This window comes from Streptomyces sp. NPDC048416, from assembly GCF_043200435.1.
Classification (GTDB): Bacteria; Actinomycetota; Actinomycetes; order Streptomycetales; family Streptomycetaceae; genus Streptomyces.
Window position 1 is genome coordinate 178,434 of sequence record NZ_JBICXU010000011.1, and the last position, 56,953, is coordinate 235,386.

Here is a 56,953-nt window from a genome sequence, read left to right on the forward strand (position 1 = left end):
TGCCGGTCGCGGCGTTCTTCTCGCTGTCGCTCCCGACGGAGATCTTGTTGTCCGGACCGACGTGCGCGAAGGCGTAGTTGATGTGGGTGACCTTGTCCCACGGGATGTCGGAGGCGAGGTAGGCGGGCGTCCCGTCCTGGCCGGTGCGCCAGCCGGTGAAGTAGCCGATGACACGGCGCTGGTGGTCGGCGCCCATCTTCTCGCGGCCGTCGGTGTCGTACACGGAGCAGTACGGGACGTCGACGCCGGGAGTCTTGTAGAGCCCGTCGGGCCGGCAGGCCTCGTTGTCCACGGCGGCCTGCGAGACGCCGGTGGACAGCGAGCCGAACAGCAGCCCCGCGACCACCGTGGCGGTCGTGAGCAGCGCGGCCCGTCTGCGGGTGGGGGTGAGCACGAGCGGTTCCTCCTGGGAGGTGGGACGGAACACAGCGAACAGGGCGGTGGTCGTGCACGGCCCCGGCGTGCGCACACCGTCGGGCCTCTCCTCGGAGGTGACGCAGAGATTAAGAGGACTAGACCAGTACGGTCAATAGGTATGGACCAATGGGGTCGCGGCGGCCCCGGCAGGTCCGCGCCGGAGGCGGCCCCGAGGCGTCGGCCGGGCTGTGAGTCAGGCCACATCGCCTCGCCCGTATGGCTTTCCGTCAGCCGTGGCACACTGACCCTGTACCAGCAGCAGCGCACTCCGGGGTCGGTGTAATTCCGAACCGGCGGTTACAGTCCGCGACCCGTCCGCATCCAGCGGCCGGTTGACCAGGTGAAACTCCTGGACCGACGGTGAAAGTCCGGATGGGAGGCAGTGCGCGGCGGGCGGACCGTTCCACGGTCGCGCCGGCCGTCTGTTACCGGTCGCCATCCATGGCACCGGTCTCTTTCGGCCGTGGCGTGAGCTGTGCGCGATGGTCTGTTGTCCCGCTCTCTGTCGTCATCGACAGGCCCCGGAGTCCGTGCCCGAAGAGGCAGGAGGACCCGGTGACCACCGCAGCCGACGCAGACGCCATGCGCCGAGCCATTGGGCTCGCGGCGCGCGGGCTCGGCTCCACCAGCCCCAACCCGGTCGTCGGGTGCGTCATCACCGACGCATCGGGCACCGTCGTCGGCGAGGGCCACCACCAGCGGGCCGGGGGGCCGCACGCCGAGGTCCACGCCCTGCGGGCCGCGGGTGAGCGCGCTCGCGGCGGCACCGCCTACGTCACCCTCGAACCCTGCAACCACACCGGCCGCACCGGCCCCTGCGCCCAGGCGCTCATCGAGGCCGGCGTCACCCGCGTCCTGTACGCGGTCGCCGACCCGAACCCGCAGGCCACCGGCGGCGCCGACACCCTGCGCGCGGCCGGCGTCCAGGTCGAGCTCGGGCTGCTCGGCGACGAGGCCGAGGCCGGCAACACCGCCTGGCTCACCTCCGTACGCCTGGGCCGCCCGCACGTCACCTGGAAGTACGCGGCGACCCTGGACGGCAGGACCGCCGCCGCCGACGGCACCAGCCGCTGGATCACCTCCGCCGAAGCCCGCGCCGACGTCCACCGGCTGCGCGCCGAGTCCGACGCCGTGATCGTCGGCTCCGGCACCGCCCGCACCGACGACCCGCACCTGGCGGCCCGCGGCATCGAGGGGGCAACTCAGCCCCTGCGCCTGGCAGTCGACACCAACGCGAGCGCCGTCAAGCCCGGCGCCCGCATCCTCGACGGCGCGGCGGACACCCTGATCGCGGTCGCCGAGGACGCCGACGCGGCCCACCTGCCGAAGGACGCGGTGCTGCGCCTGCCGCGCGCCGCCACCGGCCTCGACATCCCCGCGCTGCTCGCCGCCCTGCACACCCGGGGCGTGCGCTCCGTACTCCTCGAAGGCGGGCCCACCCTGGCCGGCGCCTTCGTCGCCGCGGGCGCCGTCGACACGGTCGTCGGCTACCTCGCGCCCGCCCTGCTCGGCGCCGGGCCCACCGCGCTCGCCGACGCGGGAATCCCCACCATCACCGAGGCGTTGCGGCTCACCATCACCGAGGCCGTGCGCCTCGGACCCGATCTGCGCATCACCGCCACCCCACTCGCCAAGGAGCGCTGACCGTGTTCACCGGAATCGTCGAAGAGCTGGGCGAGGTCGCCGCCATCGAGACCCTGGGGGACGCCTCCCGCTTCCGTCTGCGCGGCCCCCTGGTCACCGAGGACGCCAAACACGGCGACTCCATCGCCGTCAACGGGGTGTGTCTGACCGTCGTCGAGTTCGGCGACGGCGAGTTCACCGCCGACGTGATGGACGAGACGCTGAAGCGCTCAAGCCTCGGCGCCCTGGAGGTCGGCTCCCGGGTCAACCTGGAGCGGCCGATGGCCGTCGGCGACCGGCTCGGCGGCCACATCGTGCAGGGCCACGTCGACGGCACCGGCACGGTGCTGGCCCGCACGCCCTCGGAGAACTGGGAGATCGTCAAGATCGCCCTCCCCGGTGACCTGGCCAAGTACGTCGTCGAAAAGGGCTCCATCACCGTCGACGGCGTCAGCCTCACGGTCGTGGACGCCGCCGCCGACCACTTCACCATCAGCCTCATCCCGACCACCCTCGCCCTGACCACGCTCGGCATCAAGCAGCCCGGCGACCCGGTCAACCTGGAGGTCGACGTCATCGCCAAGTACGTCGAGCGGCTGCTCGGCGCGAGCCACGGGGGGACCGACAAGTGAGCGCAGTGAACTGGCTGAACGGCGAGGCCTTCACCCTCTTCGGGCAGCACATCAAGTGGTCGGACATGACCGGCAACACCATCGGCCTGATCGCCCTCGCGCTCGGCTGGCGCCGTTCGATATGGACCTGGCCCGCCCAGTTCGTCTCGGGCCTGATCCTGTTCGTGGCGTTCGCCGCCGGGCACCTCACCGGCAGCGCGGGCAAGCAGGTCGTGGTGATGGTCGTGGCGGCCGGCGGCTGGCTCGCCTGGACCCGCGGCAAGCAGCAGGCGCAGGACGGCTCCATCGCCGTACGGTTCGCCACCTGGCGCGAGCGGGCCGTCCTGCTCGGCGCCGCCGCCGTCGGCACGGTCGCCGTGGCCGGTCTCTTCACCGCCTACCCCGCCCTGTCGTGGGACCCGTGGCCCGACGCGTACGTCTTCGTCGGCACGATCGTCGCCATGTACGCCCAGGCCCGCGGCATGGTCGAGTTCTGGTTCGCCTGGCTCCTGGTCGACCTCGTGGGCGTCCCCCTCAACTTCGCCAACGGCTACGCCTTCTCCGGCTTCGTCTACGTCATTTACGGCGCGCTCGTCCTGTGGGGCATGCGCGACTGGTGGCTGCGCTCGCGCATGAGCGTCAAGCCCGTCCTGGAAGGAGCGACGGCATGACCACGCACGCACCCACCTGGTACTCCACCGACAACCGCGAGGACCTGTCCCTCGACCCCGTCGAGCAGGCCATCCGCGACATCGCGGCCGGCCGGCCCGTGGTCGTCGTCGACGACGAGGACCGCGAGAACGAGGGCGACCTCGTCATCGCCGCCGAGAAGGCGACCCCCGAAATCGTCGCGTTCATGATGAGCGAGTGCCGCGGCCTGATCTGCGCTCCCATGGAGGGCGACGACCTCGACCGGCTCGACCTGCCGCAGATGGTCGAGCACAACACCGAGTCGATGAAGACCGCCTTCACCGTCTCCGTCGACGCGAGCGCCGCGCACGGCGTGAGCACCGGCATCTCCGCCGCCGACCGCGCCACCACGCTGCGCCTGCTCGCCGACGGCCGCTCCGCCTCCGGCGACTTCGTCCGCCCCGGCCACATCTTCCCGCTGCGCGCCAAGCCCGGCGGCGTCCTCGTGCGCAACGGCCACACCGAGGCCGCGGTCGACCTCGCCCGGCTCGCCGGGCTCGCCCCGGCCGGCGCCATCGTCGAGATCGCGGGCGAGGACGGCGTCATGCTGCGCCTGCCCGAACTCGTGCCGTTCGCCCGCAAGCACGGCCTGACGATCATCTCCATCGAGGACCTGATCGCCTACCGGCGCTCCGCCGAGCCGACCGTGCGCCGCGAGGCCGAGGTCCATCTGCCCACCGCCGCAGGCGAGTTCACCGCGTACGGCTACCGCTCCACCGTCGACGGCGTCGAGCATGTGGCCCTGGTGCACGGTGACATCGGCGACGGCCAGGACGTCCTGGTCCGCGTCCACTCCGAGTGCCTGACCGGTGACATCTTCCACTCCCTGCGCTGCGACTGCGGGCCCCAGCTCCAGGCCTCCATGGAACGCATCACCGAGGCCGGCCGCGGCGTCGTGGTCTACCTGCGCGGCCACGAGGGCCGCGGCATCGGCCTGCTGTCCAAGCTGCGGGCGTACGAGCTCCAGGAGCGCGGCCGTGACACCCTCGACGCCAACCTGGAACTCGGCCTGCCCGCCGACGCCCGCGACTACGCCGCAGGCGCCCAGATCCTCGCCGACCTCGGCGTGCACAGCCTGCGGCTCATGACCAACAACCCCGACAAGATCACCGCACTGGTCCGGCACGGCCTGACGGTGTCGGGCCGCGAGCCCATGCCCGTCCAGGCCGGCGAGCACAATCTGCGGTACCTGCGCACCAAGCGGGACCGCATGGGGCACGACCTGCCCTGGCTGGACGGCGCCCCGTCGCCGATGTCGGCCTGCGGCAACCAGTAAGCCAAGTAAAGCCAGACAGCACACCGGAAACACCTGAAGGAGAGCACGTGAGCGGCAAGGGCGCACCCGAACTGTCCGTACGCAACTGCGGAGACCTCCGTGTCGCCGTGATCGCGGCACAGTGGCACGAGAAGGTGATGGACGGACTCGTCGACGGCGCCCTGCGCGCCCTGCACGAGCTCGGCATCGACGAGCCGACGCTGCTGCGCGTCCCCGGCAGCTTCGAACTGCCGGTCGTGGCAAAGGTGCTCGCGGGCCGCGGCTACGATGCCATCGTCGCGCTCGGCGTCGTCATCAGGGGTGGCACCCCGCACTTCGAGTACGTGTGCCAGGGTGTCGCCAACGGCCTCACCCAGGTCACCGTGGACACCGGCGTACCCGTCGGATTCGGCGTGCTGACCTGCGACACCGAGGAGCAGGCCCTGGACCGGGCCGGCCTCGAAGGGTCGAACGAGGACAAGGGGCACGAAGCGGTCACCGCCGCCGTCGCCACCGCGGCCACGCTGCGCACGGTCAGCGAACCCTGGCGCTGAGCGACCGGAAACCACCCCTTACCCTAAGAAGCATCATGGCGAACAAACCTTCCAAGAGCTTCGAAGAGCTCTTCACCGAGCTCCAGCTCAAGGCCGCCAACGGCGACCCGTCCACCTCCCGCACCGCCGAGCTGGTGGACAAGGGCGTCCATGCCATCGGCAAGAAGGTCGTCGAGGAGGCCGCCGAAGTCTGGATGGCCGCCGAGTACGAGGGCAAGGCAGCCGCCGCCGAGGAGATCTCGCAGCTGCTGTACCACGTCCAGGTGATGATGGTCGCGCGCGGGATCTCCCTCGACGACGTCTACGCCCACCTCTGAGCACGCCCGCACCGCACCACCCTCTCCGAAGCGAAGGAAGCCGATCTCATGCTGCGCATCGCCGTCCCCAACAAGGGTTCACTGTCCGGACCTGCGTCGGCGATGCTCCATGAGGCCGGCTACCGGATGCGCAAGGAGTCGAAGGAACTCGTCTGCGTCGACCCCGTCAACGAGGTCGAGTTCTTCTATCTGCGCCCCAAGGACATCGCGATCTACGTGTCCGCGGGCAAGCTCGACATCGGCATCACCGGCCAGGACCTGCTGATCGACTCGGGCGCCGGCGCCGAGGTGATCCTGCCGCTCGGCTTCGCCCGCTCCACCTTCCGTTTCGCGGCCAAGCCCGGCACCGTGTCGGGCGTCGCGGACCTGGCGGGCAAGACGATCGCCACCTCCTACGAGGGCATCGTCGGCAAGTACCTGGCCGAGTCCGGCGTCGACGCCTCCGTGGTGCACCTCGACGGCGCCGTGGAGACCGCGATCGAACTGGGCGTCGCCCAGGCCATCGCGGACGTCGTGGAGACCGGCACCTCGCTGCGCAACGCGGGCCTCGAGGTCTTCGGCGAGCCGATCATGAAGTCGGAGGCGGCCGTCATCCGCCGCACCGGCGCCGAGCCCGACAGCGCCGTACAGCTGAAGGTCGAGCAGTTCCTGCGCCGCCTCCAGGGCGTCCTGGTGGCCCGCAGCTACGTGATGATGGACTACGACTGCCGAGCCGAGCACCTGGAGCGGGCCGTCGCGCTCACGCCGGGCCTCGAATCGCCGACGATCTCCCCGCTGCACAACGAGGGCTGGGTCGCCGTCCGCTCGATGGTCCCCGCCAAGGACTCCCAGCGCGTCATGGACGACCTGTACGAGCTGGGTGCCCGCGCGATCCTCACCACGGCCATCCACGCCTGCCGCCTCTGACGCCACCCGGTACCGCGACAAAGACGAAAGCGAACGACACCGTGTCCGCCCCCGCACCTCAGCCGCCCGCCCTGCCGGTCACCTTCAGGCCGACCGTCACCCGGGCCGTCCTCCTGAGCAGCGCAGCCGCCATGCTTATCGCGATGACGGTGATGTCGCTGCTCCTTGAGACCCTGAGCGGGGGCGAGCGGGGCAGCTTCATCCTGATGGCCGCCCTGTTCGCCGGGGTGCTCCTGCTGCTCAGCCGGCCCAAGGTCGTCGCCGACGACACCGGCGTCACGGTGACCAATCTCACCGGCGGGCGCCGACTGGCCTGGGCGGAGATCGTCCGGGTCAACCTCCGCCAGGGCGACCCCTGGGTCTTCCTCGACCTCAGCGACGGCACCAGCCTGCCCGTCCTCGGCATCCAGCCCGCGAGCGGCCGGGCGCGCGCCATCCGCCACGCCAAGGCGCTGCGCGCGCTCGCGGAAACCCACGGCACGCGCACCGACGCACCCGGCGCGGCTCACGACAACGGCTGAGCCCCCTGCCCCACCTGGCACCATCTTGATTACCCTGATGTCGGCGGCGCCGAGCGCGCCCCGCCCCGCACACGGGCCAGCGTCATCGGCCGCGGGGCACCTGCGACCCGAGGAGTGACTCCCTCCAGCAATGGACGGATCGTCCGGTAGTACTTGCGCCGCCCCCTCCCAGGAGGCGGCGGCATGACCATCTCACTCGTGCTGCTCTGTGCGGCATTCCTTCTCATCCTCGCCAACGGCTTCTTCGTGGCGGCCGAATTCGGCCTGGTCACCGTCGACCGGCCGGACGCCGAGCGCGCCGCCGCCGAGGGCGACCGCAGGGCCCGCACCGTGGTGCGCGCCCTGCGTGAGCTGTCCTTCCAGCTCTCGGGCACCCAGCTCGGCATCACCATCACCTCGCTCGTCGTCGGCATGCTCGCCGAGCCCGCGCTCGCCGACCTGCTCGACGGACCGATCGGCGCCACCGGCCTTCCGGCGGGCGCCGCATCCGGCATCAGCGTCGTGCTCGGCATGCTGCTCGCCGCCGCCGTGCAGATGGTGATCGGCGAACTCGTACCGAAGAACTGGGCGGTGTCCAAGCCGCTCCAGGTGGCCAGGTTCGTGGCCGGACCGCAGGGCCGTTTCTCGCGGCTCTTCCGGCCGGTCATCGCCCTGCTCAACACCGTCGCCAACCGTCTGGTGCGGGCGCTCGGCGTGGAGCCCGCCGACGAGCTGGCCTCGGCCCGCACGCCCGGCGAACTGGTCTCCCTGGTCAAGCACTCCGCGCAGGCCGGCGCCCTGGAACAGGACACCGCCGACCTCTTCGTACGGACCCTCTCGCTCGGCCACCTCACCGCGGAGAACGTGATGACCCCCCGCGTCAAGGTCAGCGCCCTGCAAACCACCGCGACCGCCGCCGACGTCCTCAACCTCACCCGGGCCACCGGGCTCTCCCGCTTCCCCGTCTACCGGGAGCGGATCGACGAGGTCGTCGGCATGGTCCACCTCAAGGACGCGCTCGCGGTGCGCCCCGAGGAGCGGTTGCGCACCGCGGTCGGTCTGATCGCCGTGCCGCCGCTGCTCGTCCCCGAGACGCTGCCCGTGCAGCAGCTCCTTGGACGCCTGCGCAGCGAGCAGCCGATAGCCGTCGTCGTCGACGAGTACGGCGGCACGGCCGGCGTCGTCACCCTCGAAGACATCGTCGAGGAGCTGGTCGGCGAGGTCCGCGACGAGCACGACGGCGCCGACGCCGGCCGGCCCGAGCTCGCCGCGGTGGCGGGCGAGGACGGCAGGCCCGCGTGGGAGGCCGACGGCAGCTGCCGCGTCCTGCACCTGGGCCGGATAGGACTGGAAGCACCCGAGGGCCCCTACGAGACCGTGGCCGGCCTCGTCGCCGACCTGCTCGGCCGCATCCCGGTCCCCGGCGACCGGGTCGAGCTGCCGGGCTGGCGGATCCAGGTCCGCCAGGTCGAGCGCTACCGCGCCGAGCGGGTCCGCTTCGTACGCGCGGCCGACGCACCCGTGGCGGAGGCGGCTCGATGAGCGTGCTCCAACTCCTGTTCGCGCTGCTGCTCGTGCTGGCCAACGGCTTCTTCGTCGGCGCCGAGTTCGCGCTGGTCTCCGTGCGCCGCAGCCAGATCGAACCGCTCGCCGCCTCGTCCTCGCGGGCCCGCCAGGTGCTGCACGGCCTCGAAAACCTGCCGCAGATGATGGCCGCCGCCCAATTCGGCATCACCATCTGCTCTTTGACGCTCGGCGCGGTCGCCGAACCGACGGTGGCCCGGCTTCTCGAACCCGCCTTCCAGGCGGTCCGGATCCCCGAGGGGCTGGTCCATCCGCTCGGCTACGTCATCGCGCTGGCCCTCGTGGTGTCGCTGCACCTGGTCATCGGGGAGATGGTCCCCAAGAACCTGGCGATGGCGGCGCCCGAGCGGACCGCGCTCTGGTTCAGCCCGGGCCTTGTCGCCTTCGCCCGGGTCTGCAAGCCGGTGACGATCGCGCTCGGCGCGTGCGCGCGCCTGATCCTCAAGCTGTTCCGGGTCGAGCCCAAGGACGAGGTGGAGGCCGTCTTCACCAGCGTCCAGCTCGGCCGGCTCGTCGAGGACTCCGGCCAGGCCGGGCTCCTGGAACCCGAAGCGCAGGAACGCCTGGAGGACGCCCTGGAACTGGGCAGCCGCCCGGTGACGGACGTGCTGCTCGACCGGGACTCGCTGGTCACGGTCGGCTGCTCGGTGACACCGCGCGAGCTGGAGGAGCTGACGGTACGCACCGGCTACTCCCGCTTCCCGGTGTGCGCCGAAGGCGGTGCCTACGGCGCCTTCATGGGGTTCCTGCACGTCAAGGACGTACTGGACGTGGAGGAACGGGAGCGCGCGGTGCCGCAGCAGCTGTGGCGCCCGCTCGCCACCCTGCGGGCCGAGCTGCCCCTGGACGACGCCCTGACGGTGATGCGCCGCGCGGCGACCCACCTCGCCCAGGTCACGGACGGCTCCGGGCGGGTGATCGGTCTGGTCGCCCTTGAGGACATGCTGGAAATGCTGGTGGGCGAGGTCCGCGACCCCGCGCACCGCGAGGAGCCCACCCCGCTGACGCGTTTCGCCGAGCCCCGCGGCGAACAGGCGCAGCAGGCGCTTGCCGGGTAGCTAGGGGGTGTCCGGCGGGTCGCGGCGGACCGGGCCGCGACCCGACAGGACCTCTCCGTAGGCCTGCATCAGATCGGGCAGCCGTAGCGTGGACAGATCGTCCCTGGTGGGCGTCGAGGGATACATCGACAGCCTCAAGTCCCGGTAGGCGCAGCTCTTCTCGTACAGGGTGCGCAGGAAGCGGCCGTTGCCCAGCTCGTCGATCCAGCCCTGGTCGACGACGTGACCGCTGATCGAGCGCAGCTCGTCAAGGGCCTCCTCGTCCCAGGCGTCCCCGTTCTCGGCGGCCAGCACCTCGCCGATCGAGGTCAGCTCCAGGGGACGGTAGGACGGGAAGTCGACGCGGGTGGTGAACCGGGAGGACAGGCCCGGGTTGGCGGCGAGCAGCCGGTCCATTCCCTCGGGGTAGCCGGCCAGGATGACCACCAGGTGGTCGCGGTTGTCCTCGGCGCGCTTGAGGAGCACCTGAAGGGCCTCGTCGCCGTACGCGTCGCCCTTGCTGTAGCCGGAGTTGGAGAGCGAGTACGCCTCGTCGACGAAGAGCACGCCGCCCAGTGCCGAGTCGATCAGCTCGTTGGCCTTGACCGCGGTCTGGCCAAGGAACTCGCCGACCAGGTCGGCCCGTTGGGCTTCCACGAGGTGGTCGCCGCCGAGCAGGCCGAGCGCGTAGAAGACCCGGCCCAGGATGCGGGCCACGGTGGTCTTCCCGGTGCCCGAGGGACCCGAGAAGACGAAGTGACGCTTCGGCGGCTGGACGGGTAACCCCTGGCTGGCTCTGAGCCGCGCCATGTTGAGCTGCGCGGAGAGCGCCTTGACCTGACGCTTGACCGGTTCGAGGCCGACCATCCGCTCCAGCTCGGCCAGCGCTTCGGCGAGCAGGGCGGAGTCGGTGGGGCCGGCCGGGAAGCGCGGGGCTCCTGGCTGTGCCGGCAGACCCGGCTTGTCCCGTGCGCCGTCGCGGGCGGCGCCGGACGCACCGGGCAGCGGCGCCTGGGTCTCCGGGGCGAGCCTGAGCTCGCGCCCGTCCGGCGGATCGAGCCCGAGGACGGATTCGGCCTCGGCCTCCACGGTGTCGCCGAAGCCGGACAGGGCGACCGCGGCGAGGTCGGGGGAGTCGTCGGAGCCGTCGAACCCGTCGTTCTCGGTGATGGCGGTGAGCCGCGCCGCGGTGTCCATGAACGCCGGGTCGACGCGGTGCACCGCCCGGTACAGGGGAAGGGCGGCCGCCGAGCGCCCGGTGCCCTCGTGCGCGCGGGCGAGCCAGTACCGCAGTTCCTTGCGCTGGGGCTGTTCGCTGCGGCAGCGCATCAGCGCGGCCGAGAGCAGGGGTTCGGCCTGGCCGAACATGTCGAGCCGGACCCGGGCCATGCCGCCGAACAGGCCGGCCTCGATGCCGAGCAGAGGGTCGTCCACCAACGGCTCGGTGTGGCGCACCAGTTGGTCCCAGTCCTTGACCAGGTAGGCCCGGCAGGCGTGCAGGAAGCGCACCTGCGGGTCGGTGTCCACGGGCGGAAGGCCGGCCAACGCCCGGTCGAGCTCGGGGACATGGCGTCCGTCCAGCCAGTGCGACGCGTGGGCGAGCAGCAGATCGCGCGGGCTTTCCAGGACCGGCTGGACCCACCAGCCGAGCCAGTACCAGGAGTTGAGGGTCCGGTGGTGGCTCGACCGCTGTTCGCCGAACCGTTCGCGGTGGCGATACATGCGCAGCAGCGCCGTCGTCGTGTCCACGCGCAGGGCGTGCAGCCCGAGCCAGCCGTCCGCCATCGAGGGGTCGAGCCGCACAGCCGTGCGGAACTCCTCCTCGGCCTGCGGATACGCGCCCATGGTGTACGCATCCACGCCGCGCAGCCAGGCGAGATCGGCCGGGGCGTGCGCGCCCGTAGTGCCGAAGTCCATCACGTCCCCCACACCGTGCCCCGTGCTGAACCGCCAATTCGCCCATGGGAATTGACGGGAGTTGACCGCACCGAGGGCATCGTACCCGCGGGGGGCCTGCGGCCGTAGGGGGCGCGAAGGGGGCATTGGCGGTGACCGAGGGTGAGCGAAAGGCGCTGCTCGGTGGCCCAGAAGGGGCGGAAGGGACAGAACGAAGCCCCCGATCACGGGGGAACAACCGGGGGCTTCGCGTCCGCGGCGACTTCGGAAAGCCGCACAATGAGAACGTAAGACCTGTATGGCCCCTGGGTCAAGCGGAGTTGAGGCACTGTGTGGGCTGATTTGCGACTGTTCAGCGAGGCGGGGTGAGGCCGTTACGCAGGGTGAGCGAATGGGCCGCACGATGCGTCGACTCCGGCCCCTCACGCCACTCGTACCCCTCCGGTACCTGGCGTACCAGGGCGTCCGCGAAGGGACGTGAGGGATCTTCGGCGAAATGGCACATCTCCGCCGCCGTCCACTCGTCCCAGAAGGCGGAGAGCCCCCTCCCGTCGCGGCGCCGGCCCCGCGCCCAGGACGTCTCCGCGTCCAGCTCCATCCAGGCGAGCAGGGTTAGCGAGGACCGCAGCGCCCTGCGGCCGGCCCCGACGCCCTCCACCAGCACCACGGGCGCCGGCCGCAGCGGCCGCGGGTCGGTGAAGCGCCGCAGGTGCCAGTCGTACGGCTCGAACCGGGCGGTCTCGCCGCGCGCGAAGGGGTCGAGCACCTGGCCCCGCAGCCGCTCCGTCCAGCCGAAGAACTCCTCGTGGCTTGCCAGGTCGTCCAGGTGCAGTACCGGCGCCCCGCCCAGCGCCTGCGCGAGCCGCCCCGCGAAGGTGGACTTGCCCGAGCCCGCGTGCCCGTCCACCGCGACCAGCCGTACCGGCCCGCAGGACGGCGGCAACGCCTGGACGAGAGCGGCCAGTTGCTGCACGGAGGTACCGGGGTGCGGCGTGCTGTTCATGGCATCCTGCCTGGTGCTGGTGCTGGTGCTGGTGCTGGTGCTGGTGCTGGTGCTGGTGTCCGTGCCGGTGCGGGGTGGTTTCGTATGGTTCGGGTGCCGGCCCTGGCGCGGTCGCGGTCGGCGCCCCCGGGGTCCGCCCTCGGGGTCCGCCCCCGGGTCCGGGACCGGAGGATTTCCGTCCGCCAAGGTTACGCCAGTGGTCGAGACCAATGGGGGACGGATATTGGCGGCGTGACGCGTGCCGAAGCACTGGCAGAAGGACGCCCCGACCCGAGATAGTTGGCCCGCTGTCGTGCACGCACCACCCCATACGTAACCGACTGGGGGTCCTCTTCATGACCAGCCCCACCCCGCGCAGAACCGTCCTCGCCGCGGCCGTCGCCCTCGCGGCCGGCGCCGCCGTGACCGCCTCCGGTGCGCCTGCGCTCGCGTCCGGCGGCGCGTCCCGACCGAGACAGGGCCCGCAACTCGTGGACAACCAGGCCTGGACCTCGTACGCGCAGTGGCGCTCGGGCACCGCGCACGGTGTGCGCGCCACAGCCGGCCACCGCCCCGGCATCGTCATCGCCCGGCCCGCCGGGAGCACCGCCTACACCGACCCGCACACCGGCAAAAGCGCCACCTGGGAGTACGCGAGCTGGACCTCCCCCCAGCACATCACCCGCGTCCCCGCCACCGAAGCGGTCGCCCACTGGAACGCGCACACCCCCGCCGGAACCTGGCTCCAGATCGAACTGCTGGGCACCTACACCGACGGCACCGCCACCCCGGCGTACGTCATGGGCCGCTGGACGGCGGGCGACGGCGACGCCGACATCCGGCGCACCTCCGTCGACGGCCAGGGCGACGGCAAGAGCTCCATCTCCACGGACACCTTCGCCATCGACGCCCCGGCCACCGGTCTGCGCCTGGCCGCCTACCGGCTGCGCGTCACCCTCTACCGCCCACCCGGCAGCCGGCTCACGCCGACCGTGTGGCGGGTGGGCGCCATGGCCTCCGACATCCCCGACCGGTTCACGGTGGACGCCTCGGTCCCCGCCTTCGCGGGCGAGCTGACCGTGCCGAGCTATTCGCAGGAGATCCACAAGGGCCAGTACCCCCAGTACGACAACGGCGGCGAGGCCTGGTGCAGCCCCACCTCCTCGCAGATGATCATCGAGCACTGGGGGCGCCGGCCGAGCCCCGCCGACCTCGCCTGGGTCGACCCGTCCTACACCGACCCGCAGGTCTGCCAGGCGGCCAGGGGGACCTACGACTACCAGTACGCGGGCTGCGGCAACTGGCCCTTCAACGCCGCGTACGCCGCCACCTACCGGGACCTGAGCGCGGTGGTGACCCGGCTGCGCTCCCTGAACGACGTGGAGACGCTGGTGCGCGCCGGCATCCCGGCCATAACGTCCCAGTCCTTCCTCGCGAGCGAGCTGACCGGCGCCGGCTACGGCACATCGGGCCACCTGATGACGGTGACCGGCTTCACCGAGGACGGCGACGTGATCGCCCACGACCCCCCGGCGCCCGACGACGCGTCGGTGCGCCGGGTCTACCTGAGGCGCGAGTTCGAGAACGTCTGGCTGAGGACCAAGCGCTACAACGCGAGCGGCAAGGTGTCCTCAGGGTCGGGCGGCGTCTGCTACCTGTACTGGCCGTCCGACCCGACCCCCGGGCAGCGGCACGCGTTGGCCGAGGTGGGCGTGGTGTGACGACGGCGGGTGGACACGACGGCCGTCGCCGAAGTCTCGCCCGCGGGGGGGCCAGGTGGGGCCGCGGAACTGGGTGGGACGCGGAACGTGGTGTCCGGCACAGGCGGTGTGCGTCATCGCCGCGTGACCGTGGCCCCGCTGCCCGGGCGGCGCAAGGCCCGCACGGCTGTCGGTGTCCGCCGCGCGGGGGGACCGCGCGGCGGGGCAGTGATGAACGTCTCTACCCCGGGGGCCCGGTCCGCTGGCACTGTGGAACGGTCACCGGGGGGACCGTGCACCGCCACACGACCGAGTGAGTACCCATGACCCTGCCTGCCACCACACTCGACGACCCCCGCGCCCTGGCCGAGCTCCGCGCCCGTACCGGCGGCCCCAAGGACACCGGCCCCAAGATCCTTGAGCACGTCCTGGGCTGGACCCTCGTGGTGGTCGTCGCCATGCTGGTCACGCAGCTGGGGCTGCTGTAGCCGGACGAGGCGGTACGGCGCGGCCCGAGGCGTTGCGAGGCCGCGCCCCGGCCCGGCCGGACCACGCCGGCTGCCGATCACGGCGCCCCCGAGCACGAGCAGTGCGAGGCACGTCCCCGAGGTCACGAAGTGCAGCAGGTTGTTGACGACGCATCTTGATCACGATGCCCCCAGGGTCAGTCCGTTCGCGACGATCGAGTCCGAGGTGACCAGGGCCTGTTCGGCCGTCACCCGGGTCATGAAGACGAAGGGCGGCACGATCGGCGGAACCGGGAGCGTGTTGGGATCGAAGGTGACGCAGAGCAGCCCCTCCAGGCAGCCGCTGAACTTGCTGAGGTAGAGCGTCACGTTCCCGCTGAGGTCCAACGAGCGTGCGCCCAGGGCGAGTTCGTCGTGTCCGTCGTGGGTGTCGAGCCGGTAGTAGGTGAGCGAGGCCGATGTCATCCTGAGGACCATGACCTTGAGGGGGCCGTGCGCGGTGGGCACGGTCGTCACCCCGGCGAACAGGAAGCCGTTGGGGGCGAAACGGGTGGTGGTGACCGTCGGCGCCACCACGGGCGCGACGACGACGCCGGGTTGTGGCGCCTGCGTCGCCGGCCGCGGTCCGAGAGTGGCCAGCAGGGCCACCGGCAGGGCCGCGGCGAGCGTGCGCTGGGTGCGCTGGGTGCGCGCGCCGCGTACGCGTCCCGCGTTCGCCTCCTTCGGTGTCCAGCCGAACCCCATGGCGCTGCCCGTGATGCCGAGCGCCATCCCGACGAGGAACCCGCCCAGGTTGGTGGCCGCGAAGGAGAGCACCGAAAGGATCAGGGCGTTGAGGGAAACGTAGTGCCGGGTGTGCGGCAGGAACCAGAGGAAAAGACCGGCGACGACGAGCGCGAGACCGATGCCGATCGCGGCGATCCCGCCGATCCCGAGGCTGACCAGGATGGTGAGCGGGGACAGCGGCACAGCGAGCAGTTCGGCGCCGCCGAGGACCAGGAAGAGCCCCGCCCAGAACGGCCGTGTCCGCCGCCAGCCCCGCAGTGCCCGCCGTGCCTCGGGCAGCGGCAGCCGCTTGTCCAGCCACCCGGCCCGCACCCGGCCCGGGCCCTCGCCCGCGGCGCGGTGAACGGGCGCGCCCCAAGGGGTGCCGGCGTGCCCGCCGGTGCGGGGCCCCACCCCCTTACCGCTGCGGGGCCCCGCACCCTGGCCGGTCCGCACGCCGACCCCGAACGCAGCGAGCGGCCCGACATCCGCGCTGGGCCCCGCAGCACGGGGGGCCTCGGCCGCATCGGACAGAACGGTGGCACCGACCCCACGGGGCACACCGGCCGCACCGGCCCCACCGGGGGCACTGGCCGCCACACCCGCACCGGCCGCACTGGCGGCACCGGCCGCACCGGCGGCCGCCTCGCCGCGGCGGGGGAGCCTGAGCAGGTTCAGTCGTCTCAGAAGCACTTCTTGCCGCCGATGCTCACATCGACCCTCATCCCCTTCAGCCGGAAGTCGCCGCCGGTCGCCGACCAGGCGTGCGACCTCACTCCGTCGACCTCGATGTCCCCGGCCTGGAGACCGAACTTGCCCGGCTCGCCATGAACTCCCTTGACGGCGTCCAGGGTTGAGGCGTCCCGGCCGATCTCGGCCGTGCCGAAGCGGGCGTCACCCACCAGGTCCTCGCCGTCGATGACCAGGTTGCTCGCGGTCACCTCGCCCGCGTCGCCGCCCGCCGTCAGCTTGAAGACGACCGTTCCCAGCGGGGTACCCACCTCGGCGGACTGGCAGATGTCGCTGAGCCTGGCGTCGCCGATGCCGAGCAGCGCCACCGGGTGGCCCTTCCCGTCGACGGACTTGTCGGTCCCCACGAACGAGGAGAGCCCCGAACTGGTCAGCTTCCCCGACGAGACCTGGAAGCTCGTTCCGGAGACCGCGAACGACGCGGCGAGCGCGCCCTCGGCCATGACCTGGGCCATGATCCCGACCGCGACGACCGCCGGCAGGGCGACGACCGCCGTCTTCCTCCAGGCTGTTCTTCCTTCGGCCAACGGCCGTCCGGCTGCGCTCACGTGAACCTCCCGTACGATCCGGCGAACCTTCGACGAGGCGGTGCAGGGGGAGTGCGCAAGCAGGTCTGCCATACTGCGGGCATCCTGCGGCAGTTGGAGACTAGGGCCGAATTTGAATAATAGTCAACAGGGCGGAACGACCGAGAGATCCCAGGCGCGTCGCTCCGAACTCATCGCGACCGGGCGGAAGTTGTTCGCCGACACCTCGTACGACGCACTCTCGATGGACGACATCGCCAAGCAGGCGGGGGTGGCCAAGGGCCTGATCTACTACTACTTCAAGTCCAAACGGGGCTACTACCTGGCCATCGTCGAGGACTCGGTCGCCGACCTGGTGTCGCGCGCGGGGAGCGACACCGACCTGCCGCGCGCCGAACGGGCGCAGCGCACGGTGGACGGCTACCTCCGGTACGCCGAGCATCATCAGGCGGCGTACCGCACGATCGTCACCGGCGGCGTCGGTTTCGACACCCAGGTGCAGGCCATCCGGGACGCGGTGCGCGAGGAGCTGATCGCCACCATCGCCGAAGGCGCGTACGGCACCCGGACCATACCGGCGCTCGCCCGGCTTGCGCTGCTCGGCTGGATGGGCGGCGTGGAGAGCGTCACCCTCGACTGGCTTGCCACCCTGGAGCCGCCGCGCGACACGGTGCGCGACCTGCTGGTGCGGACGCTGCGGCGCACCCTGGACACCATCGAGGAGTTCGAGCCGTCCTGTCCCTCGCCCGAACCGTCCTAGACGCGCCGAGGGGGCGGGTGGCCGCGGCCGCCCGCCCCCTCGACTCCCGTGCTAGTGAATGGACTTGATGAGCTCACCGTTGCTGGTGTCGCCGCTCAGCTCCCACACGAAGGTCCCGCCGAGCGCCTGGTTGTTCTTGTAGGTCATCTTCCCGGCGATGGTGGCGGGAGTGTCGTAGCTCCACCAGTCCGTGCCGCAGGAGGCGTACGCCGTGCCCGCGACCGTGCCGTTGGCCGGGCACTTGGTCTTGAGCACCTTGTAGTCCTCGATGCCCTGCTCGTAGGTGCCGGCCGCGGGCCCTGTCGCGGCGCCCCCGGGGGTCTTCTGCGTCACGCCGGTCCAGCCGCGCCCGTAGAACCCGATGCCGAGCAGGAGCTTGCCCGGCGGGACGCCGAGCCCCTTCAGCTTCTGGATGGCCGCGTCGGTGGTGAAGCCCTGTGTGGGGATGCCGTTGTAGGAGGTCAGCGGGGAGTGCGGGGCGGTCGGGCCCTTGGCGGCCCACGCGCCGAAGAAGTCGTACGTCATCGGGTTGTACCAGTCGACGTACTGGGCCGCGCCCGCGTAGTCGGTGGCGTCGAGTTTGCCGCCGGACGATCCGTCGGCGCTGATGGCGGCCGTGACCAGGCGGGAGCCTGTGAACTTCGAACGGAGCGCCGCCAGAAGGTTCTTGAAGGCCTCGCGCCCGCTGGTGTCGCAGGACAGACCGCAGGCGTTGGGGTACTCCCAGTCGATGTCGATGCCGTCGAAGACATCCGCCCAGCGCGGGTCCTCGACCAGGTTGTAGCAGGAGGAGGCGAACGCGGCCGGGTTCTTGGCCGCCTCGGCGAAACCGCCCGACCAGGTCCAACCGCCGAACGACCAGAGCACCTTGAGCCCCGGATGCTTCTTCTTGAGCTCGCGGAGCTGGTTGATGCTGCCCGCGACCGGCTGGTCCCAGGTGTCGGCGGTGCCGTCGACGCTGGAGGCGGCGTCATAGGTCTTCTGGTAGTCGGCGTACGCGTCGCCGATGGCGCACTTGCCGCCGGTGACGTTGCCGAACGCGTAGTTGATGTGGGTCAGTCTGGCGGCCGAGCCCGAGGTCTCGATGTTCTTGACGTGGTAATTGCGCTGGTAGACGCCCCAGTCGGTGAAATACCCGACCACCTTGGAGCCGGCCGCGGCGGCCTGGCGGGCCTGCGGGGCGTCCGGCGCTTTCTCGGGGGAGGCGGCGGCGCTGCCGGCGCCGGTGAGCAGGGTGACGCCGAGCGCGGCGGTGCACGCGGCGACGACGAGGGTCCTGAGGCGGGGGTGTGGGGGACGGGGTCCGAGCATCGCGATCTCCTCGTGGGGAGGGGAGAGTGGAGTGGGCACGACTGCTTTGACATGAACGCACTAAGTCGTTGAAGGGAACGCTAGAAGGACTAGACCAGTGCGGTCAATGGTGCGGACCAACTCCGGAGTGACCAATTCCGGGACGCCGCCCGGCGCGCGGCCCGGGGGAAATCGTGATCTTGGAGCCAGTGACGCGACGCGTCCGATCGGGCATACTCACAGCGCCACGGCCGCCCGCCTGCTACTTCTGTGACCCGGAAGGGAAGGTAACGGCCGTAGAGCAGAGTCACCGGCGGCGCCGCCACACCCTGCGCGTGCGTCCGCCGTAGCGCCCGACAGGGAGGAGAGCGCGCCATGCCCGACCGTGCCCCGCAGCCGGTGGAACGACAGCTGCCCACCGAAGAGGCCCGGGACCTTGTCACGCTGGTGCGCGACATCGTCCAGCGGGAGATCGCGCCGCAGGCCGCCGCGCAGGAGGATGCCGGCCATTTCCCGCGCGAGATCTTCACCCTGCTCTCCGCATCAGGACTGCTCGGCCTTCCGTACGACGCCGAGTTCGGCGGGGGCGACCAGCCCTACGAGGTCTACCTCCAGGTACTGGAAGAGCTCGCCTCTGCCCGACTCACGGTCGGCCTCGGTGTGAGCGTCCACTCGCTGGCCTGCCACGCCCTCGCCGGCTACGGCACCAAGGAGCAGCAGAGCGAGCACCTGCCCGCCATGCTCGGCGGCGGCCTGCTCGGCGCGTACTGCCTCTCGGAGCCGGCTTCCGGCTCCGACGCCGCCTCGCTGCGCACCAAGGCGGTGCGGGACGGCTCGGACTGGGTCATCACCGGCACCAAGGCCTGGATCACCCACGGCGGGATCGCCGACTTCTACACCGTGCTGGCCCGCACGGGCGGCGAGGGCGCCCGTGGCATCTCGGCCTTCCTCGTCCCCGGCGACGCCGCGGGTCTTTCGCCCGCCGTGCCCGAGAAGAAGATGGGCATGAAGGGCTCGCCCACCGCCCAGCTCCACTTCGACGGCGTACGTGTCTCCGACGCCCGCCGCATCGGCGAAGAGGGCCAGGGTTTCGCGATCGCGCTCTCCGCGCTCGACTCCGGCCGGCTCGGCATCGCCGCCTGCGCGATCGGCGTCGCCCAGGCCGCGCTCGACGAGGCCGTCGCGTATGCGACCGGGCGGCAGCAGTTCGGCCGGCCCATCGCCGACTTCCAGGGCCTGCGCTTCATGCTGGCGGACATGGCGACCCAGATCGAGGCGGGGCGCGCGCTGTACCTGGCCGCGGCCAGGCTCCGCGACGCCGGGCGCCCCTTCTCCCGCCAGGCAGCGATGGCCAAGCTGTTCTGCACGGACGCGGCGATGCGGGTGACCACGGACGCGGTGCAGGTACTCGGCGGGTACGGCTACACGGCCGACTTCCCGGTCGAGCGTTTCATGCGCGAGGCGAAGGTGCTCCAGATCGTGGAGGGCACGAACCAGATCCAGCGGATGGTCATCGCGCGTCACCTCGCGGGTCCTGAGACCCGCTGACCCCCGTCGGCCCGCGCCCGGGCCACACCGGGGCCGCCACGATCCGGGCCCACTCCTGGTCGCGGCGCCCCGGCAGGGTCCGCCCCGTGCTCGCCCAATGCCGCAGCAGGGACTGGTAGATGGGCGGATCCACGGACCGCAGAACCGATTCGGTGGCCGTCGGCCGGTGTACGGGGCCGGGTTCGAACGGGGCCACACGGCGGCGCCGGCCGCGGCCGGAGGCGCTCGAATAAAGCAAGCTCATGGTTGGGCAACGCGGGGTGTGGCGGGGCGGTCACCGGTGTGGGGATTCGGGAGTGCGTACGGGGTGGCCCCCGCGCCCCTGTCTTTCCGGTGTGCTCGGGGTTCGGGGTGGGAACTGGGGTTGGGTTTGAGGGTGCGGGCCGCGTGTGGCTGGTCGCGCAGTTCCCCGCGCCCCTGACTACTTGGGGCCGGCCGGCAGGGGTGTCCCTACCCCAGTCTGTCCGGCGATTGGGGGCTACTCGGTCCCGGTCGGCGTGGACATCCCCAGCCCGCCCCGGTGGTTTGTGGGCGGGTGTCTTGGTTCCTCGCGCCCCTGTAGGCCGCCCGGGGTGCGCCCCCTCACCCTGTCCGGGGACTGCCCGGTGCCGGCCTGCATCGGCATCTTCAGCCCGTCCGGCGATCGAGGACGAGCGCCCTTCAGGCGCGAACGGGGTCTGGGGCGGAGCCCCAGGGGGTTCGGCTCACCCTGGTGCATGAGGGGGCCGGGGTATGGCCTCGGGAAGATGGCTGACGTACCGTCAGATCCCCGCGCCGGACCGGAGGTTGTCCATGTCCAACAACCGCCCCATCCCCCTCGACGAGTACCCCGTCCACCAGGTCCCCCTCTCCATGGCCCACGTCGCGACCGGCGACCGCAACGCCTACGACCGCTGCATCTTCCACGTCTTCGACCACCAGGGCCGAGCCCTGCTCATCGCGGGGCTCGGGGTCTACCCCAACACCGGGGTGATCGACGCGTACGCCACCCTCCGCGTCGGCGACCGCCTGCACGCCGTCCGTGCCTCCGACGCCCTCACGGACGACCGGATGAACCTGAGCGTCGGCCCCCTGACGATCACCGTCGACACCCCGCTGCGCCGCCTCTCCCTGCACTGCGCTCCCGATCCGGACGACCCGAGTTCACTTGCGTACGACGTCGTCTGGAACGCGGACTTTCCCGCGCTCTGGGAGCCGCACCATGTGCAGCGCAAGGGGGACCGGCTGACCCTTGAGGGGCGGCGGTTCGTGCAGGCCGGGCACTGCACCGGCCTGATCCGCGTCGGCGGCGAGGAGATTCCGGTCACCGCGGGGGAGTGGACCGGGACACGCGACCGCAGTTGGGGGGTGCGGCCCATCCCCGGCGAGGAGGCCGGGCGGGGCGACGAGTACCGGCCCGATGGCTTCCACTGGCTCTGGGTGCCGGCCAGGTTCGACGACCGGTTCGTCATGGTCATCGCCCAGGAGGACGCCGACGGCTACCGCAGCCTCAACGAGGCCGTACTCGTGCGCGAGGGCCACCGCGACGCCCAACTCGGCTGGCCCCAGGCCGACATCACCTACCGCCCCGGCACCCGCCACCCCGAGCGCGCGGTCATCCACCTCACCGACCAGTCCCGCAAACCCCTCGAACTCGGCGTCGACATCCTCGCCTCCTCGCCCCTCGCCGTCGGCGCCGGCTATCCGCCGTCCGACGGCTGGCAGCACGGCACCTGGCAGGGCCGGGGCTGGACCGACCGCCAGGTCTACGACCTGTCCGACCCGTCCGCCCACCGCATGGCGGCCTACGGCGTCACCGACCACGCCGCGCGCTTCACGCTGGACGGCCGGACCGGTTACGGGATCTTCGAGCACGGCAGCTTCGGCCGCCACGACCCCAGCGGGTTCGCCGATCACACCTCCGTCGCCCGCTGACCCAGCCGCCCGTCCGTCGTGAAGGGAGCATCGCCTTGGCCACCGCGCCCCGCCCCCGCACCTCCACCCGTGACCCCGAGGAGGTCGGGCGCCGTCTCGCCGCCTGGCTCGACGTCCGGCTGCCCGGCGCCCGCGTCACCGGCATCCGGGTGCCGTCCTCCAACGGCATGTCCAGCGAGACCCTGCTCTTCGACATCGAGCACCCTGACACCCCCGTACGCGCCTGCGCCCTGCGGCTCGCCGCCGACCCGGCCGCATACACCGTCTTCCCCGTGTACGACATGGCCCGTCAGCACCGCGTGATGCGGCTGGTCGCCGAACACACCGACGTGCCCGTGCCACGGGTGCGCTGGCTCGAAGAGGACCCCGCGCCGCTCGGGGCGCCGTTCTTCGTGATGGACCGGGCCGAGGGACGCGTACCACCGGACGTCATGCCCTATACGTACGAGGGGAATTGGCTGCACGCCGCCGACGACGCCGAGCGCGCCCGCCTCCAGGACGCCAGCGTCGGCGTCATCGCGCGGCTCCACGATCAATTCCCGCCCGGAAAGGCCGAGTTCCTGCTGCCGAACGGCAACGGGTCCGCGCTGAGCCGCCATGTCGCGGCCCAACGGGAGTACTACGCATGGGTGGTTGACGGGCCCCCGCGCTCACCCCTCATCGAGGCGGCCTTCGACTGGCTCGACGCGCACTGGCCCGACGACGAGGGCCCTTCGGTGCTCTGCTGGGGCGACGCCCGCATCGGGAACATCATCTACGACGCATTCGAGCCCGCGGCCGTCCTCGACTGGGAGATGGCCGCCTGCGGCCCCCGCGAACTCGACCTCGGCTGGACCGTCTACCTGCACCGCTTCTTCCAGGACCTCACGGTGAGCTTCGGCCTGCCCGGCCTCCCGGACTTCCTGCGGCGCGACGACATCGAGCGGCGCTACGCGGAGCTCACCGGGCACACCCCGCGCCACATGGAGTTCCACACCCTCTACGCGGCGCTGCGGCACGCGGTGGTCATGCTGCGGATCGCCTACCGCCAGCTGTATTTCGGCGAGGCCGAACCGCCCGGGGACCCGGACGCGCTGATCCTGCACCGGGCGAGCCTGGCGGCCATGGTGCGGGGTACGTACTGGAGTTGAACGGTCGCCGGCCGGACGCGCCCGCGATGACGTCCGCGGTGGCGTCCGGTCCGTACCGCGTGCGCTCAGGCCGCGCGGCGCATCTGCGGCACGCGCACCGGACGCGAGCCCGGGCCGCCGACGTGCGAGAAGGGCTGGGTGCGCCAGTCGAGCTCCTGCGGGAGCGTCAGCAGCAGCGCGGTGTCCTGCTCCTGGACGTCGAGCGACGCGTCGGCGGCCTGCGCGTCCCCGGCGTGGCGCCCGGTCCCGGCGCACACGGTCAGCACGAACGGATTCCACGGGCTCGGGCACAGCGCGTGCTCGGGCAGGACGTCCTCGTCGGCGAGCAGCGCGATCGGCTGGGCGCAGTCCGGGCAGAGCACCCGGTACATCTCGAAGGTGTCGTACGCGTCGAGCGAGTCGTCGTCGATGAGTCCGGCGATATCGACAGGCTCCGGTTCGCCGCGTTCGCGTTCCGTACGTCCGGTGCGCTTGGGATTCTGCATTGGGACACTCCCCCTCGGGTGGGCCGGCATTGCGCCATGGCCACGACCAAAGCAAGCACTTCCCGCCAGGCCATGGCGGTAACCGCCCCATCCATGCCGGGCCCGCGCCAAACCTGTGGTGTTCGTCACATGCCGCCCGCAGATGCCCGTTCCGGCGCCGCCCGACTGTGCCGGAGGCGACCCGGGGCAATAGGTTGAGCGCCATGGAGGAGCTGGACCGTCAGATCGTGGAGCTGCTCGTCAAGGACGGGCGGATGAGCTACACCGACCTGGGCAAGGCCACCGGCCTGTCCACATCGGCGGTGCACCAGCGGGTACGCCGCCTCGAACAGCGCGGGGTCATCCGCGGCTACGCCGCCGTCGTGGACCCCGAGGCGGTGGGCCTGCCGCTGACCGCGTTCATCTCGGTCAAGCCCTTCGACCCCAGCGCCCCCGACGACATCGCGGAGCGCCTGGCGGACGTGCCGGAGCTGGAGGCCTGCCACAGCGTGGCGGGGGAGGAGAACTACATCCTCAAGGTCCGGGTGGCGTCCCCGCTGGCCCTTGAACATCTGCTGACCCGCATCCGCACCCTGGCCGGCGTCTCGACCCGTACGACCGTCGTCCTGTCGACCCCGTACGAGGCACGGCCGCCGCATATCTAGGCTGTCCTTCATGAGTTCCGCGAGTTCCGCACCCGAAGAGACCCCCCACCGCACCGTCCTGCTGCGCGGCGGCGACGTCCACAGCCCCGCCGACCCCTTCGCCACCGCGATGGTCGTCGAACGCGGACACGTCGCCTGGGTCGGCTCGGAGGGCGCCGCGGACGCCTTCGCCGGTGGTGTCGACGAGGTCGTCGACCTCGAAGGCGCCCTCGTCACCCCCGCGTTCACCGACGCACATGTGCACACCACCGCCACGGGCCTCGCTCTGACCGGCCTCGACCTGTCGACGGCCCGCACGCTCGCCGAGGCACTGGAGGCGGTGCGCGCCCACGCCGCGGCACGCCCCGACGACCGGGTGCTGCTCGGCGGGGGCTGGGACGCGGCGCGCTGGCCCGAGCGGCGCCACCCTTCGCGTGCGGAGCTCGACGCGGCCACCGGGGGGCGCCCCCTCTACCTGCCGCGCATCGACGTCCACTCCGCGGTCGTGACCACCGCCCTGCTCGACCTGGTTCCCGGCGTACGCGACCTGGCCGGATACCGCGACGGCGAGCCGCTGGACGGCGCCGCTCACCACGCGGTGCGGGCGGCCGCGCACGGCGCGATCACCGCGCGCCAGCGCACCGAGGCCCAGCGCGCGGCGCTTGAGCGGGCCGCCTCGCTCGGCATCGGCTCCCTCCATGAATGCGGCGGCCCCGACATCTCCGACGAGGACGACTTCACCTCGCTGCTCGCGCTGGCTCGCCACGGGGCGGGGCCGCGGGTCTTCGGGTACTGGGCCGAACGCGTCGAAGGCGCCAAGGACGCCGATCGCATCCGCGAACTCGGTGCGGTCGGCGCGGCCGGTGACCTCTTCGTGGACGGCTCGCTCGGCTCGCACACCGCCTGCCTGCACGCCCCCTACGCCGACGCCCCGGGCACCGGCACCGGCCACCTCGACGCCGACGACGTGGCCGCCCATGTGGCCGCGTGCACCGAGGCCGGGATCCAGGCGGGCTTCCACGCCATCGGCGACGCCGCCGTCAGCGCCGTCGTCGACGGGGTCAGGGCCGCCGCCGAGCGGGTGGGGCTCGCCCGCGTCCGGGCCGCAAGGCACCGCGTCGAGCACGCCGAGATGCTGACCCCCGCCACCATCGCCGCCCTCGCCGAGTTCGGCCTCACCGCCGCCGTGCAGCCCGCCTTCGACGCGCTGTGGGGCGGCGAGCAGGGCATGTACGCCGAACGGCTCGGCGTCGAGCGGGCCCGCACCCTCAACCCGTACGCGGCCCTGCTGCGGGCCGGGGTGCCGCTGGCGTTCGGCTCCGACGCACCGGTGACCCCGCTCGGCCCGTGGGAGACCGTCCGTGCGGCGGCGTTCCACCGCACCCTTGAGCACCGGGTCTCGGCCCGTGCCGCCTTCACCGCCCACACCCGGGGCGGCTGGCGCGCGCTCGGGCGCGACGACGCGGGGATCCTGGTCCCCGGGGCCCCGGCCGACTACGCCGTGTGGCGGGCCGCCGACCTCGTGGTCCAGGCGCCCGACGACCGGGTCGCCCGCTGGTCCACCGACCCGCGCTCGGGCACCCCGGGCCTGCCCGACCTCACGCCGGGAGCCGAGCTGCCGGTGTGCCTGCGCACGGTGGTGTTCGGACGAACGGTATTCGCGCGTCCGAACGAGTGACATGGGGACATTTCGTCCCATCGGCGGGCAGCCGTCACGGCATCGCCACGACCTGCGGATCTTCGGCGCTGACCTGGTGATTTGAAAAAACGTCGCAGCTCAATGGGCTGTTGACAGGAAGCGCCCAGGGGCCGGTAGGTTCGGCCGAGTCCACCACAGGACGTCCGACCGGTTGAACCTCCACGCAGTCGTCGAACGCCGCTGGGTCATGGGGTGGTGTGTCGCACCGGCGCACCACCACTGGCAGCCAGGTTCAGCGCCCGCGCCTCGGGGGCGAGGGAAGGTTTCAGCCGGAAGGGTGTCCCCCCTGCCCCCTGCGGGCTCGCGGGACGGTGCGACCCGGGTGGGGCCCGGACGCTCAGTAGACAACGGCTCTCGGTCGACCCGCAGCCAGCGGGCCCCAGGTCGGCCCGAAGGGCGCCGGGCCCCGGTACCGAACCGTGCTGCGCACTCCCGGCATTCCGGCGGATCCCCACTGCCATCCGGGCGCATCCGGCACCACCCACCCTCGCGGTACGGCCCGATCGCGACCGCTCGCTATGGTGGACCCTTGCGTACGGACAATAAGGGGCAGCAGTGAACGACGGCGGTCAGAGGCGGTACGGCCCGCTGGGCAGAGCCTTGGTGATCATTCCGACCTACAACGAGGCGGAGAACATCAAGCCGATCGTCGCCCGCGTCAGGGCGGCGGTCCCCGAGGCCCACGTTCTGGTCGCCGACGACAACAGCCCCGACGGCACGGGCAAGTTCGCGGACGAGCTCGCCGCGCAGGACGATCAGGTGCACGTGCTGCACCGCCAGGGCAAGGAAGGCCTCGGCGCCGCCTACCTGGCCGGCTTCCGCTGGGGCATCGAGCACGACTACGGCGTCCTGGTCGAAATGGACGCGGACGGCTCCCACCAGCCCGAGGAACTGCCCCGGCTGCTCACCGCCCTCAAGGGCGCCGACCTGGTGCTCGGCTCGCGCTGGGTGCCGGGCGGCCGGATCGTGAACTGGCCCAAGTACCGCGAGTACATCTCGCGCGGCGGCTCCACCTACTCCCGTCTGCTGCTCGGCGTCCCCATCCGTGACGTCACCGGCGGCTACCGCGCCTTCCGCCGGGAGACGCTTGAAGGCCTCGGTCTCGACGAGGTCGCCTCCGCCGGGTACTGCTTCCAGGTCGACCTCGCCCGCCGGGCGGTCGGCGCCGGATTCCATGTGGTCGAGGTGCCCATCACGTTCGTCGAGCGCGAGCGCGGCGACTCCAAGATGAGCAACGACATCCTGGTCGAGGCGCTGTGGCGGGTCACCGCCTGGGGAGTCGGCGCACGCGCCAACAAGCTCCTGGGCCGCAAGCCCTCCTGAGCCGTGGCCGCGCGGGCCGGCACGGCCTGCCGTACCGGCTGCCACCGGCGCTCGCCGGCCGCCTTCGGCCGACGGCCGGCCGGGACGCCCTCGTGAGCCGGGGCCGCCGGTCGGCCGAAGGCGGCCCCATGACCAGGGCGTACTGATCCTCTCCTTACGCCATCCGGATCGGCTCCCAGGCACACTGGGAGCATGACGACCGGCACTCCGCCTCCGACAGTTCCCAAGCGCTCGCGCGCACGCACCTTCGTACCCCTGGGGATCGCCGCCTGGCTGGTCCTGGAGATCTGGCTGCTCACCGTGGTGGCCGGGGCCACCAACGGGCTCACGGTGCTGCTGCTGATCATCGGTGGCCTGCTGCTCGGCGGCTACGTCATCAAACGGGCCGGGCGCCGGGCCTTTCGCAACCTCACCGAGACGGTCAGGCAGCAGCAGTCGGGCGGCGCCGCCCCCGCCGCGAAGTCCGGCAGCGAGGGCAACGCCCTGACCATGCTGGCCGGGCTGCTCCTGATCATTCCGGGGTTCGTCTCCGACGCGGTGGGGCTGCTCCTCCTGCTTCCGCCGGTACGGAAGTCCGTGGCCCGCTTCGCCGAGCGCTCGCTGGACAAGCGCATGCGCGCCGGAGGCCTCGGCGACGCCTTCCAGCAGGCCCGTATCCGCCGTCCCGACGGCAAGGTCGTCCAGGGCGAGGTCGTCAGGAACGACGCCTCGGCCTCCTACCCGCCGTACGACGACCTCGGCCCGCGCCCGCCACTGACGCGCTGAGCTCCGGGCCTCGCGCCCCACATGCCGAGGGCATCCAGCCCCCGGCCGCGCCCTCGACGCCCCGTGCCCGGCATGAGCGACGCGGCCGTCCAGGACACAGCTGGTCCCGAACACAGCTGGTCCCGAACACAGCTGGTCCCGAACACAGCTGAGGGCCGGTCACACCAGGTGGTGTGACCGGCCCTCAGCTGTTGATGTGCTGTATCGCCGAACTGCGCGATCAGGCGGACTTGCGGCTGTCGCGCGGATGCACGGCAATGTTCATGGTGCCGGAACGAAGGACCTCCAGCCTTTCGGCCAGAACCTCCTCCAGCTCCTCGCGGGTGCGCCGCTCCATGAGCATGTCCCAGTGCGTACGCGCAGGCTTGCCCTTCTTCTCTTCAGGGCCGTCGCCGTCCACCAGGAGTGCGGGGGCCCCGCAGACCTTGCACTCCCACTCCGGCGGAATCTCCGCCTCCACCGAGAAGGGCATCTCAAAGCGATGTCCCTTCTCGCATGCGTACTCCACGGCCTGGCGCGGGGCCAGATCGATGCCGCGGTCGGTCTCGTAGCTGGTCACCACGAGGCGCGTGCCGCGAAGAGCTCGCTCACTCATGAATCGTGCCTCCCGGGCTTGTCGCCCACAGGACAGGTGTCACTGTCGTCGTCATCCGGTCAACGTCCGGTCGGCGGTAAAGATTCCCGTTCTGGGTCATGCGTCGCCGTCGTGCCGCCCCTTGTTGTACCCACCAGTGACCGGTTTGTCACATCTGGCAGCAGATGTCACCCAGCGTCTTCTCAGTACGAGCACGCAGTAACGGTCCGCCTGGCAGGCCAAAGGCGTACACTACCGGCCTTTCACTTCAACGTCTAAATCCGCGCCGGAACAGGGTTCCCCGCGGCAGCCACGGCGGCTCGCACCGGCACCCGGGCGAGCAGCACGAATCCGACCGCGAAGAACACCACCAGCGAGATGATCGCATCCCGATAGCTCCCGGTCAGCTGGTACGCGAGACCGAACACCAATGGCCCCAGCCAGCTCAGCCCGCGGTCGCTCATCTCGTAGGCCGAGAAATATTCGGCCTCCTTGCCGCTGGGGACCATGTGTGAGAAGAGCGACCTCGACAGGGCCTGGCTGCCGCCGAGCACCGTGCCGATCGCCGCCGCGAGGACGAAGAAGAGGACGGGCCGGTGGGCCGGCAGGAAGAAGCCGATCCCCAAGATCGCCGCCCAGACCGCGAGCGAGCCGAGGATGGTCCGCTTGGCGCCGTGGGTCCGCGCCAGGCGCCCCATCCCCAGCGCGCCCGCCACGGCCAGGATCTGCACGAGGAGTACGGCCACGATGAGGGTGTTCTGGTCCAGGCCGAGCTCCTCGGACCCGTAGATCGAGGCCTGTGAGATCACCGTCTGCACGCCGTCGTTGTAGATGAGGTACGCCAGGAGGAAGGCGAGGGTCAGCGGTCTGGCCCGCATGTCCCGCAGCGTCGAGATCAACTGCCGCCAGCCCGCCCCGACCCTGCCCTCGGCCGCCGACACCGCCACCTTGCGGTCGCGCAGCCGCCGCAGCGGCACCAGCGTGAACGCGCCCCACCAGACCCCCGCCGACGCCAGGCAGATCCGTACCGCGGTCGACTCCGACACCCCGAAGCTGTCGTGCCCCGAGTAGAGGACGAGGTTGAGGACGAGCACGCCGGCGCCCGAGGTGTAACCGAAGGCCCAGCCCCGCGAGGAGACCTGGTCGCGCTCCTCGGGGCCGGCGATCTGCGGCAGATAGGCGTTGTAGAGGACCATCGAGACCGAGAGCGACGCGTTCGCGACGATCAGGAGCACCGCCCCGAGCAGATAGCGCTGGCCGTCCAGGAAGAACATCCCGGCCGTGGCGGCCGCGCCGGTGTAGGCGGCCGCCGCCAGGAGTGGCTTCTTGCGGCCGCTGCGGTCCGCCGCGGCGCCCACGATCGGCATGAGGATCACCGCGAAGATCACCGAGGCGGACACCGCGTACGCGAAGAGGGAGCCCGCCCGCACCGGGACGCCGAGAGGATGCACGAACCCGTCGGCGTCCGCCGCCGATTTGGCGATCGACGTCAGATAGGGGCCGAGGAACACCGTGAGCACACTCGTCGAGTACACCGAGCACGCGAAGTCGTAGAAATACCAGCCGCGTTGCTCCCGCTTGCGTTCGGCCGCGCCGGCCGGAGGGCCCTCCACCCGGTCCGCCGGGTCCGCGCGGCCCGTCCGGTCCGCCGGGTCCGCGCGGCCTGTCCGGTCCGCCGGGTCCGCGCGGCCTGTCCGGTCCGCCCGGACCAGCGGGTCGGCCCCGCCGTCCACCGGATCCGCCCGGTCCACCTCGCCCATGGATTCCGCGTTCAACCCGCGCCCCCTCGCTCGTGTTCGTACGCGAGCGGTGGCCGCCGGGGGTCAGTGCCAGGCTCCCCGGTCGGTCAGTACCGTGCGCAGTGTCTCCAGATGATCGGTCATGATGCCATCCACGCCAAGGTCGAGCAGCGCCCTCATCCGCGCGGGATCGTTGATCGTCCACACGTGGACCTGCAGGCCAAGGGCGTGCGCCGTCCGCACGAAGCGACGGTCCACGACGGGCACGCCGCTCTGGCTCTCGGGGACCTGGGCGCTGACGGCGCCCGGGCGCAGCGGTACGGGGAGGCCGTACGAACGCAGTCGCAGCGCGGCCACGCCCCGCACGCCGTACGACGTGGCGAGGCGCGGTCCCGCGAGCCGGTGCGCCCTGGCGACCCGGGCCTCCGAGAACGAGCCGACGCAGATCCGGTCCCACGCGCCGGTCCTGCGGATCAGGTCGACGAGGGGGACGAGCGCCGACTCGGCCTTGAGGTCGACGTTCCAGCGGGCCTCGGGGAACGCGTCCAGCAGGTCCTCGAAGAGCGGCAGCGGCTCACGGCCGGCGACCCGCGCCCGCTCGACCTCGGCCCAGGGCAGGTCGGCGATCCGGCCGCGGGCGTCGGTGACCCGGTCGAGCGTGTCGTCGTGGAAGGCCACGAGGCGCCCGTCGGCGGTGGTGTGCACATCGGTCTCGAAGTACCGGTATCCGGCCGCGGCGGCCCGGGCGAACGCGGCGGCGGTGTTCTCGATGCCGTCCGCCGCGCCGCCCCGGTGGGCGAACGGGATCGGCGCGGGATGGTTCAGATAGGGGTGGCGTACGCGAGTCACCCCGGAAGTATCGCGCGCGACGGCGCGGGCACCTCGACGGCGGCGCCCGGCAGCGAGGGTGAGGGCGCGCCCCGGTCCGGGAGCGCTACCTCGACGGCGGCGCCCGGCAGCGAGGGCGTGGACGCGACCCGGTCCGGGAGTGCGAAGATCCGCAGGAAGAACTGGGCGAGCGGCCCGATCGCCAGCGCGTACAGGACCGTGCCCACGCCGAGTGAGCCGCCGAGCAGGAACCCGGTCGCCACCACGGCCGTCTCAAGTGACGTACGCACCAGCCGGATCGAGCGCCCCGTGGCCTTGTGCAGCCCGGTCATCAGGCCGTCGCGCGGGCCCGGCCCGAAGCGCGCCGAGATGTACAGGCCGGTGGCCGCGCCGTTGCAGACGACGGCGGCGACGGTCAGCGCGATCTGGGCGGGCAGACCGCGCACGTCGGGCACGACGGCGAGGGTGCCGTCCATGAAGACGCCGATCGCGACCACATTGGAGACGGTGCCGAGCCCGGGCCGTTGCCGCAGGGGCACCCACAGCAGGAGCACAGCGGCCCCGACGATGATGGACACCGTGCCGATGGAGAGACCGGTGTGCCGGGCGATGCCCTGGTTCAGTACGCCCCACGGCTGGAGGCCGAGCCCGCCGCACACCATCAGTCCGCAACTGATGCCGTACAGAGCGAGACCGACGTACAGCCGCAGCAGCCTCTGGATGATGTGCGTGGACAAGGTGGCGCCCCCGGGGTGATGGTGGTGGACTGGCTCATGACACTCTGAGGCCGGAAAATGGACCTGTCCCATGGCCAATTCCGGGAAGGTGGACTGACTTCATGGCGCAGTGGACCTCGGCGATCGGGCCTGCCCAGCTCGCCCGCCAGCTCAAGGCGCAGCAGCCGCGCCCGGTCGGCGCCGGGCTGCGCAAGCCGCCCGCCTACCGGGCGCTTGCCGACGGGATCCGGCTGCTGGTGCTCGAAGGGCGTGTCCCGGCCGCCGCCCGGCTGCCCGCCGAGCGGGAACTGGCCCTCGCCCTGTCGGTGAGCCGCACCACCGTCGCCGCCGCCTACGAGGCGCTGCGCGGCGAGGGATTCCTCGAATCGCGGCGCGGCGCCGGCAGCTGGACCGCCGTTCCCGCGGGGCACCCGCTGCCGGGCCGGGGGCTCGAACCACTCCCGCCCGAGTCGCTCGGCTCGATGATCGACCTGGGCTGCGCGGCCCTGCCCGCTCCCGAACCGTGGCTGACCCGGGGGGTGCAGGGCGCCCTGGAAGAGCTGCCTCCGTACGCCCACACGCACGGCGACTATCCGGCGGGCCTGCCGGCGCTGCGCCGGATGCTCGCCGAGCGCTACACCGCGCGCGGCATCCCGACGATGCCCGAACAGATCATGGTCACGACGGGTGCCATGGGGGCGATGGACGCCATCTGTCACCTCTTCGCCGGCCGGGGTGAACGCATTGCCGTCGAGTCACCGTCGTACGCCAACATCCTTCAGCTCATGCGCGAGGCGGGCGCCCGGCTCGTGCCGATCGCCATGGCCGAGGGGCTGACCGGCTGGGACCTGCCGCGCTGGCGCCAGGTGCTCAGGGATGCCGCGCCCCGGCTCGCCTATGTCGTCGCCGACTTCCACAACCCCACCGGCGCGCTCGCCGACGAGGACCAGCGGCGCCGGCTCGTCGACGCCGCCCGCTCGGCCGGCACCGTGCTCGTCGTCGACGAGACGATGAGTGAGCTGTGGCTCGACCAGGACCTCGACATGCCGCGCCCGGTCTGTGCCTTCGACCCGGCGGGTGCCACGGTGCTGACCGTCGGTTCGGCGAGCAAGGCGTTCTGGGCGGGCATGCGCATCGGCTGGGTGCGGGCCGCTCCCGACATCATCCGCTCCCTCGTGGCCGCCCGCGCGTACGCCGATCTGGGTACTCCGGTGCTTGAGCAGCTTGCCGTCAACTGGCTGATGGAGACGGGTGGTTGGGAGCAGGCAGTGGAGCTCCGCCGCGTCCAGGCCCGGGAGAACCGCGACGCCCTGGTCACTGCGGTGCGCCGGGAGCTGCCCGACTGGGAGTTCGACGTGCCGCGCGGCGGTCTCACACTGTGGGTCCGTACGGGCGGTCTTTCGGGATCCCGCCTGGCCGAGGTCGGTGAACGGGTCGGGGTGCGGGTGCCCTCCGGGCCCCGCTTCGGGGTCGACGGCGCCTTCGAGGGGTATGTACGGCTGCCGTTCACGGTGAGCGGCCCGGTCGCCGACGAGGCCGCCGCGCGGCTGGCGGCGGCGGCTCGGCTGGTGGAGACGGGTGGCGGCTCGGGGGGCGCGGAGCAGCCGCGCACGTTCGTGGCCTGACCGGCCACCCCCTCGCCCCTCGCCCCCTTACCCCTCACCCCTCGGCCGGGACGGCCTCCACGGGCGCCGCGCCCGCACGGGCCCTGTCGGGCGCGGCCGCCTCCGGCGGGACCGTCCCGGTGAGGGTGGCTTCCCCGCCGTTCGTCTGCTTCTCCATGAGCCTGGCCTCCACCGGCTCGTCGCGGGCCGGGAGAAGGTCGAGGACGGCCTGGCGGTGGGCCTCCGTCGTCGCCTCGTCGTACGGGTCGGGAGTCGCCGGGACCTGGAGGCGCAGGACGGGCCCGGTGCCGAGGCGGGCATAGCCGCGGCCCGGCGGGGCGTCGGGGGTCGGCGTGGTGTGCGGGGGGACGCCGAGCACCGACGCGACCTGGTCGCGTGAGGCCGGGCCGAGGACCACGCGGGCCCGGGTGTGGGAGCGTACGGGCTCGGACAGGTCGTCCAGGGTGTCGAACTGCTCTGCCACCACGACCGTCACCCCGGCGGACCGCCCGTGCCGCAGCGGGACCTGGAGCAGGTGCTGCGGGTCGGTGCGGCCGTCGGCGGCGGCCAGGTCGGCGAGCACGCTGGGGCGGTCGAGCAGGATCCACAGCGGGCGCCTGGTGTCCTCGGGGGCCGGGTGGCCCGCCTGGCGGGCGCGGTTCGCCGAGATCAGCCGGCGCTCGGTCTCGTGCGAGGCCCATTCCAGGGTGGCCAGCGCCCCGGCGAGCCCGCACTCCACGGCCAGCACGCCCGGACGCCCGGTCAAGCAGGCGTACTCACCGGTCCCGCTGCCCTCCACGATCAGCAGGTCGCCGTCCTTGAGGGCCTGGAGCGCGATGGAGCGGAGCAGGGTCGTGGTGCCCGCGCCGGGCCGGCCTGCCACCAGGAGGTGGGGTTCGGTGGAGCGGGGCCCCGTGCGCCAGATCACCGGCGGGGCGTCCTGGCTCTCCTCGCCCGCAATCACCGGGACCCTGCGCTGCACGGCGTCGGCGTCGGTGAAGCCGAGGACGGTCTCGCCGGGGGAGGTCACGAAGCGCTGGGCGGCGATCGAGGTGGGCAGCGCGCCCAGGACGCTCAGGTCGAGCTGGTTGCCCTCCTGGTCCCAGGCGAAGTGGTACTCGCGGCCGCGGCCGGACTTGGCGTGCAGCAGCTGTTCGATGCGGGCGCGCGCGTCGGCCTCGCCGTCCGTGAAGTACGCCGGATAACGCACCCGGAGCCGGGTGATCCGGCCGTCGTCGTCGAAGGCGAATTCGCTGAAGGCCCTGTCCCATTCGCCGCCGTGCGCGAAGAGCGGGTTCGGGTCCTCCGGCACGGAGAAGTAGGGCACGAGCGCTTCGTACAGGGCCTGGAGGCGGGCGAGCTCCGTGTCGTCGGGGCCGGTCTTGACGACCGGCTTCTCGCGGCCCTTCCAGCCCGCCGCGCCCATCACCGTGATCAGGGCCAGGAGCGGCCCGTACGGGATGAGCGCGACGACCAGGACCACGGCCGCCGTGAGGAACAGCGCGGGACTACGCCGTTCCTTGGGAGTGGCGGCCCATTTGCCGCGCAGGGCGGCGATGATCAGCCGCAGGCCGCGGCTGATCGTGATGAGCGGATGGAGGACGTCGGTGGCACTGTCGGCGGCCGTGCGCGCGATCTCGCGGCTGCGAACGATGGATGCGCTGCTGCTGCTCAGGATGCGGGGGAGCGGTCGCCGGGCCACGTCGTTCTCCTGGAGTTGTGTCCGCTGAGGTGTCTGCCGTGATGTCTGCCGTCGTACGGAGGACAGCGGGAGGTCAGAACTTGATCCCGCCCAGCAGGCTGGCGAGGCTCGCGCCTCCGGCCGTGATGCTCGGGGCGATGGCGGTACCCGCGAGATAGAAGCCGAAGAGCGAGCACACGAGCGCGTGCGAAGCCTTGAGTCCGTCTTTCTTGAAGAAGAGGAAGCAGATGATTCCGAGCAGCACCACGCCTGAGATGGACAGGATCATTTGGGTTCTCCTGGTCGATGGGGACGGTCACCATGAGTTCTTCCAGGCTCACAGGAAGTATCTATGCGATAAAAGGTGCAAATGGGTGAAACTCTGGCAATTTCACTGGAGTGGCGGATATGAAAAGCCGCTCGGGGCGGGACACTGTGCGGCCGTCGGGGGCGCGAACCCGTCACGCGCGGTGATCTTTGCCGCCGACGCACCCCGTCATGTCGCCCGCCGGGCAGTACCCTGTCGATTCACTCGTACGGCTCTGTCGCCGTGCGGGTCTGTTCCGTTGCCCCTAAGGAGTTTTCCGATGAGTGAGGATCTGGATCCCGAGGTGGTCGACCTGGCGGCCAAGGTCTTCCAGCTGGCCCGTCAGGGGGACGCCGACGCGCTCGCCGCGTACGTCGACGCCGGGGTGCCCGCGAACCTCACCAACGACCGCGGCGACTCCCTCGTGATGCTCGCCGCCTACCACGGGCACGCCGGGGCGGTCTCGGTCCTGCTGGCCCGTGGCGCCGAGGCCGACCGGGCCAACGACCGCGGCCAGACGCCGCTCGCGGGCGCCGTCTTCAAGGGCGAGGACGCCGTGATCAAGGCGCTGCTCGTCGGCGGAGCCGATCCTTTTGCCGGAACGCCCTCCGCGGTCGACACCGCCCGGATGTTCGGCAAGACGGAACTGCTCGCCCTGTTCGGGGCCAACTGAGCGTCCACCAAGCGTTTACGGGGGATCCACCGAAGAGCCCGCGGAGAGGGGCGCCGTAAATGTGGTCGCGATGGCGAAATGGCTGGGTCATCATGACGTCGAACCCCTACATCGGGGGCAGGGTCCCTACAGCGGGGGCCGCGACGAGAGGCAGGAAGATGGTCTGCACCAAGCAGAAGACGGCGGGCGACCCCTCATGTTGCTGCGCGGCCTAGGGCAAGGCACGAATCCCGGTTGCGTCGACAGCTTGATGTGAGGCTAATTCCATGTTCGATCCAGTCATAGCGCCGAGCGGCACGCTGCTCGGCCTGCTGCAGCGGGGCCGCGGCGACGGCACCCTGCACGCGCTGGCCGCCCCGCGCGACGAGGCCCTGGCGGCCCTCAACCACTGCGTACTGAGCGACCCCCGCCACGACTGGCGGGTCGAGAACCGCTCGCTGTACTACGCGCGCCTCTTCCTGGATCTCGACGGCGAGCTCGACCAGATCGAGCACCACCTCTTCGGGGCCGAGGACATCCTCGACACCGGGGACTCCAGGACCGGGCTCGCCCTCGCCGTGCTTGGCCACCTCGCCTCGTACGGCAGGGGCGACGCGCTCGCTCTGCTGCGCCGTTACGCGGCGGCCGGGTCCAACTGGGCCTGGGCACTGGACGAGCTCGCGCTGCGCGACGACGACGCGGGCCTGCGCGGCCTCGCCGCGTCCGTGCTCGCCCGCTTCCCGGCCACGGCCGAGGGCGACGCCGAGCTGGCCACCACTGTGCGCGACGCCTATGAACCACGCCCCTGGCGGCTGTGGGCCGAGGATGCACGCGACGGCGTTGGCGCCCGGGTGCGTGCCGCACGGGAAGCCGGATCCTTCGACCGCTGGCAGCGCCAGATGCGGCCGTCGGGACCGCGCCCCGGATGGAGCGTCCAGGCGGTCTTCGACTGGGCGGATGAGGGCCTGGAGCGCGGCGCGGTCCTGCACCTGGCCGCCGCCAGGTGCCTCGGCGCCGTCGCCGGGCCCGAGGACAGGGACGCCATCGTCGAGGCGGCCAGGTCCGGCACCGACGGGGCGCGGGGCGCGGCCCTGCACTATCTCGCCGAGGCCCGCGATGCCCGGGTGCTCGACCTGATCGAGGCGGCCGTCTCCGACGCGCCGGCCGGCTCGCGCATCGCCGCGGAAGCCGCCGTCCAGGCGTTCGAGCGGATGTGTGGTCCCGAGGCGGTCGAGCGGGCTCGCGGCTGGGTCGGGCGTCCCGACGAGCTGGGCGCGTCCGCTGCCGGCGTGCTCGCGTCGAGGGGAGAGACGGGCGACGAGGAGCTGGTGCTCGGCGCGCTCCGCGAAACCGTGCGGTCCGAGGGCCCCGACGCAGTCCTGCTGCGGGCGCTCGTCGACGGATCGGGCCGGCTCGGCATCGCCTGCGCGGCGCCCGTCCTGCGGCACGTCTACCGCGAGACCGCCTCGTCCGAGCTGCGGGGCCGCACGGCCCGCGCGCTCGCCGCCACCGACCCCTCCTTCGCCACCGGCTTCGCCGTCGAATGCCTGTGGGACTGCGAGGAGACGACCCGGGAAGTGGCCGCCCAGTACGCCGAGCTCGTCGACGCCCGCGTGGCCGAGCGCCTGCGCAGGCTCGCCGCCGACCCGGCCGAGGAGGCCGAGGTGCAGAGCGCCATCCACGACCGGCTCGGCCCGGACGCCACAGCCGTGTGATCCACGGCAAAGGGTGACCGGATCGCGGTCGCCGCACGCTCGTCACAGCCCAGGCCACGGCCACGGGGGAGGGCTCTGACGCGCCGGACGCCGCCCCGCCACGCGGCTTCCCCGCACCGACGCCGCCGAAGGGCGCGAGGTCCGTGTTCTGACGGACAGCCTCTGCTGAACCTGCCGCTTGTGTGCTTCGACGGACAGCCTCTGCTGAACTTGCCGCTTGTGTGCTTCGACGGACAGCCTCTGCTGAACTTGCCGCTTGTGTGCTTCGACGGACCGCCTCCGTTGAACCTGCCGCCTGCGTGCTCCGACGGACAGCCCCCGCTGAACCCCGCCGCTTCCCTCCCCCTCCCCCTCCTCCTCCCCCCTCCGCGTCGACCGCCGCCCCGGCCGGTCCGCATCAGGCCCAGCGCTTCAGGACGAACCGCAGCGGTGTACCCGGCGCCGCCTGCGCCGCCCCCGCCAGATCGGATTCCGGTACGACGCCGATCACCGGGTAACCGCCGGTCGTCGGATGGTCGGCCAGGAAGACCACCGGGTGACCGTCGGGCGGCACCTGGACCGCCCCCAACACCAGCCCCTCGCTGGGCAGTTCGTCCTCGACGGCACGTCGCAGCGCGGGCCCCTCGCTGCGCAGCCCGATGCGGTTGCTCGCCGAGGACACCCGGTAGCGCCCGCGCGCCAGAACGGACGGCGTGTCCGCCGTGAACCAGTCCGCCCGTGGCCCCGGCAGCACGCGCAGCACGAGCTCCGGCGGCACACCCGGCGCGGGTGCCTCGTCCAGGTACGGGCAGGCCTGTTCCGGACGGCCGAGCGGCAGGACGGCGCCGTCCTTCAACAGCGCGGGGCCAAGGCCCGACAGGAGGTCGGTGGAGCGGCTGCCGAGCACCGGCTCCACGTCGATGCCACCGGCGATCGCCAGGTACGAGCGCACCCCCCGGGCCGCCGCGCCCACCTCGACGAGGGCTCCCGAGGGCGCCCGCACCGGGGCGCCCCACGCCGCAGGTCGCCCGTCGACCGTGACCGCGCAGGGCGCTCCGGTCACCGCCAGGGTCACCGCGCGCAGAGGGCGTACCGCACACCCGTCGAGCGTCGTCTCCAGGACGGCCGCCCCCACCGCATTGCCGGCCAGGCGGTTGGCGAGCCGGCTCGCCGGCAGATCCAGCGCGCCCGAACGCGGCACCCCGAGGTGCGCGTGCCCGTGTCTGCCCTCGTCCTGTACGGAGGTCAGCGCGCCGGCCCGCACGACGGACAGGGCGTGCTCGGTCACCTCGGCCCCCCGGTGACGAAGCGCACCCGGGTGCCCGGGGCGAGGAGCGCGGCCGGTTCGCGGCGCGCGTCCCACAGCACGGCCTCCGTACGCCCGATGAGTTGCCAGCCGCCGGGGGACGAGCGCGGATAGACGCCGGTGTACGGGCCGGCGAGGGCCACCGAACCCGCGGGGACCGCGGTGCGCGGCGTGGCCCGGCGCGGCACGGCGTACCGCTCCGTGAGTCCGGTGAGGTAGGCGAAGCCCGGCGCGAACCCGCAGAAGGCGACACGGAATTCGGCCGATGAGTGGATGCGCACGGCCTCCGGCACCGTGACCCGCCACAGGGCCGCGACGTCCGCGAGATCCGGGCCGTCGTAGCGCACGGGGATCTCGACCGTCTCCACGGTGCCCGTTTCCAGTGGCGGAATGTCCCAGGTCGCCAACTGGGCGGCCAGGGACGGCGGATCGTCCACGCCGTCGAGCAGGACGGTACGGGCGGCGGGCACGATCTCGCGCACCGACGGCAGCGTGCCCGCGGCGCGACGGCGCAGCAGCTCGGCATGGAGCGCCCCGGCCCGCTCGCCGCTGTCGAGCTCGACCAGCAGCGCGTGGTCCCCGACCGGCAGCATGCGCGGCGCGCTCATGAGAACGCCGCCACCCGGACGCCCGCCGCCTCCAGCGCCGCCCGTACCCGGCGGGCCAGATCCACCGCGCCCGGAGTGTCGCCGTGCACGCACAACGACCCCGCGCCGACCGGGACGTGCTCGCCGGACTCGGCCACCACCGTGCCGTCCACGGCCATCGCGACGGCGCGCGCCACGACCGCGTCCGGGTCGCTGACGACCGCGCCGTCCTGGCCGCGCGACACCAGCGTGCCGCGCGCGGTGTAGGCGCGGTCCGCGAACGCCTCCGTGACCACGGGCAGTCCGGCCTCCTCCGCCGCCGCGAGCAGCCGGGAGCCCGGCAGCCCGAGTACCGGAAGTGCCCCGCCGGCCAGGAGCACCCCCTCGACGACGGCGGCCGCCTGTTCCTCGTCGTGCACGGCGCGGTTGTAGAGCGCCCCGTGCGGTTTGACGTACGTGACCCGGCTGCCCGCGGCGCGGGCGAAGACCTCCAACGCGCCGATCTGGTAGGCGACTTCGGCGGTCAGCTCGGCGGCCGGCACGTCCATGGAGCGGCGGCCGAAGCCCGCCAGGTCGCGGTAGGAGACCTGGGCGCCGATGCGTACCCCGCGCTCCGCCGCCAGGGCGCAGACCCGCCGCATGATGGCCGGATCACCGGCGTGGAACCCGCAGGCCACGTTGGCACTGGTGACGACGGACAGAAGGTGTTCGTCGTCGGTCAGACGCCAGTGGCCGAAGCCCTCGCCGAGGTCGGCATTGAGGTCGATCGCCGTCGTCGCGGGCCGGATCATGGGTACCGGGTCTCCTGTTCCAGCTGGGGCGTGGTCCTGTGCTGCAGTGTGCCCCGGGCGGGGGCGGGGCGCTCGGTGGTGCGGCCGACGCCGGTCATGTCCGGGCCGGGGCCCAGGAGGGCGAGGCCGTGCGCGGGGGCATTCGGCAGGCCGTGCGCGGGGGCCCCGGGGAGGTGGTGCGCGGCGTTCACAGCAGCTCCCGGCCACGGGTCTCGGGCAGCCCGAGCAGGGCGAGCGCGGCGATGGCGTAGCCCACGGCGCCGAAGACCAGCGCGCCGCCGACGCCCCAGCTGTCGGCGAGGTAGCCGACGAGGGTCGGGAAGAACGCGCCCACGGCTCGGCCCGTGTTGTACGTGAACCCCTGGCCGGTGCCGCGCACGGCCGTCGGGTACAGCTCGCTGAGGAACGAGCCGAAGCCGCTGAAGATCGCCGACATGCAGAAGCCGAGCGGGAAGCCCAGCACCAGAAGGAGCGTGTTGGCCCCGGACGGCAGGTGGGTGTAGACGAGGATGCAGAGGGCCGAGAGGACCGCGAACAGGGCGATGTTCTTCTTCCGGCCGAGCCGGTCGGTGAGGTACCCGCCGGTCAGATAGCCAAGGAAGGCGCCGGAGATCAGGAACGTCAGATAGCCGCCCGTGCCCACGACCGTGAGGTGCCGCTCGCTCTTGAGGAAGGTCGGCACCCAGGTGGCGAGCGTGTAGTAACCGCCCTGGACGCCGGCCGAGAGCAGTACCGCGAACAGCGTGGTGCGCAGCAGGGGTCCGCGGAAGATGGCCGCGAAGGTGGCGGCGCCGCTCATGGCGCCCGCCGTCGCGCGCCGCTGCTCGGCGGCCGCCGGGGCATCGCTGACGTTGCGCCGCACGTAGACGAGCAGCAGGGCGGGGAGCGCCCCGGTCCAGAACATCACGCGCCAGGCGGTGTCCGCGTCCACGAACTGGAAGACCAGGGTGTACACGACGACGGCGAGCGCCCAGCCGGCCGCCCATGCGCTCTGCACGGCGCCCAGGGTGCGGCCGCGCTGACGGGCCGACGCGTACTCGGCGACCAGGATCGCGCCGACCGCCCACTCGCCGCCGAAACCGAGACCTTGCAGGGCCCGGAACACGAGAAGCGTCCCGTAGTCGGGCGCGAAGCCGCACAGGACGGTGAAGACCGCGTAGGTGCCGACCGTGATCATCAGCGCCCGCACCCGTCCGATGCGGTCGGCGACCACCCCGGCGAAGGCGCCCCCGACGGCGGAGACCACCAGTGTCACGGTGGTGAGCAGCCCGGTCTGGCCGGTGTCGAGCCCGAAGTACGCGGAGATCGCCACCATCGTGAGCGGCAGCGTGAAGAAGTCGTAGGAGTCGAGGGCGTAGCCACCGAAGGCGCCGCCGAAGGCACGCCGGCCGCCGGGGCCGAGTGTGCGCAACCACCCGAACGGGCCGTTGTCCTGCGGGAGTTGACCGTGCTGCGGCTGTGCCTGGGTCGTCCTCATGAATACCTCGCGGGAGGGGATGAGTGGGCTGCCGAGACGTGAGCGGGCCACTTCAACCTAGGGGATCGTTGAACAATCCGACAAGACTCATGCCGGGATGTTCGCGCTCCCTCATGTCCTCACCATGCTTCTACGATGAGCCGAGGCGTCGGCACGTACGGTCGGCGGGGGAGAGAGGGCGCTGTGGCGACAACGGACTTCGGGCTCGGCGGACTCGCGCAGGACCGCGCGCTGCTCGGCCGCACCAGCACGGCCGAGCGGGTCGCGGACATCCTGCGCACCCGGATCGCGGAAGGGTTCTTCCCGCCGGGGGAACGCCTCGCCGAGGACGGCATCGGCAAGGCCCTCGGGGTCTCCCGCAATACGCTGCGCGAGGCGTTCCGGCTGCTCACCCATGAGCGGCTGCTGATCCACGAACTCAACCGCGGGGTCTTCGTCCGGGTGCTCGCCGTCGAGGACGTCACGGACATCTACCGCACCCGGCGCCTGGTCGAATGCGCGGTGGTCCAAGGTCTCGGCGACCCGCCCTACCCTCTCGAAGGCCTCGACGCGGCCGTCTCGGAGGGTGAACGCGCCGCCGAGCGGAGCGACTGGCAGGGCGTGTCCACCGCCAACATCCACTTCCACCGCGCACTCGTGGGCCTCGCGGGCAGCGCCCGCACCGACGAGCTGATGCGCGGCGTCCTGGCCGAACTGCGCCTGGCCTTCCACGTGGTGGACGACCCGCGCCTCCTGCACCGCCCCTACCTCGTACGCAACCGGGACATCCTCGAAGCGCTGCGGGCCGGCGAGCGGGCGTCCGCCCAACTGCTGCTCGCCGACTACCTCGACGACTCACGCGCCCAGCTCGTCGAGGCGTACGCACAACGGGTCGCGGACGTCCCCGCCTGAGGCCCCGCCGAGCGCGCGGGCGGCGGGCGGATCTGCGCCGTTTCGACCGTTGTCAGTGCGAGGACCTAATCTGTCCAGCGTGACTTCGCCTGCCTCGACGGAATTCGTTCCGCCCCAGCTCAGCGCGGCGCCGCGCCCCGCGCCGGGTCCGGCCGCCGACGAGGGCCTGGCGCGGCGGCTGCGCGCCCTTGCCTGCACCGCCCCGCTGCACGACCTCGACGTGCGCAAGGCCAACCTCGCGGGCGAGTACTCGGTGTACGCGATGGCGGAGGTGGCCCTCGCCTCCATCGACCTCGTCACCCTGAACATGGACTTCGACACGGGCGCCGACCACGAGCAGATCGTGGCCAGGCTCGTCCCGCGCGTCGCCGCCCAGGCCCCGGCCAGGCCCGCCGCCGAGCACGAGCGGGTGGCCCGCTGGGTCCTGGAGAACCTGATCAACGTGGGCAGCGTGGACCGCGGCTTCCGCGCGGTGTACGGCACGTTCAACCCCGACGGCGTGTACGTCCGCAGGGACTACGACTTCAAGCTCCTGGAAGAGGTGCCGGGGTACGGCGGCGCCGTCTATCTGCGCACCACCGACGAAGCGGTCAACGTCCTGGTCGGGGCCCTCGACACCGACGTCACCAGCGCGCAGATCGCCGCCGAGGTCAAGCTGGAGGTCCTGATCAGCCGAGGGCGCCTCGCCGACGCCCAGCTCGCCGCCGAACAGGCCCGCTACCGCACCGTGCAGTACGCCGAGACGCTGCGGCGCACCCTGGAGGCGACCCGGCGCAACGTGCGCGCGGTCGACTGGCTCAACGCGGTCCCGGACATGATCGCCGAGGCCCTTGACCACGTCGCCGACCGCTACCGGCACGAGAACGCGATCCTCACCAACATCCGCAAGGCCCGCGACGAGGCGGAGGACCCCGAGCACAAGCGTCGCGCCGCCGAGCTCGTCGACATCGTCAAGGACTGCATCCGCCGCCACACCCAGCTCCAGTCCCGCCTCCTGGAGGCCGGTCCGCTCTTCCGCGCCGAGCAGGACCGCCAGGCCTTCGCCCGCCCGGCCGCCCGGGCCGGTCTCGACCTGTACGGCCAGCTGGTCGCGCCGCTGCTGCCGCTCCCGGTGGAGCGGGCGATCCGGGTCACCGACGCCTTCTTCGCCCGCGGCACCGGCCTGCGCACCCCGGTGTCCGTCCGGGTCGGCGACCTCGTGGACATACTGCTCACCCCGCCCATGGAGCGCGAACACCTCGGCGCGGAGATGCCCGAGCCCGAGCTGATCGCCACCCCCGACGACAGCCGGTTCAGCGAAGAGCAGCTTGCCGCCGCGATGGAACTCCTCGATTTGGAGCACGACGCGCCGCGCCGGCTGTCGGGCCTGCTCGCCGATGCCCGTCGCCTCGATGCCGAACTGCCGTACCTGGTCGCCCTGTTGGCGGTCCATGCGGCGAGCCCGCCGGTCGGCACCGCCTACCGCCAGGGCGAGGAGCGCCTGCTGTTCGCGGTGGACGACGGCACCCAGCTGGACGACCCGGAGTTCGGCGGCGCGGACCTGATCGTGGGTACGGCGCTCCTGGACACGGTCGGCATGGCAGCGGGCCGGACGGAGGCGGCGTGAGTTCTCCGTGCGGGCCGTGCGGACCGTGCGTGGCCGGGCTGCGCGCGGTTCCCCGCGCCCCTGGCAGGGCTTGTGCCGGCCCGCACAGGCAGACCCGGCCCGTCATGGGGGTCCCGCGCCGGCCCTTGCGGCCTTGGGGGAGATTGGGGACGCGCGCCCTTCAGGCGCGACACGTGGTCCGGGGCGCAGGCCCAGGGGCCCCGGCTGCGGACCGTGGCCGGCCGGCCGCGCGGTTCCCCGCGCCCCTGACCGGGCTGGTGCCGGTTTGCCGGCTTCACACCCGGCGGGTCCCGGGAAGGTGCGGGGTGGGGACAGCGCCCGCCGCAGGCGCCCGCTCCGCCGCGCCCAGCAACGTACGTACCAAGGAGACCACCCCGTGACCGACCAGCACCCCGAGCCCGCGTTCGGCGAAGCCGCCGAGGCGCCGGCGCCCGCCGCGCCCGGCACCGACGGCGAGGACCGGCACCCCTCGCCCGCGCCCGGCACGGCGGCCGACCCCGGGGCCGCCACCTCCACCGCACCCGGCACGGGGCGCGGCGGCGAAGGCCGGATCACCCCCGCCGACGCCGCCGACGCCGCACGCCTCGTCGCCTTCGGCCTCCAGCCCAAACTGCTGCCCGCGAGGGACGCGGAGTACAGCGAACTGCTGCGCCGCCACCGCGAGGACCCCGCGTTCGCGCGCCTCGCGGACGCCGTCGCGGCCGGCCTCGGCCTGATCGTCCTTGAGGTGTCACCCCGCGCGGGCATGGCCGTCACCGCCGCCGAGGACTCGGTCTTCGCCGTCCGCATGGGCGACTACGCCCGCCGCGCCGCCGCGCCCGACTCCGCCGACCGCTTCCTGCACGGTCTTGCCCACCTCGCCGTCGCCGCCCTGGCGTTCCCCCGCCCCGAAGACCTCGCCGACGACGGCTACATCGGGCGGATCACCGTCAACGGCGTGGACGCGTTCGTCCGGCAGGCCTGCCGCCGCCTTGAGGAGCGGGCCGAGGAGACCGGCGAGAACACCGACCCCGCAACCGATGCCCCCGGCCTTGAGGCCGCCTGGCGCATCTACGCACGGCGCAGCTCCACGGGGGCCACCAAGGACGCCCGCCGGCTCGCCGGTTCGACCACCGGCATCGTCGCCAAGGCCGTCGCCTTCCTCACCGAATCCGGCTTCCTCCAGCGCACCGGCGACGACGCGGGCGGCGCCTACCGCACCACCGCCCGCTACCAGTTGCAGGTCCGCGACATGGCGGGCAGCGCCGCCCTGACCGAACTGATCGAGCTCGGCGTGGTCGCGGTCACCGACGGCGGCGCCACCCTGCTTCCCCCCACCGACGCCGACGACCTGGAGCTGGCGGCCGACGCCGGACTGCCCTTCCACTCCTGACGCCGATCCCCGCTCCACCCGCCCCCACCACCACGAGAGTCCGCCGACATGTACGAGCTGTCCCGGGTCCGCCTCTATTCCATCGGGCCCGCCGGTGCGCGCTACGCCGACACCGTGCTTGACCTGCGGGGAGTCGGCGCACCCGTGCCCAACCCGGCCCCGGCGCAGGCCGAGTTCTTCGAGGACGAGCCGGCCGGCCCGCCGCGCCGCCCGGCGCCCGCGGGCGTGCTCTTCCTGGAGAACGGCGGCGGCAAGTCCGTCCTGCTCAAGCTGATCTTCTCGGTGATGCTGCCCGGCCACCGCAACACCCTGGGCGGCGCGAGCTCCGGCGTACTGCGCAAGTTCCTGCTCGCCGACGACTGCGGGCACGTCGCCCTGGAGTGGCAGCACACCCTCACCGGCGAGCTCGTCGTGGTCGGCAAGGTCAGCGAGTGGCGCGGGCGCCAAGTCTCCAACGACCCGCGGAAGTTCGCCGAAGCCTGGTACTCCTTCCGGCCGGGCCCCGGCCTCAGCCTGGACTCGCTGCCCGTCGCCGAGTCCAGCGCGATGCGACCCTCCGCCGAAGGTTCCTCCAGCGCCCAGGGCCGGCGCCGCACCATGAAGGGCTTCCGCGACGCGATCACCGAGGCGACCAAGGCCTACCCGCACCTGGAGGTGTACTGGGAGGAGATCCACGACCGCTGGAACGAACACCTCGGCGACCTGGGTCTCGACCCCGAACTCTTCCGCTACCAGCGGGAGATGAACGCCGACGAGGGCGAGGCCGCAGGCCTCTTCGCGGTCAAGAAGGACTCCGACTTCACGGACCTGCTCCTGCGGGCGGTCACCGACACCCGCGACACCGACGGCCTCGCCGACCTGGTCAGCGGCTTCGGCAACAAGCTCGGCCGGCGCTCCGAACTCACCGCGGAGCGCGACTTCACCGCCGGCTCGGTCGACCTCCTCAACCGGATCGTCGAGGCCGCCGACACCCGCGCCCGTGCCCGCGACGTCCACGCCGGTGCCGAACGGCGCACCCGTACGCTCGCCCGGCGCCTCTCGGCCCGTGCCGCCGCCGAGCGCGGCCGCGCCACCGACCTCGCCCAGCAGGTCACCGCCGGCGCCCACCACGTCACCCTCGCCGAACAGGCCCGCGGCCGCAGCTCCCTGATCGCCTCCGAACTCGCCTACCGGCACGCCTCGTTGGCGCTGGCCGTCGCCGAGAAGGCCGCCACTGCGCAGCGCCGCGAACTCGCCGACGCCCGTACGCTGCACTCCGCCTGGCAGGCCGCCGAGGCGGTCCTGCGCCACCGCGCCGCCGCCGACCGCTCGGCCCGTGTGGCCGCCGCCATCCAGGAGGCCGAACGGGACGCGGCCCCGGCACTCGCCGCCCGCGCCAGGGCCGCCGCCGATCTCGTACGGGCCCTGCACACGGCCGCCGAGGACGGCGAGCGGGTCGCCGCCGAGGAGGAGGAGCGCTCCGCGGGGCTCCAAGACGTGGGCGAGGCGGCCCACCGCGACGCCACGGTCGCGGCGACCGAGGCCCAGCGGGCCCGCAGCGAGGCCGGGCACCTGCGCCAGCGCCTCGCGGAGGTCGAGCAGGAGACCGCCGAGGCCGTCCGCGCGGGCTGGCTGGACGACAGCGCGCCCGACGCCGACCCGGCGCGTGCCGCGCTCGCCGCGAGCGACGCGGAGAAGACCGCGGTGGCCGCGTGGGACGTGGCGCGTGAGGCCGCCCGCGCCGCCGCCGACCGGGCCCGCGAGGCCGCCTCCGTCGAAGCCCGCGCGGAACTGGCCGCGGCCCGCGCCGAGGACGCCGCATCGGCCGCCGAGCACGCCCACGACGCGGAGCGCCGGGCCGCCGAGTCGATCGCATCGCACGAGCGTCTGGCCGAACTGCTCAGCCTGCCCACCGGCCGCCCCGGCGTGCCCGAGCCCCGCAAGCACGACGGCGACAACAGCCAAAGCCCGCTCAGCGCAGAGGAGTTGGACCGCGGCGCGGACGAGCTGCGGGCCCTCCTCGACCAGGGCGTCGCCGCCGCGGAACGCCAGCTCTTCGAGCTGCGGACCGCCGCCGCCGACGACTCCCGCATCCTCGGCGCGCTCGGCGACGGCGGACTCCTTCCGCCGAGCCCCGATGTGCTCGCGACCGTCGAGTACCTGGGCGAGCACGGCATCCCGGCGCTGCCCGGCTGGCGCTATCTCGCCCAGGCCGTCGCCCCCGCCGACCACGCCGCCGTCCTCGCGGCCCGTCCCGAGCTCGTCGACGGCGTGGTCATCACCGACCCCGCCTCGCACGCACGGGCCCGTGCCGCGCTGGCCGGCGCCGCGCTGCTGCCGCGCTCCGCCGTCGCCGTCGGCACGACCGCCGCGCTGCTCGCGCCCGTTCCCGCCCCGGACGCGGGCGACGAGAGCGGCGTCTTCCTCGTGCCGCCGAACCCGGCCATGCACGACGAGCACGCCGCCGACGAGGAACGCCGGACGCTGCGGGCCCGCGCCACCGCCCGCGACGAGGAGATCCGCGCGCTCGCCGCACGGCTCGCCGGGGACCGCGCGCTCGCCGCCCGGATCGGGTCCTGGCGCGCCGACTGTCCGCCCGGCATGCTCGCCGAACTCGCCACCGCGGCCCACGGCGCCCGCGAGAGCGCCAAGGAAGCCGCACAGGAACTGACCGAGGCCCGCACGGCGCGGGCCGAAGCCGACGAGGCGGCCGCCGAGTCCGCGCAGGTGCGCGAGGAGCGCCAGGAGGCCGCCCAGCGTGCCCGGCGCGCCGCCGACGCGCTCGCCGGGCTCGCCTTCCGCCTGCGCGAGCGGGCCGGCTGGCAGGTCAAGCTGCGCGAACTCGCCGACGAGGCAGCCGAGTCGGAGGCCCGCGCCCACACCCTCCTTGAGCGCGCCAAGGCCGCAGACGAGGACCGCCGCGCCGCCCAGCGCGCGGCCGACGATGCCCACCGCACCGCCCGCGCGCTGCGCGCCGAACGCGCCGAGATCGCGGGCGCCCCCGAGACCCTGCCGGAGCCCGACGCCGACGCCCCGCACACCGCGCTGCCCGCCCTGCGCGAGGCCTACCGCGCCGCGTCCCAGCTGTACGAGAAGGTGGGCGTCGGCGCCGACCTGCGCGCCGAGCAGGCCCGCGCGGAGAGCGACGAAAGCGCGGCTCTGGCCGAGCTCGACCGGCTCACCAACAAGGTGCGCACCCGCGCCGCCACCCTGCTCGAAGGCACCGACGGAGCGGACGGCCCCGCACGCCAGGCGGCCGCCGCCCGCGCCGAATCCCTGGTGCAGATGCTGGAGACCCGGGCATCCACCGCGAGCGAGCAGCTGGGCCGGCTGCGTGGCGAGGCCGAACGCCTGGCCCCCGCCGACGGCCTGACGCACACCGAGCTCCCCGACGAGCAGGTGCCCGCCGACGCCGAACAGGCCCAGGTGCTGCTGCGGGCCGCGTCGGCCGAACTGGCCACGCGCTCCGACGAGTTGGAGACCTCGCGCGCCGCGCACGCCGAACTGCTCACCGCCCACCGCGCGGCCGAGGACGCGGCAGGCGGCTTCGACGAGACGGCGGCGCTGCTGCGCGACCTGCTCCGGGACAACAGCCAGGGCGCGGAGGAGGAGAGCGCACCCGACCCCTACCCGGGCACCCTTGAGGAGGCCCGCCAGGTCGCCGCCGAGACCCGCCGCTCGCTGCGCGGGTGCTCAAGCGACCTGTCGGGCGCCGACTCCGCGGTGCGCGAGGCGAGCGACATCCTGGTGCGCCACGCCAACGCCACCCGCTACGAGCAGGTCCGCACCCCGGCCCGCCAGCAGATCCGCGAGCTGCCCGCGGCCTCACTGCCGGAGCACGCGGCCGCCTGGGCCGCCGCGTTCGAACCCCGGCTGCGTGTCCTGACCGACGAGCTGGAGCAGCTGGAGCGCAACCGGGACTCCATCGTCGACCGGCTGCGCGGCCTGGTGGAATCGGCGCTCACCACGCTGCGCTCCGCACAGCGCCTGTCCCAGCTCCCCGAAGGCCTCGGCGAGTGGTCGGGGCAGGAATTCCTGCGGATCCGCTTCGACGAGCCCGACCAGGCCACCCTCACCGAACGGCTCGGCGAGGTCATCGACGAGGCCACCCGTGCCGCCGTGCGGAAGAACTCCGACCTGCGCCGCGACGGCATGTCCCTGCTGCTGCGCGGGGTGCAGGCGGCGCTCGAACCGCGCGGCATCGCCGTGGAGATCCTGAAGCCGGACGCGGTGCTGCGCGCCGAGCGTGTGCCCGTCGGGCAGATGGGCGATGTGTTCTCCGGCGGCCAGCTGCTCACCGCCGCGATCGCCCTGTACTGCACGATGGCGGCGCTGCGCAGCAACGACCGGGGACGCGACAAGCACCGGCACGCCGGCACGCTGTTCCTCGACAACCCGATCGGCCGCGCGAACGCGACGTACCTCCTGGAGCTCCAGCGGGCCGTGTCCGACGCGCTCGGCGTCCAACTCCTCTACACCACCGGCCTGTTCGACACCACCGCGCTCGCCGAGTTCCCCCTCGTCATCAGGCTGCGCAACGACGCGGACCTGCGGGCGGGACTGAAGTACATCAGCGTCGAGGAGCACCTGCGGCCCGGACTTCCCCAGCAGGAGACCGCGGGCGAGACCGTGCACGGCGAGATCACCGCGACGCGCATGTACAAGCGGCCCGCCTGACCCCCGGCCGCCTGACCCGCCCGCCCGACCCGGCCGTCCCGGCGCCGCCCCCGAGGCGGCGCCGCGGCGGCTCAGGCGCGGGACAGCCCCCGGCCCGAGCCCTTCGCGGACCGTATTCGGCCCGTGTGCTCGGCCGCGCGGGCGGCCCGCCGGGCCCGGCGGCGCTCCTTGCGCAGCTTGCGCGCCGTGCTGTTGGGCATCGACACCACGCCGTTGCGCTGGTTCCACACCTGGCGGGTGACCCAGACGTCCAGCACTCCCCACGTGGCCAGGACCGTGCTGGCGACGCTGCTGATCACCATGGGGAAGGCGAGCCAGGACCCGGCGAGCGTGGACAGGAAGGCGACCACGGCCTGGATGAGCGTCGCCGCGACGATGATCACGGCGCGCACGGCCGCGGTCCGCACCGGGTCGGGCAGCCGTGGTCGCACGGCCGGCTCCTCCACCCACAACGGTTGCTGCTCAACGCTCATGCCGTATTCCTCCCCGCCCGCCGAGCCCCGATGCCTCGCCGGCCCCACGGCTCCGTCCCCGCGGATCCCGGCCCGGCGTCATTGCTTCCTGACACCCGTGTGCCCCGTAAGTGCCCCGACCGCACAGGCGCCCCGTACACACAGACGAACGGAACTCCCCGAAGATTCCGGGCAGATGGCCGGAAGGCAGAATTCCAGCCATCTGCCACTGTGGTCGAAAAGCGGCCATGACGGGTGTCGCCCGCCAGAGCCCTGATTGCCATCTCCCGGAATACCAGGACAACTCATGATCGCGACGACCGAGGGCGGCTGAAAATCGCCCGGACGTGCCTTCGAGTTGTCTGTGGGTCGGTAGTAGGCTCACGCCGTTTGTTGACGGTTGATCTGGGGGAGGCCATGCGCTTTCGCGGGAAGTCCATCCGCAGGAAGATCGTGGCGTTGCTGCTGGTGCCGCTCGTCTCCCTCACGGCGTTGTGGGGGTTCTCCACCTACCTCACCGGCCGACAGGCCAACGAGCTGATGAACGTGGCGCACATCGTCAAAAAGGTCGGCTACCCGATCGAGGACACGGTCCGCGTCATCCAGCAGGAGCGCCGGCAGACCCTCGTCTACCTCGCCGACGAGCGCCCGTCCGACGCCCTCGCCTCCCTGCGCAGCCGCCGGACCGCCACCGACACCGCGATCTCCGCGATCCGCGCGGCCACCCGGGACTCCGACATCCGCGGCGACCTCCAGCCCACCGCGAAGGCCCACCTCAAGGCCGCGCTCGCCGGCTTCGACACCATCGCCGCGCTGCGCCAGTCCATCGAACAGGGCACGGTCGACCGGGTCCAGGCGCTTGAGTTCTACAACCGCCTCATCGACCCCTGCTACAGCTTCCTCATGAATCTCCACGCCCTGGAGAACGTGGAGATGGACAAGCAGGGCCGGGCCCTTGTCGGGCTCACCCGCGCCCGCGAAATGCTCTCCCGCGAGGACGCCCTCGTGGCATCGAGCCTGATCACCCCGAGGACGACGGCCCCCGAACTGCGCCAGACATCCGACCTGGTGGCCAACCGGCAGCTGCTCTACGACACCAACCTGGAACTCCTGCCCAACGCCGAACGCCGCGCCTTCCAGCGCTACTGGAACGGCCCCGACACCGAGGCGCTGCGCACCGCGGAAGCCGCCGTCATCGACGCGGGCCCCGCGAAGAACCCCCGCCACATCGACGCCGCCCGCTGGCAGCAGGCCGCCACGCCCGTCCTCGACCACCTCGCCCAGATGGGCACCAAGGCGGGCAACCGCTACGAGGACCGGGTCGAACCCGTCGCCTTCAACGTACTGATCAAGGCCGGACTCGCCGGTGTCCTCGGCTTCCTGGCGCTGCTGATCTCCCTGTTCATGTCCGTACGCATCGGCCGCGAGCTGGTCCGCGACCTCACCCGGCTCCGCAAGGAGGCCCACGAGGTCTCCGGCGTCCGCCTGCCGAGCGTGATGCGGCGCCTGGCCGCAGGCGAGAGCGTCGACGTGGAGACGGAGGCGCCGCGCCTGGACTACGAACGCGACGAGGTCGGCCAGGTCGGCCAGGCCCTCAACACCCTGCAACGCGCCGCCGTCGAGGCCGCCGTCAAACAGGCCGACATGCGCCGCGGTGTCGCCGACGTCTTCGTCAACCTCGCACGCCGCAACCAGGTACTCCTGCACCGCCAGTTGACGCTTCTCGACACCATGGAGCGACGCACCGAGGACACCGACGAACTCGCCGACCTCTTCCGCCTCGACCACCTCACCACGCGCATGCGCCGGCACGCCGAGGGCCTGGTGATCCTCTCCGGCGCCGCCCCCTCCCGCCAGTGGCGCAAGCCGGTCCAGCTCATGGACGTCGTACGGGCCGCGGTCGCCGAGGTCGAGGACTACGAGCGCATCGAAGTGCGCAGGCTGCCGCGGCTCGGCGTGATCGGCCCGGCCGTCGCCGACCTCACCCACCTCATCGCCGAACTCCTGGAGAACGCCACGGTGTTCTCGCCCCCGCACACCGCCGTCCAGGTGCACGGCGAGCGGGTCGCCAACGGCTTCACCCTGGAGATCCACGACCGCGGCCTCGGCATGGCCCCCGAAATGCTGCTCGACGCGAACCTCCGGCTCGCCGAGACCCCCGAGTTCGAGCTGTCCGACACCGACCGGCTCGGCCTGTTCGTGGTCAGCCGGCTCGCCCAGCGCCAGAACGTGCGGGTCTCCCTCCAGCCGTCGCCGTACGGGGGCACCACCGCCGTCGTGTTCCTGCCGGCCACCCTGCTCACCGACGCGCCCGACACCGAGGGCACCGGCTTCCGCCTGGGCCGCACCTCCGCACCCGGCCGGGACGGCAGCGCATCCGACGCCCCGCGCCGCGCACTGTCCCCGCTGCCCGTCGGCATCCCCGGCCAGTCGGTCCTGGACGGCCCCGTCGAACTGGAGCCCCCGCTCGACCCGTTGGGCCTGGACGAGCCGTCCGTGTTCGAGGCGCCGGTGGGCCGCGAGGAGCCCGACGCCGCACGCGGCGGACTGCTGCGGACCGCCCGCCGGGCCTCCGACGCGGCCGACGAGGGCCAGCAGCACCAGCAGAGCGCGGACGAGGGCGCGGAGCCGGAGCCCCTTCCGCTGCCGCGCCGTCGCCGGGTGCCGACCCTGGTCAGCGACAACGGCCGCCGCGTCGACGGGCCCGGCAGGGGCCATCCAACACCGGACCCCGAACCGCACCCGGACGTCAGCCGCGCCTTCGACACCCGCCTGCCCGAACGCCGCGCGCCCCAGACGTCCCGCCCGCCTGCGCCCGGGCCGGGATCCGGGGCCCCGCAGCCCCTGCGCCCCGCGCCACGGCCCGCGGGTCTGACACCGGTGCGGCCCGCCGGCCTCACCGAACCGCCCGCCGCCGCGCCACCCGGCCCGGCCGGCCTGCCGGGCGCACCCAGCTCCGCACCCTCCTGGGGCCCCGAACCCGGACGGCCCGAGAACGCAACGCCTCCCGGCGGGCTGCCCCGCCGAATCCGCCAGGCCAGCCTCGCCCACCAGCTCAAGGACGCCCCCGAAGCGCGGCACACCACGCCCGACACCGATGGCGGACCCGAGCCGGAGCGCGACGCCGACGAGGTGCGCGACCGCATGGCCGCGTTGCAGCGCGGCTGGCAGCGCGGGCGACGGCACAACGCGACATCGGACGCCGCGGAAGGACCATCCGCGGCCGCCCGGGGCGACAACGTACGACGAACCACACCGGAGGGGGACGGTCGATGACCGCGCCACAAGACTCAGCCGCACCACGCAGGGCCACCCAGAGCGGTACCGGCGAACTCAACTGGCTCCTCGACGAGTTGGTCGACCGCGTCGGCTCCATCCGCAAAGCCCTCGTGCTCTCGGGCGACGGCCTCGCCACCGGCACGTCCCGCGATCTGACCCGCGAGGACGGCGAACACCTGGCCGCGGTCGCCTCCGGCTTCCACAGTCTCGCCAAGGGCGTCGGACGCCACTTCGAGGCGGGCAAGGTGCGCCAGACCATCGTCGAACTCGACGACGCCTTCCTGTTCGTGACGGCCGCGGGCGACGGCAGCTGTCTGGCCGTCCTGTCCGACGCGGACTCCGACGTCGGACAGGTCGCCTACGAGATGACCCTCATGGTCAAGCGGGTCGGCGTCCACCTGACCACCGCACCACGGACCGGCCTGCACACCGGAGGGTGAGTGGGTACGCCATGAGCGGGGACGCGATGAGTGACGCAGACCGGCGGACCGAGGCCCCGCCGGAGGACCCGTCGGCTGCCCCTGGCCTGCCGCTCCACTGGTTCGACGACGACGCAGGCCCCGTGGTGCGTCCTTACGCCATGACGCGCGGCCGCACCACCAGCGTCGGGCAGCACCGTCTCGACCTGATCGCGGTGGTCGTCCCGGAACCCGCCGCCGACGACCCCGGCCGCGACCAGACGCTGTCCCCGGAACACGTGGAGATCGTCGAACGCTGCGGCGACGCGCCGCAGTCGATCGCCGAACTCGCGGCAGGCCTCGACCTCCCCGTCGGGGTGGTCCGCGTCCTGGTCGGCGATCTCGTCGCCGATGCCCTTGTGCACGTAACCCGTCCCGTACCGCCGGCCGAGCTGCCGGACGAGTCCCTACTCCGCGAGGTGATCAATGGCCTTCGGGCGCTCTAGCCGCAGGAAGCGGCACGTCGATCCGGTGACGCTCAAGATCCTCGTCGCGGGCGGCTTCGGTGTCGGCAAGACCACGCTGGTCGGCGCGGTGAGCGAGATCCGGCCGCTGCGCACCGAGGAACGCCTCACCGAGGCGGGCCGTCCGGTCGACGACCTCGCGGGCGTGGAGGGCAAGAGCACCACCACGGTGGCCATGGACTTCGGGCGCATCACGCTCCGCGAGGACCTGGTGCTCTACCTCTTCGGCACGCCGGGCCAGGACCGGTTCTGGTTCCTGTGGGACGAGCTGGCGCAGGGCGCGCTCGGCGCGGTCGTCCTCGCCGACACCCGCCGCCTTGAGGACTGCTTCGCCGGCATCGACTACTTCGAGCGGCGCGGGATCCCCTTCACCGTCGCCGTCAACTGCTTCGACGACGCGGCCCGTTACCCCGCCGACACGGTGCGCGCGGCCCTCGATCTGGACCCGGATGTGCCGCTTCTGCTGTGCGACGCGCGGGAGCGCGAGTCGGTCAAGGACATCCTGGTCGGGGTGGTCGAGCACGCGATGGCGATGTCGGCGAAGTCGCGCCAGCCCGCGCCCACCTGATGCGTTGACGCCGCCGCGTGGGGACGCCTCTGGGTGGGGGCGTTGCCACGCGGGGACGCCATGGAATGAGGGCGCCGCCGCGTGCGGCACGACCCGTACCCCCGCCGTCCGGGGGTACGGGCCGTGCGCTCGGCGCCGGCGCCGGCGCCGAGAGACAACAGGAAGTCTCAGCCTGAGCTGATGGTCCGTCAAGGTGTTGTGCGGCGGCGGGGGTTGTTGGCGCTGTGTACCGCGCCTGCTGCGCCCGTCGTGTCTGTCGCACCCGCCACCTCAGCGCACCGCGACCACCGCCGAGCCGTGCCCGAACAGGCCCTGGTTCGCGGTGATCCCGACCCGGGCACCCGCGACCTGCCGGGGTCCCGCCACACCCCGCAACTGCCAGGTCAGCTCGCACACCTGGGCGATGGCCTGGGCCGGCACGGCCTCCCCGAACGACGCAAGACCGCCACTGGTGTTGACCGGGACGCGGCCGCCGAGCGCGGTCACCCCGTCCCGCAGGAGTGCGGCCCCCTGGCCCGTGCCGCACAGCCCGAGGTCTTCGTACCACTCCAGTTCCAGGGCGGTGGACAGGTCGTACACCTCGGCCAGCGACAGCTCCTCGGGACCGATGCCCGCCTCCTCGTACGCGGCGCGGGCCAGGGAGGCCCGGAACGAGTGCGGCGATGGTGCGACGGCGACCGCCGAGTCCGTCGCGATGTCGGGGAGGTCGAGCACGGCCTTGGGATAGGTGGGGCTCACCGTCGAGACCGCGCGGATGCGGACCGGGTCCGCCACGCCGTGCCGACGGGCGAAATCCATGCTGGTCAGGACGAGGGCGGCGGCTCCGTCCGAGGTGGCGCAGATGTCGAGCAGACGCAGCGGATCCGCGACCACGGCGGAGGCGGCCACCTCGTCGGCGCTGACGGCCTTGCGGTACCGGGCATGCGGATTGAGCGCGCCGGCCGCCGCGTTCTTCACCTTGACCTGGGCGAAATCGTCCAGCGTGTCGCCGTGCAACGCCATGCGGCGCCGCGCGTAGAGACCGAAGTAGGCGGGATTCGTCGCGCCGAGCACCCTGAACCGCAGCCAGTCCGGGTCATCGGGGCGCTCACCGCCGGCCGGAGCGAAGAACCCCTTGGGAGCGGCGTCGGCCC

50 protein-coding genes and 1 riboswitch (2 of these 51 only partly in view) are annotated in these 56,953 nt (G+C 72.6%); of the genes, 31 read left to right on the forward strand and 19 right to left on the reverse strand.

Annotated features, from left to right (window positions below):
- A protein-coding gene (locus ACGFW5_RS17085; protein WP_393835021.1) for a chitinase C-terminal domain-containing protein crosses the window boundary here: on the reverse strand, positions 1-394 show its 5' end (the start). 1,988 nt of this gene lie to the left of the window's left edge; the window shows 394 of its 2,382 coding nt (coding positions 1-394); the start codon lies at positions 392-394; the stop codon falls past the left edge of the window.
- Between the two features lie 282 nt (positions 395-676).
- A riboswitch (FMN riboswitch) is annotated at positions 677-807 on the forward strand.
- A gap of 165 nt (positions 808-972) precedes the next feature.
- On the opposite strand from ACGFW5_RS17085, the gene ribD reads away from it, so the two are divergent.
- From ribD to ACGFW5_RS17135, 10 genes are all read left to right on the forward strand, one after another.
- On the forward strand, positions 973-2,061 hold the full coding sequence (ribD, locus tag ACGFW5_RS17090; protein WP_393835022.1) for a bifunctional diaminohydroxyphosphoribosylaminopyrimidine deaminase/5-amino-6-(5-phosphoribosylamino)uracil reductase RibD: 1,089 nt from the start codon (positions 973-975) through the stop codon (positions 2,059-2,061).
- Positions 2,062-2,063: 2 nt separating this feature from the next.
- A complete protein-coding gene (locus ACGFW5_RS17095; RefSeq protein WP_393835023.1) occupies positions 2,064-2,672 on the forward strand; it encodes a riboflavin synthase in 609 nt (202 codons plus the stop codon).
- Positions 2,673-2,677: 5 nt separating this feature from the next.
- On the forward strand, positions 2,678-3,322 hold the full coding sequence (locus tag ACGFW5_RS17100) for a nicotinamide riboside transporter PnuC (RefSeq protein ID WP_393835083.1): 645 nt from the start codon (positions 2,678-2,680) through the stop codon (positions 3,320-3,322).
- Complete coding sequence (locus ACGFW5_RS17105) at positions 3,319-4,617, forward strand: bifunctional 3,4-dihydroxy-2-butanone-4-phosphate synthase/GTP cyclohydrolase II (RefSeq protein WP_393835024.1); 1,299 nt, start codon at positions 3,319-3,321, stop codon at positions 4,615-4,617. The genes ACGFW5_RS17100 and ACGFW5_RS17105 overlap by 4 nt, the downstream gene beginning before the upstream one ends.
- Before the next feature lie 47 nt (positions 4,618-4,664).
- Complete coding sequence (gene ribH, locus ACGFW5_RS17110; protein ID WP_393835025.1) at positions 4,665-5,150, forward strand: 6,7-dimethyl-8-ribityllumazine synthase; 486 nt, start codon at positions 4,665-4,667, stop codon at positions 5,148-5,150.
- Between the two features lie 35 nt (positions 5,151-5,185).
- Entirely contained in the window at positions 5,186-5,467 is a 282-nt protein-coding gene (locus ACGFW5_RS17115) for a phosphoribosyl-ATP diphosphatase (RefSeq protein ID WP_393835026.1), read from the forward strand.
- 48 nt (positions 5,468-5,515) lie between these two features.
- Positions 5,516-6,373 (forward strand): ATP phosphoribosyltransferase, encoded by an 858-nt coding sequence (hisG, locus tag ACGFW5_RS17120; RefSeq protein ID WP_393835027.1) that lies wholly within the window; start codon positions 5,516-5,518, stop codon positions 6,371-6,373.
- A gap of 41 nt (positions 6,374-6,414) precedes the next feature.
- A complete protein-coding gene (locus tag ACGFW5_RS17125) occupies positions 6,415-6,894 on the forward strand; it encodes a PH domain-containing protein (RefSeq protein ID WP_393835028.1) in 480 nt (159 codons plus the stop codon).
- 183 nt (positions 6,895-7,077) lie between these two features.
- Positions 7,078-8,415 carry a hemolysin family protein gene (locus ACGFW5_RS17130; protein ID WP_393835029.1) on the forward strand — a complete coding sequence of 446 codons (1,338 nt, stop codon included), beginning with the start codon at positions 7,078-7,080 and terminating at the stop codon, positions 8,413-8,415.
- Positions 8,412-9,515 (forward strand): hemolysin family protein, encoded by a 1,104-nt coding sequence (locus ACGFW5_RS17135; protein ID WP_393835030.1) that lies wholly within the window; start codon positions 8,412-8,414, stop codon positions 9,513-9,515. Before ACGFW5_RS17130 ends, ACGFW5_RS17135 begins: the two co-directional genes overlap by 4 nt.
- Here ACGFW5_RS17135 and ACGFW5_RS17140 read toward each other — a convergent pair whose 3' ends face one another.
- Both ACGFW5_RS17140 and ACGFW5_RS17145 read right to left on the reverse strand, forming a co-directional pair.
- Positions 9,516-11,411, reverse strand: coding sequence for an AAA family ATPase (locus tag ACGFW5_RS17140; protein WP_393835031.1), 1,896 nt, complete (start codon positions 11,409-11,411; stop codon positions 9,516-9,518).
- 331 nt (positions 11,412-11,742) lie between these two features.
- The gene (locus tag ACGFW5_RS17145) at positions 11,743-12,393 is read right to left on the reverse strand and encodes a uridine kinase (RefSeq protein ID WP_393835032.1); all 651 of its coding nucleotides are present in this window, start codon (positions 12,391-12,393) and stop codon (positions 11,743-11,745) included.
- Between the two features lie 335 nt (positions 12,394-12,728).
- On the opposite strand from ACGFW5_RS17145, the gene ACGFW5_RS17150 reads away from it, so the two are divergent.
- Together ACGFW5_RS17150 and ACGFW5_RS17155 are read left to right on the forward strand one after the other, a co-directional pair.
- Positions 12,729-14,093, forward strand: coding sequence for a peptidase C39 family protein (locus tag ACGFW5_RS17150; RefSeq protein WP_393835033.1), 1,365 nt, complete (start codon positions 12,729-12,731; stop codon positions 14,091-14,093).
- 302 nt (positions 14,094-14,395) lie between these two features.
- The gene (locus ACGFW5_RS17155; protein WP_393835034.1) at positions 14,396-14,560 is read left to right on the forward strand and encodes an SCO1431 family membrane protein; all 165 of its coding nucleotides are present in this window, start codon (positions 14,396-14,398) and stop codon (positions 14,558-14,560) included.
- Between the two features lie 159 nt (positions 14,561-14,719).
- On the opposite strand, the gene ACGFW5_RS17160 is transcribed toward ACGFW5_RS17155, so the two are convergent.
- Positions 14,720-15,637 (reverse strand): DUF6114 domain-containing protein, encoded by a 918-nt coding sequence (locus ACGFW5_RS17160; protein WP_393835084.1) that lies wholly within the window; start codon positions 15,635-15,637, stop codon positions 14,720-14,722.
- A gap of 350 nt (positions 15,638-15,987) precedes the next feature.
- On the reverse strand, positions 15,988-16,602 hold the full coding sequence (locus ACGFW5_RS17165; protein ID WP_393835035.1) for a DUF6230 family protein: 615 nt from the start codon (positions 16,600-16,602) through the stop codon (positions 15,988-15,990).
- Between the two features lie 112 nt (positions 16,603-16,714).
- Here ACGFW5_RS17165 and ACGFW5_RS17170 point away from each other — a divergent pair, with 112 nt between their 5' ends.
- Entirely contained in the window at positions 16,715-17,341 is a 627-nt protein-coding gene (locus ACGFW5_RS17170) for a TetR/AcrR family transcriptional regulator (RefSeq protein WP_393835036.1), read from the forward strand.
- 51 nt (positions 17,342-17,392) lie between these two features.
- Here ACGFW5_RS17170 and ACGFW5_RS17175 read toward each other — a convergent pair whose 3' ends face one another.
- On the reverse strand, positions 17,393-18,652 hold the full coding sequence (locus tag ACGFW5_RS17175) for a glycoside hydrolase family 18 protein (protein ID WP_393835037.1): 1,260 nt from the start codon (positions 18,650-18,652) through the stop codon (positions 17,393-17,395).
- A gap of 354 nt (positions 18,653-19,006) precedes the next feature.
- Here ACGFW5_RS17175 and ACGFW5_RS17180 point away from each other — a divergent pair, with 354 nt between their 5' ends.
- The 3 genes from ACGFW5_RS17180 (at position 19,007) to ACGFW5_RS17190 (ending at position 23,223) form a co-directional block, all read left to right on the forward strand.
- Positions 19,007-20,179, forward strand: a complete 1,173-nt coding sequence (locus ACGFW5_RS17180; RefSeq protein ID WP_393835038.1) for an acyl-CoA dehydrogenase family protein — start codon at positions 19,007-19,009, stop codon at positions 20,177-20,179.
- Between the two features lie 792 nt (positions 20,180-20,971).
- Entirely contained in the window at positions 20,972-22,093 is a 1,122-nt protein-coding gene (locus tag ACGFW5_RS17185; RefSeq protein WP_393835039.1) for a hypothetical protein, read from the forward strand.
- 35 nt (positions 22,094-22,128) lie between these two features.
- Positions 22,129-23,223 (forward strand): phosphotransferase family protein, encoded by a 1,095-nt coding sequence (locus tag ACGFW5_RS17190; protein WP_393835040.1) that lies wholly within the window; start codon positions 22,129-22,131, stop codon positions 23,221-23,223.
- A 65-nt stretch (positions 23,224-23,288) separates the two neighbouring features.
- On the opposite strand, the gene ACGFW5_RS17195 is transcribed toward ACGFW5_RS17190, so the two are convergent.
- Positions 23,289-23,708: a hypothetical protein gene (locus ACGFW5_RS17195; RefSeq protein WP_393835041.1), complete on the reverse strand. Its 420-nt coding sequence runs from the start codon at positions 23,706-23,708 to the stop codon at positions 23,289-23,291.
- A gap of 203 nt (positions 23,709-23,911) precedes the next feature.
- Here ACGFW5_RS17195 and ACGFW5_RS17200 point away from each other — a divergent pair, with 203 nt between their 5' ends.
- The 4 genes from ACGFW5_RS17200 to fxsA all read left to right on the forward strand — a co-directional run bounded on the left by ACGFW5_RS17200 (position 23,912) and on the right by fxsA (position 28,118).
- Complete coding sequence (locus tag ACGFW5_RS17200) at positions 23,912-24,352, forward strand: Lrp/AsnC family transcriptional regulator (protein ID WP_393835042.1); 441 nt, start codon at positions 23,912-23,914, stop codon at positions 24,350-24,352.
- A 10-nt stretch (positions 24,353-24,362) separates the two neighbouring features.
- Complete coding sequence (locus ACGFW5_RS17205; protein WP_393835043.1) at positions 24,363-26,009, forward strand: amidohydrolase; 1,647 nt, start codon at positions 24,363-24,365, stop codon at positions 26,007-26,009.
- Positions 26,010-26,585: 576 nt separating this feature from the next.
- Positions 26,586-27,353 carry a polyprenol monophosphomannose synthase gene (locus tag ACGFW5_RS17210; RefSeq protein WP_393835044.1) on the forward strand — a complete coding sequence of 256 codons (768 nt, stop codon included), beginning with the start codon at positions 26,586-26,588 and terminating at the stop codon, positions 27,351-27,353.
- A 192-nt stretch (positions 27,354-27,545) separates the two neighbouring features.
- A complete protein-coding gene (gene fxsA, locus ACGFW5_RS17215; protein ID WP_393835045.1) occupies positions 27,546-28,118 on the forward strand; it encodes an FxsA family membrane protein in 573 nt (190 codons plus the stop codon).
- A 220-nt stretch (positions 28,119-28,338) separates the two neighbouring features.
- Here the strand turns inward: fxsA and ACGFW5_RS17220 are convergent, their stop codons facing one another.
- From ACGFW5_RS17220 to ACGFW5_RS17235, 4 genes are all read right to left on the reverse strand, one after another.
- Positions 28,339-28,713 (reverse strand): RNA polymerase-binding protein RbpA, encoded by a 375-nt coding sequence (locus tag ACGFW5_RS17220; protein ID WP_053724453.1) that lies wholly within the window; start codon positions 28,711-28,713, stop codon positions 28,339-28,341.
- Positions 28,714-28,967: 254 nt separating this feature from the next.
- A complete protein-coding gene (locus ACGFW5_RS17225) occupies positions 28,968-30,467 on the reverse strand; it encodes an MFS transporter (RefSeq protein WP_393835046.1) in 1,500 nt (499 codons plus the stop codon).
- Between the two features lie 48 nt (positions 30,468-30,515).
- Positions 30,516-31,280 carry a glycerophosphodiester phosphodiesterase gene (locus tag ACGFW5_RS17230; protein ID WP_393835047.1) on the reverse strand — a complete coding sequence of 255 codons (765 nt, stop codon included), beginning with the start codon at positions 31,278-31,280 and terminating at the stop codon, positions 30,516-30,518.
- On the reverse strand, positions 31,277-31,921 hold the full coding sequence (locus ACGFW5_RS17235) for a YitT family protein (RefSeq protein WP_393835085.1): 645 nt from the start codon (positions 31,919-31,921) through the stop codon (positions 31,277-31,279). The genes ACGFW5_RS17230 and ACGFW5_RS17235 overlap by 4 nt, the downstream gene beginning before the upstream one ends.
- A gap of 176 nt (positions 31,922-32,097) precedes the next feature.
- On the opposite strand from ACGFW5_RS17235, the gene ACGFW5_RS17240 reads away from it, so the two are divergent.
- Entirely contained in the window at positions 32,098-33,600 is a 1,503-nt protein-coding gene (locus tag ACGFW5_RS17240; protein ID WP_393835048.1) for a PLP-dependent aminotransferase family protein, read from the forward strand.
- A 34-nt stretch (positions 33,601-33,634) separates the two neighbouring features.
- Here ACGFW5_RS17240 and ACGFW5_RS17245 read toward each other — a convergent pair whose 3' ends face one another.
- Positions 33,635-35,281: a hypothetical protein gene (locus ACGFW5_RS17245; RefSeq protein ID WP_393835049.1), complete on the reverse strand. Its 1,647-nt coding sequence runs from the start codon at positions 35,279-35,281 to the stop codon at positions 33,635-33,637.
- 73 nt (positions 35,282-35,354) lie between these two features.
- A complete protein-coding gene (locus ACGFW5_RS17250) occupies positions 35,355-35,549 on the reverse strand; it encodes a hypothetical protein (protein ID WP_114038102.1) in 195 nt (64 codons plus the stop codon).
- A 298-nt stretch (positions 35,550-35,847) separates the two neighbouring features.
- Here ACGFW5_RS17250 and ACGFW5_RS17255 point away from each other — a divergent pair, with 298 nt between their 5' ends.
- Both ACGFW5_RS17255 and ACGFW5_RS17260 read left to right on the forward strand, forming a co-directional pair.
- A complete protein-coding gene (locus ACGFW5_RS17255; RefSeq protein ID WP_393835050.1) occupies positions 35,848-36,240 on the forward strand; it encodes an ankyrin repeat domain-containing protein in 393 nt (130 codons plus the stop codon).
- Between the two features lie 266 nt (positions 36,241-36,506).
- A complete protein-coding gene (locus tag ACGFW5_RS17260; protein ID WP_393835051.1) occupies positions 36,507-37,934 on the forward strand; it encodes a HEAT repeat domain-containing protein in 1,428 nt (475 codons plus the stop codon).
- 397 nt (positions 37,935-38,331) lie between these two features.
- Here ACGFW5_RS17260 and ACGFW5_RS17265 read toward each other — a convergent pair whose 3' ends face one another.
- The 4 genes from ACGFW5_RS17265 to ACGFW5_RS17280 all read right to left on the reverse strand — a co-directional run bounded on the left by ACGFW5_RS17265 (position 38,332) and on the right by ACGFW5_RS17280 (position 42,074).
- Positions 38,332-39,201, reverse strand: a complete 870-nt coding sequence (locus ACGFW5_RS17265; protein ID WP_393835052.1) for a biotin-dependent carboxyltransferase family protein — start codon at positions 39,199-39,201, stop codon at positions 38,332-38,334.
- The gene (gene pxpB, locus ACGFW5_RS17270) at positions 39,198-39,827 is read right to left on the reverse strand and encodes a 5-oxoprolinase subunit PxpB (RefSeq protein WP_393835053.1); all 630 of its coding nucleotides are present in this window, start codon (positions 39,825-39,827) and stop codon (positions 39,198-39,200) included. Before pxpB ends, ACGFW5_RS17265 begins: the two co-directional genes overlap by 4 nt.
- Positions 39,824-40,597: a LamB/YcsF family protein gene (locus tag ACGFW5_RS17275; RefSeq protein ID WP_393835054.1), complete on the reverse strand. Its 774-nt coding sequence runs from the start codon at positions 40,595-40,597 to the stop codon at positions 39,824-39,826. Before ACGFW5_RS17275 ends, pxpB begins: the two co-directional genes overlap by 4 nt.
- A 187-nt stretch (positions 40,598-40,784) precedes the next feature.
- Positions 40,785-42,074 (reverse strand): MFS transporter, encoded by a 1,290-nt coding sequence (locus ACGFW5_RS17280; protein WP_393835055.1) that lies wholly within the window; start codon positions 42,072-42,074, stop codon positions 40,785-40,787.
- Positions 42,075-42,257: 183 nt separating this feature from the next.
- Here ACGFW5_RS17280 and ACGFW5_RS17285 point away from each other — a divergent pair, with 183 nt between their 5' ends.
- The 4 genes from ACGFW5_RS17285 (at position 42,258) to ACGFW5_RS17300 (ending at position 50,599) form a co-directional block, all read left to right on the forward strand.
- Positions 42,258-42,965, forward strand: a complete 708-nt coding sequence (locus tag ACGFW5_RS17285) for a GntR family transcriptional regulator (protein ID WP_393835056.1) — start codon at positions 42,258-42,260, stop codon at positions 42,963-42,965.
- A 79-nt stretch (positions 42,966-43,044) separates the two neighbouring features.
- Positions 43,045-44,571, forward strand: a complete 1,527-nt coding sequence (locus tag ACGFW5_RS17290; protein WP_393835057.1) for a hypothetical protein — start codon at positions 43,045-43,047, stop codon at positions 44,569-44,571.
- Between the two features lie 376 nt (positions 44,572-44,947).
- The gene (locus tag ACGFW5_RS17295) at positions 44,948-45,943 is read left to right on the forward strand and encodes a hypothetical protein (RefSeq protein WP_393835058.1); all 996 of its coding nucleotides are present in this window, start codon (positions 44,948-44,950) and stop codon (positions 45,941-45,943) included.
- Positions 45,944-45,991: 48 nt separating this feature from the next.
- The gene (locus tag ACGFW5_RS17300; RefSeq protein ID WP_393835059.1) at positions 45,992-50,599 is read left to right on the forward strand and encodes a hypothetical protein; all 4,608 of its coding nucleotides are present in this window, start codon (positions 45,992-45,994) and stop codon (positions 50,597-50,599) included.
- Positions 50,600-50,670: 71 nt separating this feature from the next.
- Here ACGFW5_RS17300 and ACGFW5_RS17305 read toward each other — a convergent pair whose 3' ends face one another.
- Complete coding sequence (locus ACGFW5_RS17305; RefSeq protein WP_393835060.1) at positions 50,671-51,072, reverse strand: hypothetical protein; 402 nt, start codon at positions 51,070-51,072, stop codon at positions 50,671-50,673.
- 396 nt (positions 51,073-51,468) lie between these two features.
- Here ACGFW5_RS17305 and ACGFW5_RS17310 point away from each other — a divergent pair, with 396 nt between their 5' ends.
- From ACGFW5_RS17310 to ACGFW5_RS17325, 4 genes are read left to right on the forward strand one after another with little or no spacing between them, the layout of a single operon-like run.
- The gene (locus ACGFW5_RS17310) at positions 51,469-54,327 is read left to right on the forward strand and encodes a nitrate- and nitrite sensing domain-containing protein (RefSeq protein WP_393835061.1); all 2,859 of its coding nucleotides are present in this window, start codon (positions 51,469-51,471) and stop codon (positions 54,325-54,327) included.
- The gene (locus ACGFW5_RS17315) at positions 54,324-54,770 is read left to right on the forward strand and encodes a roadblock/LC7 domain-containing protein (RefSeq protein ID WP_393835062.1); all 447 of its coding nucleotides are present in this window, start codon (positions 54,324-54,326) and stop codon (positions 54,768-54,770) included. The genes ACGFW5_RS17310 and ACGFW5_RS17315 overlap by 4 nt, the downstream gene beginning before the upstream one ends.
- A gap of 26 nt (positions 54,771-54,796) precedes the next feature.
- Complete coding sequence (locus ACGFW5_RS17320; RefSeq protein ID WP_393835063.1) at positions 54,797-55,234, forward strand: DUF742 domain-containing protein; 438 nt, start codon at positions 54,797-54,799, stop codon at positions 55,232-55,234.
- Positions 55,215-55,820: an ATP/GTP-binding protein gene (locus tag ACGFW5_RS17325; RefSeq protein WP_393835064.1), complete on the forward strand. Its 606-nt coding sequence runs from the start codon at positions 55,215-55,217 to the stop codon at positions 55,818-55,820. Before ACGFW5_RS17320 ends, ACGFW5_RS17325 begins: the two co-directional genes overlap by 20 nt.
- 270 nt (positions 55,821-56,090) lie before the next feature.
- On the opposite strand, the gene ACGFW5_RS17330 is transcribed toward ACGFW5_RS17325, so the two are convergent.
- Positions 56,091-56,953, reverse strand: partial view of a lipid-transfer protein gene (locus ACGFW5_RS17330; RefSeq protein WP_393835065.1) — the 3' portion only. It continues 328 nt past the right edge of the window; 863 of the gene's 1,191 nt are visible here — the last part of the coding sequence; its start codon lies off the right edge, out of view; the stop codon is at positions 56,091-56,093.

What these genes read in the sequence shown, in the direction of transcription:
- ACGFW5_RS17105 (WP_393835024.1), top strand. Translation starts at nt 3,319, where the DNA reads ATGACCACGCACGCACCCACCTGGTACTCCACCGACAACCGCGAGGAC.
- ACGFW5_RS17115 (WP_393835026.1), top strand. Translation starts at nt 5,186, where the DNA reads ATGGCGAACAAACCTTCCAAGAGCTTCGAAGAGCTCTTCACCGAGCTC.
- hisG (WP_393835027.1), top strand. Translation starts at nt 5,516, where the DNA reads ATGCTGCGCATCGCCGTCCCCAACAAGGGTTCACTGTCCGGACCTGCG.
- ACGFW5_RS17130 (WP_393835029.1), top strand. Translation starts at nt 7,078, where the DNA reads ATGACCATCTCACTCGTGCTGCTCTGTGCGGCATTCCTTCTCATCCTC.
- ACGFW5_RS17135 (WP_393835030.1), top strand. Translation starts at nt 8,412, where the DNA reads ATGAGCGTGCTCCAACTCCTGTTCGCGCTGCTGCTCGTGCTGGCCAAC.
- ACGFW5_RS17140 (WP_393835031.1), bottom strand. Translation starts at nt 11,411, where the DNA reads ATGGACTTCGGCACTACGGGCGCGCACGCCCCGGCCGATCTCGCCTGG.
- ACGFW5_RS17145 (WP_393835032.1), bottom strand. Translation starts at nt 12,393, where the DNA reads ATGAACAGCACGCCGCACCCCGGTACCTCCGTGCAGCAACTGGCCGCT.
- ACGFW5_RS17150 (WP_393835033.1), top strand. Translation starts at nt 12,729, where the DNA reads ATGACCAGCCCCACCCCGCGCAGAACCGTCCTCGCCGCGGCCGTCGCC.
- ACGFW5_RS17155 (WP_393835034.1), top strand. Translation starts at nt 14,396, where the DNA reads ATGACCCTGCCTGCCACCACACTCGACGACCCCCGCGCCCTGGCCGAG.
- ACGFW5_RS17175 (WP_393835037.1), bottom strand. Translation starts at nt 18,652, where the DNA reads ATGCTCGGACCCCGTCCCCCACACCCCCGCCTCAGGACCCTCGTCGTC.
- ACGFW5_RS17180 (WP_393835038.1), top strand. Translation starts at nt 19,007, where the DNA reads ATGCCCGACCGTGCCCCGCAGCCGGTGGAACGACAGCTGCCCACCGAA.
- ACGFW5_RS17185 (WP_393835039.1), top strand. Translation starts at nt 20,972, where the DNA reads ATGTCCAACAACCGCCCCATCCCCCTCGACGAGTACCCCGTCCACCAG.
- ACGFW5_RS17195 (WP_393835041.1), bottom strand. Translation starts at nt 23,708, where the DNA reads ATGCAGAATCCCAAGCGCACCGGACGTACGGAACGCGAACGCGGCGAA.
- ACGFW5_RS17200 (WP_393835042.1), top strand. Translation starts at nt 23,912, where the DNA reads ATGGAGGAGCTGGACCGTCAGATCGTGGAGCTGCTCGTCAAGGACGGG.
- ACGFW5_RS17205 (WP_393835043.1), top strand. Translation starts at nt 24,363, where the DNA reads ATGAGTTCCGCGAGTTCCGCACCCGAAGAGACCCCCCACCGCACCGTC.
- fxsA (WP_393835045.1), top strand. Translation starts at nt 27,546, where the DNA reads ATGACGACCGGCACTCCGCCTCCGACAGTTCCCAAGCGCTCGCGCGCA.
- ACGFW5_RS17220 (WP_053724453.1), bottom strand. Translation starts at nt 28,713, where the DNA reads ATGAGTGAGCGAGCTCTTCGCGGCACGCGCCTCGTGGTGACCAGCTAC.
- ACGFW5_RS17235 (WP_393835085.1), bottom strand. Translation starts at nt 31,921, where the DNA reads ATGGTGTGCGGCGGGCTCGGCCTCCAGCCGTGGGGCGTACTGAACCAG.
- ACGFW5_RS17240 (WP_393835048.1), top strand. Translation starts at nt 32,098, where the DNA reads ATGGCGCAGTGGACCTCGGCGATCGGGCCTGCCCAGCTCGCCCGCCAG.
- ACGFW5_RS17250 (WP_114038102.1), bottom strand. Translation starts at nt 35,549, where the DNA reads ATGATCCTGTCCATCTCAGGCGTGGTGCTGCTCGGAATCATCTGCTTC.
- ACGFW5_RS17255 (WP_393835050.1), top strand. Translation starts at nt 35,848, where the DNA reads ATGAGTGAGGATCTGGATCCCGAGGTGGTCGACCTGGCGGCCAAGGTC.
- ACGFW5_RS17260 (WP_393835051.1), top strand. Translation starts at nt 36,507, where the DNA reads ATGTTCGATCCAGTCATAGCGCCGAGCGGCACGCTGCTCGGCCTGCTG.
- pxpB (WP_393835053.1), bottom strand. Translation starts at nt 39,827, where the DNA reads ATGAGCGCGCCGCGCATGCTGCCGGTCGGGGACCACGCGCTGCTGGTC.
- ACGFW5_RS17275 (WP_393835054.1), bottom strand. Translation starts at nt 40,597, where the DNA reads ATGATCCGGCCCGCGACGACGGCGATCGACCTCAATGCCGACCTCGGC.
- ACGFW5_RS17280 (WP_393835055.1), bottom strand. Translation starts at nt 42,074, where the DNA reads ATGAGGACGACCCAGGCACAGCCGCAGCACGGTCAACTCCCGCAGGAC.
- ACGFW5_RS17300 (WP_393835059.1), top strand. Translation starts at nt 45,992, where the DNA reads ATGTACGAGCTGTCCCGGGTCCGCCTCTATTCCATCGGGCCCGCCGGT.
- ACGFW5_RS17305 (WP_393835060.1), bottom strand. Translation starts at nt 51,072, where the DNA reads ATGAGCGTTGAGCAGCAACCGTTGTGGGTGGAGGAGCCGGCCGTGCGA.
- ACGFW5_RS17310 (WP_393835061.1), top strand. Translation starts at nt 51,469, where the DNA reads ATGCGCTTTCGCGGGAAGTCCATCCGCAGGAAGATCGTGGCGTTGCTG.
- ACGFW5_RS17315 (WP_393835062.1), top strand. Translation starts at nt 54,324, where the DNA reads ATGACCGCGCCACAAGACTCAGCCGCACCACGCAGGGCCACCCAGAGC.
- ACGFW5_RS17320 (WP_393835063.1), top strand. Translation starts at nt 54,797, where the DNA reads ATGAGTGACGCAGACCGGCGGACCGAGGCCCCGCCGGAGGACCCGTCG.
- ACGFW5_RS17325 (WP_393835064.1), top strand. Translation starts at nt 55,215, where the DNA reads ATGGCCTTCGGGCGCTCTAGCCGCAGGAAGCGGCACGTCGATCCGGTG.